Below are 53,909 nucleotides of genomic sequence, written 5' to 3' on the forward strand. Positions count from 1 at the left end.
GCGGGCGGAGCCGCGCCGGACCGCCGCCTCCCTCGCACGCGCTGCTCGGCCGCGGAGGGCCTCGCAGGCGCGCGCCACCGCACGAGTTCAGTTATAAACAACTCGCACCCCGCTATTTAATTCGCTGAACCGCCCAGACTCGTACATGGACGAACTCGCGGACCTGACTGAGGAGCTGGTCGGCATTCCCTCCCACGAGGACGAGACCGACGCCGGCGACGCGATCGAGGAGTGGCTCCGCGCCGAGACCGACGCGCGGGTCGAGCGCGACGCGGTCGGCAACGTGATCGCTTACAAAGGCGCGACGGAGGACCCCGACGCCGACACCCTCGCGCTGGTCGGCCACCACGACGTGGTCCCGCCGGCCGAGCGCCAGACGACCGGCGACGGGAAGGCCGGCGAGTACGTCGTCGAGCGCCGCGACGGGCGGATTCACGGGCGCGGATCGGCCGACATGAAGGGCGCGGTGGCGGCCTGCATGCTCGCGTTCCGCGACGCCGAGCCGCCGGCGGGCCGCGAGCTCGCGGTCGCCTCGTTCGTCGGCGAGGAGGTCGGCGGGACCGGCGCGCGCCACGCGATCGACGAGGGGTTCGCTCCCGACCGCGCGGTCGTCGCCGAGGGGTCGACGGACTACTCGAAGCCGGGCGTCACCGACGTCGCGGTCGCGCACAAGGGCCGGCGCGCGTCGACGCTGGTCGCGCACGGGACCGCGGCGCACGCCTCCGAGCCCGAGCGCGGCGAGAACGCGATCTACCGCGCCAGCGACGCGATCGACGTCGTCCGCGACCTCGACGCCCCGGAGGCGACCGTCTTCGGCGAGGCCGTCACGGGGTCGCTCGCGGTCACGATCGTCGACGGCGGCGAGACGTGGAACGTGATCCCGGAGCGCTGCGAGGTGACGATCGACGAGCGCACCGTCCCCGGCGACCGCGCCGACCTCGCCCGCGCAGCCGAGGCGGTCGCGGGCGTCGAGTTGACCGTCGAGCAGGACCTCCCGCCGATGGCCTGCGGCGACGACGCCTTCGCCGAGGCCGCGCTCGCGGTCGCCCGCGAGGTCCACGACGGACTGGGGCTCGACGCGCCCGAACACGTCGTCAAGCCGCACGCGACCGACGCGGGGTGGCTCGCCGGGGCCGGGACCGACTGCCTCGTCTGCGGCGCCTCCGAGCCGGGCGAGGCGCACACCGACACGGAGAGCGTCGGGATCGACGTCCTCGACCGGTGTTATCGCATTTACGAAGGAGTCGCCGAACGGCCGTTCTGAGCGGTCACTCGGCACGCCGTGCGACGCGGTATGGAAGGGGTTTTATGCGCCCCGCGGAAACTGTGGGCTACTATGGGAAATAAATCGAAGGCTCAAAAGAAGCGTCTGGCGAAGGCGGAACGCCAGAACACCCGCGTCCCGGCGTGGGTCATGATGAAGACGGACATGAACGTGACGCGAAACCCCAAGCGGCGCAACTGGCGCCGGAACGACCTGGACGAATAAATGAGCACCAGCGACTTCGAGGAGCGCGTCGTCACCGTGCCGCTCCGCGACGCCAACGACAAGCCGGTACAGGAACGCGCCGACTTCGCGATGCGGATCATTCGCGAGCACCTCGCGCAGCACTTCTCCGTCGACGAGGCGGACGTCGTCATCGACACCTCGGTCAACGAGGCGGTCTGGGCGAACGGGCGCCAGAACCCGCCGAGCAAGGTCCGCGTCCGCGCGGCCAGGTTCGTCGAGGACGGCGAGCCCGTCGTCGAAGCCGAGTACGCCGAGTAACGTGTTACGGGCGACTTTCACCGGCTCGTCGTACGTGGGCGTGTTCGCCCGCGCGATCGACGACCTCCTGTTGGTCCGGCCGGACGTCGACGAGGAGCTCGCCGAGTCTCTCGGCGAGGAGCTGGGCGCCGAGCCCCTCCTCACGACGGTCGGCGGCGCCAACACCGTCGGCTCCCTCGCGACGGGTAACGAGAACGGCGTTCTCGTCTCCGCGCGGGCGACCGAACGGGAGCAGTCGCGGATCGCCGAGGCCGCCGACCGCGAGGTGGGCGAGCTCCCCGGCGAGATCAACGCGGCCGGCAACGTCGTCCTCGCGAACGACTACGGCGCCTACGTCCACCCGGACCTCCCGCGCGAAACGATCGTGACGATCAGAGAGACCCTCGGCGTCCCCGTGTCCCGCGGCGACCTCGGCGACGTTCGCACCGTCGGGACGGCGGCGGTCGCCAACAACGCCGGCGTGCTCTGTCATCCCAAGTCGACCGAATCGGAGCTGCGAGACGTCGAGGAGGCGCTCGATGTCCGGGCCGATCTCGGCACGGTCAACTACGGCGCGCCGCTGGTCGGCTCCGGGCTCGTCGCCACCGACGAGGGATACGTCGTCGGCGATGACACCACCGGCCCCGAGCTGGGTCGGATCGAAGAGACGCTCGGCTTCATCGACTGACGCCCGCGTCGCCGACGGCCGCTGTTCATCGCGGTTCGGTCGACCCCTCTCCCCCGACTCGCTTCTCCCGCTGTGTTACCGACTGCAGGCGAGCCGTGGGCGAGACGCTCGCGCTCGTCGCGCTCGTCGCCGTCCACGCGCTCGCAGTGTCGTACCGGCTGGCCGGACCTGACCGGGTAGCCGGCCCGGAGACGGCTCGATCCGTCGAGGATACCACCGGAATTCGGGCCCGTCGCCCCGAACGAAGCCGGTCCCGCTTCGGTGCCGGTCTCTCGCCTTTTAGGAAGATACTTCCCTGTCCCTGCCGGATCGGAGAACATGAGTACCTACACGGTGAGTGGACGGTTCCAGAGTCGAGGCGACTTCCAGCCGTTCACGAAGGAGGTCGAGGCAGAGAACGAGGACCTCGCCCGCGAGCGCATCTACACCACGGTCGGGAGCCAGCACAACCGGAAGCGCACCCAGATCGAGATCGAGGAGGTGTCCGCGGCATGATGGGCGGCGGACAACAGCAGCTCCAGCAGCTCTCCCAGGAGCTGCAGGCGCTCGACGAGGAGATCGAGGCCCTCGAAGCGGAGATCGCCGACTACCGCGAGGAGCAGTCCGACATCGACGACGCGGTCGAGGCGATCGAGACCCTCGACACGGGCTCGACGGTACAGGTCCCGCTCGGCGGCGGCGCCTACGTCCGCGCCGAGGTCCAGGACATCGACGAGATCATCGTCTCGCTCGGCGGCAACTACTCCGCGGAGCAGAGCGAAGGCGACGCCATCGACGTGCTTCGGCGCAAGCAGGAGGCGCTCAACGACCGCATTGAGGAGACGCAAGAGGAGGTCGACGAGCTCGAGTCCGAGAGCCAAGAGCTCGAACAGCAGGCCCAGCAGATGCAACAGCAGATGCAGCAGCAGCAGATGCAGCAGATGGGGCAGGGCCAGGGCGACGAGAAGTAAGGTAGACCGTGTTCGACGGACTGAAGGACAAGCTCTCGGGGTTCCGAGAGGACGTCGAGGAGAGCACTGACGTCGAGGCGGACCCCGCCGAGGGCGACGAGCCGACCCCCGACGAGACGACCGCGAGCGACGCCGCCGACGCGGACGGTGACGCGGAGGCGGTCGCGGCCGAAACGGGGGCCGAGGTCGAGGCGAAGTCCGGCGATAGCGACGCGGACGACGACGAGCCGAGCACCTTCCAGCGCGCGAAGGCGTTCGCCACCGGTCGGATCATCATCGAGGAGGAGGACCTCGAAGAGCCGCTGTGGAACCTCGAGATGGCCCTCCTCGAGAGCGACGTGGAGATGAGCGTCGCCGAGCGGATCCTCGACACCGTCCGCGAGAAGATGCTCGGCGAGTCGCGCAAGCAGGTCGAGACGACCGGCGAGCTGGTCGAGTCGGCGCTCCACGACGCGCTGCTCGACGTGATCGCGGTCGGCCAGTTCGACTTCGAGGAGCGGATCGCGGCGGCCGAGAAGCCGGTCACCATCGTCTTCACCGGCGTCAACGGCGTCGGGAAGACGACGAGCATCGCGAAGCTCTCCGAGTGGCTCGCCGACCGCGGCTACTCGTCGGTGCTGGCGAACGGCGACACCTACCGGGCCGGCGCCAACGAGCAGATCGCGGAGCACGCAGACCGGCTCGGTCGAGAGCTGATCTCCCACGACCAGGGCGGCGACCCCGCGGCCGTCATCTACGACGGCGTCGAGTACGCCGCGGCCAACGACGTCGACGTCGTGCTCGGCGACACGGCCGGGCGGCTTCACACCAGCGACGATCTGATGGCGCAGTTGGAGAAGATCGACCGCGTCGTCGACCCGGACATGACGCTGTTCGTCGACGAGGCGGTCGCGGGACAGGACGCCGTGAACCGCGCGAAGGAGTTCGACGACGCCGCCGAGATCGACGGGGCCATCCTGACGAAGGCCGACGCCGACTCCTCCGGCGGCGCCGCGATCTCGGTGGCGTACGTCACCGGGAAGCCGATCCTCTTCCTGGGGACCGGACAGGGGTACGACGACCTCACGCTGTTCGAGCCCGAGGAGCTCGTCGAGAGCCTGCTCGACGAGGAGTAGGGCCGGACCGGGTCAGTTGGTTCGGTGACCGCGGGTCAGTCGGCTCGGTGACCGCCGAGTCGGCGGTCGTGCGACCCTCCCTCCGACTACCCTTCCCCGACCATCCGCTCTTCTTCGTCCCACTCGCGCTGACGGAGCTCGTACTTCTGTATCTTCCCCGTCGCCGTCGTCGGGAGCTCAGCGACGAACTCCACCTCGCCCGGCGTCTTGTAGTCGGCGACGCGCTCGCGGACGAACGACTTCAGCTCCTCCGTCGTCGCGCCCGCGTCATCGGGGTCGCCGCCCTCGGGGACGACGAACGCCTTCGGGGTCTCGCCCCACCGCTCGTCCGGCGCGGGGATGACCGCCACGTCGGAGACGACCGCGTGCTCGAAGAGGGTGTCCTCTAACTCGATCGAGGAGATGTTCTCGCCGCCGGAGATGATGATGTCCTTCTTGCGGTCCTGGATCGAGACGAAGCCGTCCTCGTCGACGACGGCCAGATCGCCCATGTGGTAGTACCCCTCCAGCCGCTCCGAGAACGCCTGCTCGGTGGCCTCGGGCTTGTTCCAGTAGCGGTCCATCACCTGGTTGCCGCGGACGACGATCTCGCCGATCGTCTCGCCGTCGGCGGGCACGTCCTCGCCGTCCTCGTCGACGACGCGCACGTCGGTGCCGAGGTAGCCGATCCCCTGCGTCTTCTTCACCGCGAAGCGGTCGGGCGAGCCCGCCTCGAAGTGCCGCTTCGCGTCCGAGGTGGTGATGAGGGGGCCGGTCTCGGTCGCGCCGTACACGTGTTTGAGCTCCCAGCCGAACTCCTCCTCGACGGTGCGGATCGTCGCCTCCGGCGGCGCCGCGCCGGCGGTCGCGGCGCGCACGTCGCTGTCGCCGGTCGTCGCCCCGCCGTGTTCGGCGTAGTGGTCGCCCAGCATGTTGAGCACGGTCGGCGCCGCACAGAAGTACGAGACTTCCTCCTCGCGGATCCGGTCGAACACCGCGGCGACGTCGACGCCGCGGGTGCAGACGTGCCGGGCGCCCATTCCGGTGATCGCGTAGATATGGCCCCACCCGTTGACGTGGAACATCGGGAGCGTCCAGAGGTAGACGTCGTCGTCGGTGATCGCCTGGTGGATCGCGATGAGGTACGCGTGGAGGGTCTCGGCGCGGTGCGTGCGGCAGACTCCCTTCGGGTCGCCGGTCGTCCCCGAGGTGTAGTTGATCGTGATCACCTCGTCCTCGTCCATCTCCGGGCGCTCGTAGGCGTCGGGGTCGGCGTCCGCGAGCGCCCCGTCGAACGACTCCCAGTCGCCCGCGACCGCGTCGGCGTCGTTCGTGAGGAACGTCTCCGTCGGCACCTCGTCGCGGACCGCCTCGATCCGGTCGGCGTACTCGGCGTCGGCGTAGATCGCGTCGACGCCGGCGTCGGAGAGCATGTACGCGAAGTCGTCAGGCGTGAGCCGGTAGTTCAGCGGGGTGTGGACCGCGCCGACCTGCATCGCGCCGTAGGCGGCTTCGAGGTGGTAGTGGGTGTTCGGGTCCAACACCGCGACGCGGTCGCCCTTCTCGATCCCGCGCGCCCGGAGGGCGGCCGAGAACCGATCCGCGCGCTCGCCGAGCTCGGCGTAGGTGTACCGCGTGCCGTCGGTGGCGAGCACGGCCTCCTCGTCCGCGTAGTGCCGGCGCGCCCGGTCCAGGAAGTCCGTCGTCAGTAGCGGTTTTCGCATCGATTTATCACTATTTTTGATTGATAAAAGCGTTTGCGGCCGGCGCAAGGCGGCGCCGCCGCCGGTGGCCGTCGGATCTCACCGGCATCGTCGCGAGGCCCCCGCCGTCGCGGTGCCGCGAGGTTTTCCCCGTCTCGGAGCGTTCAGGGCGTATGAGCGACGGATCCGGCCGGTCGACGTTCACCGAGGGGTACGCGGTCCCCATCGCCGGGCTCCTGTCACTGTTCTTCGCGCTCATGGCGGGGCTGACCGCGGGTCGAGCGCTCTCCGGCGACCCCGCCGACGCGGTCCTCCCGGTCGCGTTCGCGCTCGGCGCGATCCTCGCGCTGCGGTTCCGGCAGAAACACGCCGGGTCGGAGTGAGTCGACCGAGTGATGCCCCGACTGCGCCGGCGATCCCGCCGCCGTCCGTATATAAACCGTGCGTGGCCGAATCGCACACGGGCGACGGGATCAGAACCCTTAACAGTCGCAACGGGTTTTGATACGATAGCGGGATGGGATAGCCAGGAGATTCCGCCGGGCTCATAACCCGGAGATCGGTAGTTCAAATCTACCTCCCGCTACTGTCCGTTTGCGGCCGCGGTCTCCTGGGCGTTTTCGATGACTCTTGAGCGGTGCGCTCGTCGACTCCGCACGTCGAAGGGGCCGCGCGGTCAGGACTGCCCGTCGCACGTGACCGAGACGGATCGGTCTCCCTCGTCGCCGGATATCTCGGCGCTGACCGCGCCCCCGTCGATTCCGAGTCCCACCGAGAGGGTGCCGTCCTCGAAGGAGCGCTCGCAGTCCAGCTCCGCGACGACTTCTCCCGATTCGCCCGGTGACACGTCCGCAGGCGTCGACTTCACCGTGACGTCGAGGCCGTCGGGCGCGTCGACGTCGACCGACGTGACGTCGGTCGGCGCGTCGAGGCGGTTCGTGACGGTCACTAGCGCGACCGTCTCCGTCCGCTCGTCGGCGTCGCTGGCGTTCGTCGCGTTCGCGCTCTCGTTGAACGCGATCCGGACCTCGGCGGGCGAATCGTAGCCCACGTACCCGCGCGCGTCGTCGACCTCGTCGGCCGCGATGTCCCTGTCGGCCGTCGCCGACGCGAATCCGCCCGTTCCGAGGACGGAGCACACGAGCGCGGCGGCAATCAGACAGAGCCCGACCGTTCGAAGTACGTTTGCCATCGTGTTTGAGAGGAATCTGATATCATCGCTCGGCTACTCGTCGAGCTGGACGTTCGAACCGATCTCGTTTCGTCGGGTGTGGACCGTGTGGACGACGGCGGAGAGCCCGAACACGACCGTGGCGATGGTGCCGAACGCCACCGTCGAGAGCTCGGTGAACGGGTAGAGCCCGACCCCGGCGAGGGCGACGATGCCGCCGAGGATCGCCGTGAGGCCGAGGTAGTGGAAACACCACGGGATATCGTTTTCGGGCACGTACTCCAGGTGCATTCGTACCTCGGTGACCGCGTCGCCGAGCTCGATCGTGCCGCGGCTCCGGTCGTACTCGATCAGGTCGCACTCGTCCAGCTTCGGCAGGTGCGTCTGGCGCAGCGAGGAGTAGACCCGCTTCCGCTGTTTGTAGTCCACGTTCGCGACCGTCGTGTCGTTCTCGCGGGCCGCGACGTACTCGACGAGGTCGCTGAGGTCGATCTCGTCGCCGGGCTCGTGTTGATTGAGAAACTCGATCGCGTACCGCCGCCGCGCGTTGCTGAGCACGTCGAAGACCGCTTCGCGATCGATCTCGCTGGTGCGCTGCGTTCGGTTCGGTAACCGCCGAACGGCTATGCTACCCGAGCCGTCAGTCCGCTCCTTTTGTGGCTTAGAACTCACGTCGCGTCCCCCTCGTTGGATCGCCGACTCTCGGTGGATCGACCGGTGACCGCAACCGCGGAGCGACGGAATCTCCGTCGCCGTCCCGAGGTTCGGCCGAACCATCTGTCGTGTCAATCATGCTGTATGTATATAGTTATAGCACCCGTTGAGTCACAAAGCGAATCATTACTCTCACGGAGGCTAACGGGTCAGAGAGGTAGAAGCGGATTGTTGACGGATATGATATACTTATTCACGGCTCCCGGGTAGTCGATTCGGCCCGGAACGGTCGCTGAGGGTACCATACTGTAATCTAACGGTCAGTAACCGATCGAATCCGATAGAAATCTCGACACGTCTTCGCCGTTAAGCGTCCGTATCGACGAGAACGGGTGACGATTCGAAATCGAAGTGAAGCCTGCGGCCGCCGAGTCGGGAGCCGGCGAACGCGCCGGTGATCCGGGTTCACCCGTCGGTGTTAACGGCCTCGGCGTAGACGCTGACCGTATTCGGCTCCGCGGTATCGTTTATACGAGAGTCCTCATCACGCCCGACGAACTCGAAATGCACGAACAGTTCGTCTCCCGGACTGAGAACGGCGCCGTCGCCGCTGACGTCGCCGGTGAACTCGCCGGCGCCCATTTTATCGCTGGTCGTCCCGAGCCGCTCGTACGTGTAGTACGCTCGCGGGAAGTTCGTGTCCCAGTCGACCGCGTTGTAGTACTCCGAGAGCGTGACCGCGATGCTGTCTTGTCCCTCGTTCCGTATCGCGAAGATGTCGGTGAAAGTGAAGTTCGCGTCCTCGGGGAGCCCAGAGGCGTTCTGAGCGCCAAAGCTGCCGTCGAACCCGAGTTGGAGCATGCTATCTTCATAGTCTGCGTATGCGCTCGTGGGAATGAGAGTGAGGAATGCCGAGTTGTCACCGACCGTTTGGACGCTTATTCCGCGGTCGGCCCGTGCGATATTGAACGCGTTGCCGCCGAATACTGTCATTCCACCGACGGCAACCGATCCGGTTCCGATCAGCATTTTCCGCCGTTGCATACTTGAATCACCTTCGCGCTCGTTGCCGGCAGTCGGATCAATCTGCCCGAAGTGAACTCCCGTTCGTGCCGGTGTCAAGCGCTAAGAATACTTGAAGAAGAGAACCGATATTAGTCTGAACAGGTTGTTACGGCGGTAACTCTAGGTTGTTACCCGGACAATTTGTTCAGCAAGATAACAAGCAGGGATAACCGAACGCTGCTAAATATTTGTCAGGACATAAATGACAGATAGACCTAGTAAACCGGTGGTCACCGACCCCAGCGCGGTTTCGGTAAGACCTTGATTCGTGTCTATCGGTTACGTACTCAGGCTATCTCTTGTAGTACCAGTCTGTTGGCGAATGAATTATCAGTCTACCTTCGGTCGACCGCTTGGGACTCATCAAAGAATTCTGGTTATTTAAGCCAGATATGCGAAATTCAAGAAAAGAAGTCACTATTAAAATGCGTATTCCCGGGAATTAAAGAATATTACTTTGAAATATTGTTTAGAGCTGTTTATTTGCTGTACGAAAATAATCCCGATGCGACAGTCGTATCAGAGACCGTTATCCATCTCTTGTGCGACCACCTGGAAACTGCCATCGATATCATCGCTATCCAAGTCCTCCTCAACGATCTTTACGCCGACGGACACGGCCTGCCCCGGACTAATCGAGCCCTTGCGATTGTTCGTATCGAGCGGCGTTCGGCTCCCTGGGGAACTGCCGGTGTAAAACGTGATACCAGGAATGTCTTCATTGATCCAAATTTCGACTTCACCGGTGCCGCTGCCGGTGTTGTTCGAGAGGTTCCGGATCTCGAACGTGCCGTCGAAGTAGTACGTTGAACCGGGGTTCACACCTTTGCCGCCAATCGGGTTCCCCTGTTGTGGATTCCCACTTCGCGCACTGGTCGGATTATCGCTAGTAAAGTCCAGTCTAAGCGCCTTATTATGGAATTCAACGTAATTCCCGTTCCGAGTATCACCGCTGTCGCTAAGGCCGTCATCAGGACGCTGAAGCGCGATGTACGCGCTCGCGTCACCGACTGTCTCAACTTCGATGGTACGATCTCCAGAGTTGAACTGCGACACTGCCCCGCTACCGATTGCAGCCGCACCACCTGCGGCGAGCGATCCTAGTCCAGCCAACAGCTTGCGTCGTTGCATGGTGTTGTCACCTGTTTGGCGCTCGTCACCGTACGCGGCTCGGACCGAACCCCCGGTCGGCCGCAACGCCGCGTGGCAGTTCCGAGCGCTCACAAGACACAAGAGAGGGGACCGTTACTAGTCTGAGTAGCTTGTTGAACCACCAGTTCGAAGTTGTGGCTCCAACTAGATCATCGTACGCAGCGGTAAGCAGCGATTCCGGCGGGAGCGACATCGCGAAATTCGATCCTATCCATCCGTACTATCTGACTGTCACGGCACCTACACCGAGATAACGAAGGTATGCAGCATGTTATCAGTATCTGTACATGCCCCACGTGAGTTGTTAACAATGGATTAGATCGGTTAGCGCGGTTTATATCTAAAAGTCGGAGGTGAGAACATATACCAATGATCGACGAACGCGGGAGCGATGAGGCGGATTACCGCTCCGGGAGCCGTCCGTTTCGCCTCGGCTCGTTGACGAGGTACGTGCCTGGAGCGGCGTCGAACGCTCCAAAACGGAACGTTCTCATCTCGCTTGCCTATTTGTTTATCAGTTTACTCGCCCTCGGAACGGTCTTGACGGCACTGTGAGTGCGACGAGGGGGAGCAACTGACGCTCCCGAACCCGGAAGCGATTTCCGTCGGCCCCGCCTTCCGTCGAGCATGGACTACGAATCGAGCCTCGACCGCGCGATGGAGGAGGTGCCGGATCTGGGCGGCTCCGACGAGCGCCTGTCGGTGCCGGACCCGGAGACGCAGAAGGACGGCGCGTTCACCCGACTGACGAACCTCTCGGCGATCGCCGACGCCCTGAGCCGCGACCCCGAGCACGTCCACTCGAAGATCCAGCAGGAGCTCGGGACCGCCGGCCAGTACGAGTCGGGCCGCGCCCGCTACAGCGGGAACTTCCGCGAGCGCGACTTCCAGGCCGCGATCGACTCGTACATCGAGTCGTACGTCACCTGCTCGGAGTGCGGCCTCCCCGACACCCGGCTGGAAACGGAGAACCGCACCCCGATGCTCCGGTGTGAGGCCTGCGGGGCCTTCCGCCCGGTCGCGAAGCAGAACACCTCGAACACGCAGCGCCAGGAGGAGGCCATCGAGTCGGGCAAGACGTACGAGCTCGAGATCGTCGGCACCGGCCGCAAGGGCGACGGCGTCGCCGAGGTCGGCGAGTACACCGTCTTCGTCCCCGGCGCGCAGGAGGGCGAGACCGTCAAAGCGTACATCAAGAACGTCTCCGGCAACCTCGCGTTCGCCCGCCGCGAGAGCTGATCGGCCCGCCGCACCCGGTCCAAGCCGGACCGAGCCGCTCGTTTTGTCGTCCGACTCGTTCCGCAACCCGACCGTTTATCCGCGCGTTCGCGGATCGTGAGACATGGCGACACGACTCCCCGACGCCGCGTTCGACGACCGGCTCGCGGCGGTCCGCGACCGGCTCGCGGCGACCGACGCCGACGCCGCGACGTGGTTCGGCGCGACCGCGATCGAGTACCTCACCGGCTTCCACCACATCCAGACCGAGCGCCCGGTCGTCCTCGCGGTGACGGCCGACCGGGTCGAGATCACGGTCCCGCGGCTGGAGGTCGAGCGCGTCGAGCCGAACCCTCGAATCGACGCGGTCCACCACTACTTCGACTACCCCGGCGGCGACCCGATCCGCGTCGCCGTCGACGCGCTCGACAGGCTCGACGCCGACCGCGTGGCGACCGACGCCGACGGCGCGCCGGGCGCGATGGGGTACGAGGGCCCCGCGCTCTCCGAGTTCGTCGACGTCGAGACGCAGTCGTGGGTCGACCGCATGCGCTGGGAGAAGTCGGACGCCGAGGTGGACCTGATCCGCGAGTCGGCCAAGTGGGCGAACCTCGGCCACCGCTACCTCGCCGACTTCACCGAGCCCGGCGCGCACCCGGCGACGGTCTCGCAGCGCGCCTCGACGGAGGCCTCACGGGCGATGCTCGACGCGCTCGGCGAGACGTACAGCGTCCGGGTGCGCGGCGGCGGTCCCGTCCACGCCGGCTACATCTCGGGTCGCGAGACCGCGCTGCCCCACGGCCACACCCCGAACGAGCGGCTCGCCGAGGGCGACGTCCTCGTCACGGGCGCGACCGCGAACGTCGACGGCTACCGCTCCGAGCTGGAGCGGACGATGTTCGTCGGCGACTACTCCGACGAGCAGGAGCACTACTTCGAGCTCATGCTGGAGGCGCAGACCCTCGCGATCGACGCGCTCGGGCCGAGCGTTCCGGTGGCCGAGGTGGACGAGGTCGTCTGGGAGTACTTCGAGGAGCAGGGCGTGACCGACCTCGCGCGACATCACGTCGGTCACAACATCGGGCTCGGCGCCCACGAGCCGCCGTACATCGACCGCGGCTGGGGCGAGCGCTACGACGGCGACGACGCCGTGATGGCCCCCGGACAGGTGTACACGATAGAGCCCGGACTCTACACCGACGAGTACGGCTACCGCCACTCGGACACCGTCGCGATAACCGAGTCTGGCACCGAGACGCTGACGCACTTCCCGCGCGACATCGACGCGAACGTCGTGTGAGCTACTTGACCCGCCCGACGACGATCCGGTGACCGGTCTCTTTGGTGTGCTTCCGCTCGAGGTCGGTGGCCTCGTCGCCGTCCTCGTACAGGCGCTCGACCGAACACTCCCGGCAGACGACGTGGTACTTCGGCTTTTGCGTTGCGGAACTCATAGGACCCGCCATGGGCTGTCGTGACCTAGTTAAACGCATCGTACCGTGGTTTAAGCAATTGTTATTTGACCGTTTCAGGGCCGCAACCCCGCACATCACCGCAGCTCGCCGCGGCCGTTTGAGTCAGTCGCCGCCGTCGGCTCGCCGCTCGAACCGATCGAGCGCGAGGCCGAGCATGTCCGGGCTCACGGGCTGGTACTCCTCCCGCTCGTGTTCCGGGAGGTACTCCCGCACGCTGTTCCACGACTCGCGGGCGTACCGGGCGTCGAGCAGGACGCGCACCCCGCGCTCGTCCGGCCCGCGGATGACCCGCCCGACCGCCTGTCGGGCCTTCCGCACGGCCGGCACCGTGAGCGCCGTCTCGAACCCGGACTCGAAGCGGCGGTCGTAGGCGGTGATCACGGCTCTGGTCCGCGGCCGGGACGTGTTGATGATCGGGACCCCGCAGACCACGGCGGCCGACAGGCGGTCCCCGCGGTAGTCGACGCCCTCGGTGAGCGTGCCGCGGAGGCTCGTCACGAGCACCTTCCCCTCGCCCGCGAAGAAGTCGTCTTTCAGCGACTCCGTGGCGCGGTCGCCGGAGGACTCGTCGAGGAGCACCGGTTTGTCCAGCCGCTCCGAGAGCGACTCGGCCATCCACGTCGCCTCCGCGTAGCTCGGCGTGCCGACGAGCACGTTCCCCTCGCGGGCCGCCACCGCCGCCGTCGCGTCCAGGTGCGCGAGCCGGGTGTCGTTCGACTCGCCGGGCGCGCCGCGGTTCTGGTGGGTGAACTTCGGCGCGTCGACGGCGAGGCTCGCGCGATTCGCCTCGGAGAACGAGAGCCCGTACGTCCGCTCGACGACCGGTCGGCCCTGCGATTCGAGGTGATCGAGCCCGGTCACCTCGCGGAACACGTCCATCGGCTCCAGCGTCGCGCTCATGAGGACGCCGCCGCCGAACTCGGCGAGCCGGTCGCCGATCGGCTCGCTCGGCAGGCAGTTGTACAGCGCGAGGCTCGCGTTGTAGGCGCGCCGCCACGAGTCCGGCGGCGCGGTCTCGTCCCACGTCCGTTCCAGATCGATCGCCCGGAAGAACTCCTCGTGGCCCTCGCGATACCAGGCGTTGAGGGTGCGCCCGACGCCGGGCGCCGCCCGCTTTTTGTCCTCCTCCTCCAGCGAGTCGAGGACGCGCTTGACGACCGCACCGACCTGGTGAGCGCGCGCCCAGACGCGGTCGCCGTACCCCTCGCGTTCCGCCCACGCCGTGATCTCGTCTCTCGCCGGCTCCTCGGGGTCGCGGAGCGCGATCTCGTCGTCGTCGAGCTCGCGCATCGACGCCCGCCAGTCGGGGCGCTCGCGGTCGAGTCGCTCCGTGACCCGTCGGTCGAGCTCGCCGCGGAGGTCGGCGTAGAACTCGCGGACGGACTCGATCTCCTCGACGGTCACGTCCGCGTCGGCCAGCTCGCCGCGCACGAGCTCCGCGTCGTCCGACTCGGCGCCGGCCGTCTCGAAGGAGAGCGGCTGGACCACGCGGGTGAGCTCGTTCTCGGCGTCGCGGAGGCTGGCGTCGGCGACGGCGTCGCTCACGAGGTCGCGGACGCGCGGTTCGAGCATGTGCGCCTCGTCGCAGACGACGAACGTCGCGTCGTCGAGCAGTGCGCCCGTGAACGTCCCGGTCGTCACCGGGTCGAACGCGTGGTAGTAGTTCCCTATCACGACCTCGACCTCGGGGACGAGCGCCCCCATGATCGAGTGGGGACAGGAGCCGTGACCCGCGGCGAGCCGGACCAGTTCGTCGCTGTCGACGTGACCGATGTCGGTCACGTCGAACGGGACCGCTTCCGCGGGGTCACCGTCCTCCGGGAGGTCGTCGAGGAACCCGGCGTAAAAGGGGCAGAACTCGGTCCCCTCGTACTCCTCGGTGTCCGGGCGGTACGGGGTGGGTTCGCCGTCGACGCTGAGGTAGTCGGCGGCGGCGGAATCGTCACCGTGCGATCCGGTGTCGCTCCCCGAGTCCATCAGCCCGACCTGCTGGCTCCGCGCCTCGCTCACGAGGTTCGACGTCGTGGTCGCGCCGCCGTCGCCGACGAGGTTCCGGGTGCGCTCGCGGAGCCCCTCGCAGCGTTCGTACACGTTCTCGCGGTCGACCCCGCCGCGGTTCTCGCGGGCGTACGGGCAGACGTCGGCCTTGCCGACCAGCGTCAGTCCGGAGACCGGGTCGTACTCGTCCGGGAGGTTCGCGTTGATCGTCCCCAGATCCGTCTCGAACTGGCGGAGCTGCTGTTTGACGCTCGTGAGGACGAAGACGCGCTCGAAGTCGGAGTCGGGGTCGCGGACCCGGTCGAGCCCGGCGGTGAGCGCGAGCATCGTCTTGCCGGTCCCGCACGCGCCCTCTAACGAGAGGAAGCCGCCGTCCTCGGCGGCGTCGACGGCGGCGTCGATCCCGTCGGCCTGCTCCGGATACGGCTCCTCGTGGCCGAAGATGTCGGACCACGGCGGGGGGTTCGTCACTGTGGCCGCGTAGCTTCCCATCGGAGTTAAACCTTGAGAGAGACGACGGCCGCGGCGGCCGCGGCGGCTACCGACGGGCGGCCGCGGCGGTCCCCCGCCGCCGGCGATCCTACCCGATGATGTCGTGCAGGTCGGAGAGCCGGTCGATCTCCCAGGTCGGCCACACGTTCAGCTCCCAGTCGCGGCGGTGCGGGCGGCGGATGAACGCGGAGTCGATGCCCGCGTTCTCGGCCGCGCGCACGTCGGACTCGTTGTCGCCGACGAACAGGGCGTTGCCCGCATCGAGGTCGCCGAGCGCCTGCTCGATGTAGTGGGGGTTCGGCTTGCGGAGCTGGAGCGAGTGGATCGTGGGCTCGCGGCCGTACGCGGCGCCGAACCGCTCGAAGCCGTCGAAGTGGTCGACGAGGAAGTCGACCGTCGCCTGCTGGTTCGAGGAGACGATTCCCATCTCCACGTCGAGGCTCTGCAGCTCGTTGAGGTCGTCGTACGGGGTCTTCCGCCCCGCGCGGGCCTCCTGCTGTTGGGCCTTCGAGACCACGTCGTCGCGAGTCCGCCAGAACGACCCGGGATCGAGGTCGTACGTCTGACAGACGGTCCCCACGCTTCCGGGGGTCGCACCGATGGTCATGCGCTCTACGTCGTCCGGATCGGGCTCCTCGACGCCGCACTCTTCGAACGCGTTCCGGGTCGCATCCCGGAGCACGTCGAAGCGCGTGCGGCCCACGAGGACACCGTCGTTGTCGAACACGACGGTATCGTACGTCATACAGTCCGGAGTCGCTCAGCCCTTAAAAGGGTTTCACCAACGCCGCGACGCGACCGCCGGCTCTTTTATACGCGTCCGCCGCCCGTCCCGGGGTATGCGCGTCAGCGTCATCGGCGGGAGTTCCGTCTCGCCCGAGACGGCGGCGGTCGCCGAAGCGGTGGGGGAACGGCTCGCGGAGCGCGACCACACGGTCGTCTGCGGTGGGCTCGGCGGGGTGATGGCGGCGGTGTGTCGCGGCGCCGCGAACGCGGGAGGGGAGACGATCGGGATCCTGCCGACCGCCCGCCGCGCGGACGCGAACCCGCACGTCACGGTCCCGATGGCGACGGGGCTGGGTCACGCCCGCAACGCGCTCGTGGTGCTCAACGGCGACGCCGCGATCGCGATCGACGGCTCGCACGGCACGCTCTCGGAGATCGGACTGGCGCTCGCGCACGGCCGCGCCGTCGCCGGGCTCGACACGCACGAGGTCGCCGGCGTGGAGGACGTCGACACCCCGACCGAGGCGGTCGAGCACGTCGAGAGCGCCGCGGGGCCGAACTGACCGCTCGGCGGTCAACCGCCGCTCTCGACGCCCGTGATCTCGAACCGAGCCCCGCCTCGCGTGCCCTCGGACACGGAGACCTCCCACCCGTGCGCGTTAGCCACCTCCCTGACGATGTTGAGACCGAACCCGGTGCCGCCTTCCGCGGTCGTGTATCCCACGTCGAACACGTCCTCGCACTCGTCCTGGGAGATTCCCCGCCCGTCGTCCTCGACGAAGAACCCCGTCGGCAGGTCGGTCTCGGCGCGCGTCGTCGTGTACATCGGCGAGACGTCTCCGACGAAGACGGTCACGTCGTCGCCCCCGTGGTCGACCGCGTTTCGGAACAGGTTCTCCAACAGCTGTTTCAGTCGGCTCGGATGCGCCAGCAGCCGTCGGTCGCCGTCGACGACGAGCGTCGCGTCGCCGGTGGCGACGTTCGCCCAACACCGCTCGGCGAGGTCCGAGAGTTCGACCGAGTCGAGTTCCCGCGGTCGCTCGCCCTGTTTCGCGAGGGTCAACAGGTCGTCTATCAGCTCGAACGTTCGATCGATCGCGGCCGCCGCGTCGTCGACGTGTCCGACGTCTCCCTCCCTGCGCGCTAACTCGATCCGTCCCTGTGCGACGGTGAGCGGGTTCCGCAGGTCGTGAGACACGCCGCTCGTGAACGCTTCGAGGCGCCGCCGCTGTCGCTCGGCCTCGGCGACCGCGCGAGCGGACGCGACGGCGTTCGAGATGCGGCGGACGAGAACGGGCGTCCGGTCCGACTCGCCGCACGACCGCGCGACGTCGGTGGCGCCGGCCTCGAACGCGTCGCCGACGGCCGCCGCGTCGAGCGCCTCGTCGGGGCAGAACACGATCGGGAGCTCCGGGTGTCGGTCGCGGACGGTTTCGACGAACGGGACCCCGGTCGGGTCGGTGAGTCCGCCCGCGGTCACCAGGCAGTCCACGGGCGTGTCCCGGAGGACACGCAGCGCCGCGTCGGTGTCCGCTGTCGGCTCGGCGACGAGCCGATCGTCCGCGCGTTCCAGCGACGTCGCTATCGCCGCCGCTCGCTCCGGCGTCTTCGTAACGAGAACGATCGCGATGCCGTCGCCGGGCGCACCCATTTGGTGTTCGTCTACTGTTGCCGCGCTCGACGTATAACTACCGGGAGGGCCGCCGCGGGCTTACCAGGTGTCGTGGAACGTGTCGAACTCGATCGAGTCGAGGGGTTTCTCGCCGATGGCGGCCTCGTACTCGCCCGGCGTCAACATCGGCTTGTGGAACCGCGGGCCGTCGTCGGTCGTGATGCGGGGACAGCCCGTGTTGACGAACGCGTCCATGTCGAAGTTGCGGAGGCGGTCCGGTGTCACCTCGTCCATCGTGATCAGGTACGCGTTCTCGTTGTTCTCGACGATCTCCTGGGCGGTCTCCCACCGGCCCTGGCCGATTTTCGTACAGAAGATGACGCCCCACTTCTCGGCGCCCATCGCCTTGTGGACCGAGGCGTAGCGCTGTTTGAGGAACTGGTCGTGTTCGGCGACCGAGACGGCGTTGTTGACCGGGTCGGCGATGACGACGCGCTTCTCCGGGTGCTCCATCGCGAGGCCGACGGGGTGGAACTTTCCGCCGCCGACGTACAGCACCTGGTCGGCGGGGATGTCCGCGGAGGCGTAGTTGCAGCCGAGCACCTGTCCCTCCTTCGTGAGCCGGTCGTCGCCCCGGCGGGTGTGAACCTCGTAGCCGCGCTCCTCCAACCAGTCGGTCATCTCCTCGAACCGGTTCATGTGCTGGGCGGTGGTGACGAGGCCGACGTCGGGGTTCTCCTCGGGGTCGTCGAGCTCCTCCGCCAGCGCGTCCTCCATGATCGGGAACGGGTCGACGTTCGAGAAGAGGGGGACGTAGACGATGCTGTCGGACTCCTTCATGGGCGTGTGGCCGAAGTGGACGAACACGTCCGTCCGGCGCATCAGGTACGTGTCGAGGTCGCAGGCGCCGTAGCAGGGCTGGCCGGACAGCATGAAGGTGACGTCGTCGGGCGCCGCCTCCCGCAGGTCGTCGGCGACCTTCGGGCCGCGGCGCTTGAGTCCCTCCGGGAACTGGAGGCCGACCTTGGAGGCGTCGCGCTCCTCGATGGCCTCGACGATCCGGTCGAGCTCGTAGTCCCACTCGCGGTCGTGTTTCAGGGCCATCCCAGTCTTCGTGAGGTCACCCTCCGTGGAGCCGCTCATGCACCCGGATTACGCGGGGGGACGGTTAAACGGCGCGCTCGGAGGGTATTCTCGTGATCGTTCGGGATCAAGCGAGACCGAACCCCGACACGGGTCGGCCGTCGCGGTTATCGTAGTCATCGCGACCACCGCAATCACCCCGGCCATCGCGGTCATCGCGACCGCCGCGGCCATCGCGGCTATCGCGACTGCCGCGGCCGGCGACGGACCGTCTGCCGCGGCCGACGGATACAACCGCCGAGCCGACGAACCGGAGAGCCATGAGCGACATTCCGCTGGAACACGTCCACGTCGCGCCGGACGACGGCCCGGAGAACGCGCCCGCCGTCTTCGTTCTCCACGGCCGCGGCGCCGACGAGGAGGACCTGCTACCCGTCGCGCGCCACCTGCCGGACGGCCTCCACGTGGTCAGCCTCCGAGCGCCGCACCCGCTGCAGGGCGGGTACACCTGGTACGAGCTCGACCTCTCGGCCGGCGGCCTCGAATCGAGCCAGCCGGACGCCGCGGACTTCCGCCGCAGCCTCGATCTCGTCGCCGAGAGCGTCGACGCCGCCGCCGAGGCGTACGCCATCGACCCCGACCGGATGGGGCTGCTCGGCTTCAGTCAGGGCGCGATCACGAGCCTCTCGCTCCTCGTAGAGGAGCCGGACCGGTACGCGTGGGTCGTCGCGCTCCACGGCTACCTCGCGGACGCGCACTCGGACCTCGCGCCCGACGGGATCGAGGGGAAGCCGGTCCTCGTCGGCGCCGGGGCCGGCGACCGCGTGATCCCGGCGTCGCGCTCGGCCGCCGCCGCCGACCGCCTCGAGGCGATCCGCGCCGACGTCACCCGGGGCAACTACCCGGGCGGCCACGGGATCGGGCAGGAGGAGCTGGCGGACGTCGTCGCCTTCGTCGAGGCGCGAGCCGCGTGAGGGCGCGGCCAACGCGGACGCGGTCCCCGACGGATCGGAGGGCGGGACCCCCGGCTCCGGCAGGTTGAAGCCGCTCCGCGCCAACGATCGGTCATGAGCGTCGAACAGGCCTCCATCGAGGACCTCGGTCGCGAGCTCGGCGAGCGGATCGCCCGAACCACCGAGTACGAGCGCTTCGAGGAGGCGCGCGAGGCGGTACAGCGCGACGAGGAGGTCCAGGCGAAGATCGACGAGTTCGAACAGCTGCGCGCCGAGTTCATGCAGGCCCGCGAGACCGGACAGGCGACGAACTCCGGGCTCCAGAAGGTGCAGGCGGCGCAGGACGAGCTCCACTCGATGCCCACCATGCGGGAGTTCCTCGACGCGCAAGACGAGCTGACCGACACCCTCGAGACGGTCAACGAGGCCATCTCGGAACCCCTCGCGGTCGACTTCGGCGGCGAGGCCGGCGGCTGCTGTCAGGACTGACGGGCGGTTCCGCGGTCGCTCTCCTGTCGACTTTTATCACCGATAGCGACGCAACCCGGCGCGTGATCGCAGTCGCCGGCGGCAAGGGCGGGAGCGGGAAGACGACCACGACCCTCGGGCTCGCGCGGGCGCTGTCGCGGCGGGGCGCGCGAGCGGTCGCGGCCGACGCCGACTGGGACCTCCCGAACCTCGCGCGGTTGGCGTCGGAGACCGCGGACGGGACCGCTGAGACCGACGCTCGGGACCGCCCCACCGTCGTCGACGCGGTCCTCGGCGGCGGTTCGATCCCGCTCGACCGTCGGTCGCCGACGGTGCTCGCCGCCCCCGACGACCCCGACCCCGTCGATCCCGGTCCGACGTTCGGATCGCTCGGCGAGGCGCTCCCCGACGACGCCGCGGCGCTCCTCGACTGTCCGGCGGGCGCGTCGCCGGACGCGGCGGCCCCGCTCCGCGCGGCCGATCGGTCGCTCCTGGTGACGCCCCTCCGGCGAGCGGCCCTGCGCGACGCCGCCAAGACGGCCGCGATCGCGCGGCGGCTGGACTGCCCGCCGCTTGGCGTCGTCGCCGTCCGCGCGTCGTCCGTCCCGGATCCGGTCGCCGATCTGCTCGGCTGCCCGGTGGTGGGGCGGATCCCCGCTCGGGCGCCGGCGCCGCTCTCGGACTCGGCCGTTCGATCGGCGTACGACGACCTCGCGCGGCGACTCGCGGGGGGGTACGGAGCGGGGCGATGGCGGATCGCCTGACCGTCGATTCCGCGTCCCGATCGCGGTTTGGCGGTCACCGACAGAGCCAAACCCCCGGAGACGACAGCGATCGTATGGAGGCGCTCCCGACCGGAATTTCGGTGCTGGACAGGGAGTTCGGCGGCGGCATTCCGAGCGGCAGCGTCGTCGCGCTGGAGGCCGACCCCGCCAGTCAGTCCGAGCTCATCCTGGACCGACTCGCGCGGGTCCGGGAGTGCCGGTACGTAACGACGGTGCGCTCCGCCGACGCGGTGGGGGCGAGCCTCACGCTCGACGACGAGGCGGACGAGACGGTGGTCGAGGACGCGACGGGGGACGACCCGTTCGCGACCGCGCTGGACGCGGCCGCGGAGCTGTCGGAGCGAGGGACGATCGTCGTCGACTCCGTCGGCCCGTTGGAGTCCGACGACGGCGCGGAGTACGGCGCGTTCCTCGGCGATCTCCGTCGGCGCGTCGACGACGCCGACGGGCTCGCGGTGCTTCACGCGCTCAAAGGGGGAGCGGCCGACCGAAACCGAGTCGTCACCGAGCAGATCGCGGACGTCGTCTTCGACCTCCGGACCGCGGTGACCGGAACGGAGATCGTGAACCGACTCGTCGTCCCGAAGTTCCGCGGCGGCGCGGCGCTGGAGGAGCCGCTCAAGCTGAAGCTCACCGATTCGGTCTCCGTCGACACGAGCCGGGACATCGCCTGAATCGGGCGTTTCTCGATCCGGTTCGATTACAGCACCGCGGCCGCGACGGCCACGACTACGCCGACGAGCGCCGCCGCGACCGCCCAGTTCCGGGGCTCGTCGAGCGGTCCGTACGGGCCGCCCTTCCGCGAGAAGAGATAGGCGGCGTACACCGCGATCGGTGCGAGCGTCGGCAGGGTCCCCACCTCGACGACGCCGGCGACCCCGGACAGCACCGCGACCGCGACCGTCGTCGCGCCGGCGCTCGCGGCGACCACGAGGTCGTCCCGCGCCCGTTCGATCTCCATCGGTCAGCCGCCCTCCGCGTCTCTCTCCGTCGGCCGGTCGGTTTCCATGTCTCTGGGTGGGACGACCGTCGGTCAAAAAGGATCGGTTCGTCGTCCGGCCGAGACGCCGCGAAGGGGGTTACTCCTCGTCGAGCTCGTCGACGATCTCGTCGGCGTCGACGTCGACGTCCTCGAGCGCGTCCTCGATGTCGCCGGCGCCGGCGCCGCCCATGCCGCCCATCATGCCGCCGAGCCCGCCCATGCCGCCGCCCTCGATGACCTCCTCGACCACGACGCGGTCGAGGTCGAGCCGGCCCATGAGGTCCTGCGCGATCTGCTGTTTCTGGAACATCCACTGCTGGTTCATCTGCATCGCCTGCGTGGCCGTCACGTAGAGGACGTCTTTCTCGACCTCATCGGTCTCGACGACCTCCTCGCCCTCGTCGTCCTCGGTGACCGTCTCCTCCTCCTCGGTGACGGTCTCGATACGGACCTCGGGCGCGTCCTGGAGGTACATCCCGAGCATGCCGGCGGCCTGCTGCTCGCGGTCGTCGATGAGCTCGAGGATCTCGTACTCGTACTCGAGGTCCTCGCCGGCCAGCGGGTGGTTGAAGTCGACGCGGGCGCGGCCGCCGATGATCGTCTCGAGGTAGCCCTGCTGGTTGTCGATCTGGACCTGCGCGCCGGGGTACCGGCTGTCCTCGGGGATCTTGTCGGCCTTGACGGTCTCGACCTCGTCGGGGTCGTACGCGCCGAAGGCGTCCTCGGCGGGGACGTCGACGACGCCCTCGTCGCCGACCTCGGCGCCGACGAAGGCCTCGTCGACCGCCGGGAACACGTGACCGGCGCCGAGCGCGATGACGCGCGGTTCGAACTCGTGTTCCTCGGTGTCGATCTCGGCCTCCTCGGCCGTCTCCTCGTCGGTGGTGTCGATGACCCGGCCGTCGTCGGCCGTTCGGATCGTGTACGCGACCCGCACGAAGTCGCCGTCCGCGAGTCCGGCGCTCTCGGTCTCGGCTTCGGTCTCGGCCTCGTCGGCGTCCTCGGCCGCGTCCGCTTGCTCCTGATCGCTCATACCCTGAACGTCACCTGTTACACCCTTAAGGCGCACGGTTCGACGCGGCGGCGACCGCGTCGCGCCGGAGTTAGCGTCCCGCGGCGCTTAAGAACGCGCCCGGCGGAATCCGGGTATGTTCGAGGTCGAGATCAAGGTGCCGGCCGACGTCGACGCGGTCCGCGAGCGCCTGCGCGAGGCGGGCGCCGAGCGCGTCGACGCGCGTCGCCAGCGGGACGCCTACTACGACGCGCCGCACCGCGACTTCGCCGAGACGGACGAGGCGCTTCGGGTCCGCCGCGAGACGCCGCTTCCGAGTGGAATCTCCCCGGCCGACGCGGCGGACGAGGCGGAGGGTCCGGACCCCGGGTCGAACGCCCCACCGACAGCGCCCGAGACGACCAAGATCACGTACAAGGGGCCGCTGCTCGACGAGGGGTCGAAGACCCGCGCGGAACACGAGACCGAGGTGGCCGACCCGGAGGCCGCGGCCGGCATCCTCTCCGGACTGGGGTTCGAACCGGCGGCGACCGTCGAGAAGCGCCGCGAGTTCTGGGCGTACGACGGATTCACGGTGACGCTCGACGCGGTCGACGGGCTCGGCGAGTTCGTCGAGATCGAGCGCGCGGTCGCCGAGGAGGGAGCGATCGAGGCCGTCAGGGACGACGCGCTCGACGCCCTCGACCGGCTCGGACTCGACGGCGCGGAGCAGGTCCGCACGTCGTACCTCGGGCTGTTGCTGGCGGAAGACGACGCCGACGCGAGCGACGACGGGTAGTCGGGTCCGGCTCGTGACAGGGGTCAGCTCCCGTTCCCGTCCGGCCGCTTCCTCGAGAGCGCGGTCCGGTCGAACTCGCAGACGAGGACGTCGTCGCCGTCCTCGACCAGCTTGAACGCCTCGACGTGCATCGTGACGACGCCGCGCTCGCCGTCGCTGGTCTCCCGCTTGTCCGTGACCGTCGACCGCGCGCGGATCGTGTCGCCGTGGAACACCGGGTTCGGGTGCTCGACGTCGTCGTACGAGAGGTTCGCGACGATGGTGCCGTCGGTCGTCTCCGGGATCGACACGCCGACCGCGAGCGACAGGGTGTACAGCCCGTTGACGAGCCGTTCGCCGAACTGCGTCCCCTCGGCGAAATCGGCGTCGAGGTGGAGCGGTTGCTGGTTCATCGTCATGTCGCAGAAGCGCTGGTTGTCGGCCTCGCTCACCGTCCGCCGCCGCGCGTGTTCGATCGTCTCCCCGACCTCGAACTCCTCGTAGTAGCGTCCCGTCATGGACCGACCGTCGACCCGCCGCGGCAAATCGGTACCGCTCCGGGCGCCGGGCGGGTCTCGGATTCGGACGGCCCGGCTCTTTATGTTCGGCCGCGAGGAGTGCCCGACATGGCCCGACGAAGCCTCCTGTTCTCCCCCGGCGATCGCCCGGAACTCATGCGGAAGGCGCCGGCGACGGGCGCTGACGTGGTCTGCTTCGACCTCGAGGACGCCGTCGCCCCCGGCCGGAAGGACGAGGCCCGAGCCGCCGTCCGCGGCCTGCTCGCCGATCCCGACTTCGACCCCGATACGGAGGTCTGCGTCCGGCTCACGGCGACGGACCCCGCCGCCGACCTCGACGCGCTCGTCGGAGCGAGCGCGGCGACCGGTGACGTCCAGCCCGGCACCGACGACGCCGAGCGCTCGCCGCGACTCGACGCGGTCATGCTCCCGAAGGTCGAGGGCGCCGACCGCGTCGACCGTGCGGCCGCGCTGTGTACCGACCGCGGGCTCGACCCCGCCGTGTTCGCGCTCGTCGAGACGGCGGGGGGCGTGCTCGCCGCCGAGGCGATCGCCGACGCGGAACCGACCGACGCGTTGGTCTTCGGCGCCGAAGACCTCGCGGCGGACCTGGGCGCGACGCGCACCGACGAGGGAACCGAGGTGCTGTACGCCCGCGAGCACGCGGTCCTCGCGGCCGGCGCCGCCGACGTCGACGCGCTCGATACGGTGTACACTGACTTCTCCGACACCGCGGGGCTCCGCGAGGAGACGGCGTTCGCGCGCACGCTCGGCTACGACGGGAAGCTCGCAATCCACCCGTCGCAGGTCGAGCCTATCAACGAGGCGTTCACGCCCGACCCCGACGAGGTCGAGTGGGCGGCGCGGGTCCTCGACGCCTGCGACGAGGCCGACCGGGACGACCGCGGCGTCTTCAGCGTCGACGGCGAGATGATCGACGCCCCGCTGATCGCGCGGGCGGAGCGGATCGTCGAGCGAGCGGCGGCCGCCGGGCTCGACCCGCGATAGGGACCGCGGCGAGCGGAAGCGGAGCCGTTCGCCGCGCCCCCCAACCGCGATCCCGCATCCCGCTGATCGTCCGTCACAATTAACCCCGGTCCCCGGAGACGAGTTCACATGGGCGATCAGGCGAATCCGTTCGAAAGTCTGCAGGAACAGGTTGACGACGCCGCGGCGCACCTCGACGCGCCGCCGGGAATTCTCACTCGGCTGAAGAACCCGGAGCGACTGCTGGAGACGAATCTGACGTTCGAACGCGACGACGGATCGCTGGAGACGGTCCGCGCGTACCGCTCGCAGTTCAACGGCGATCGCGGCCCGTACAAGGGGGGGATCCGCTATCACCCGGGCGTCACCCGCGACGAGGTGAAGGCGCTGTCGGGCTGGATGGCGTATAAGTGCGCCGTCGTCGACGTGCCCTACGGCGGCGGGAAGGGCGGGATCGCGATCGACCCCGGAGAGTACTCGGAGAGCGAGTTAGAGCGGCTGACGCGCGCCTTCGCGACCGAGCTCCGCCCGATCATCGGCGAGGACCGCGACATCCCGGCGCCGGACGTCAACACCGGCCAGCGGGAGATGAACTGGATCAAAGACACCTACGAGACGCTTGAGAACACGACCGCGCCCGGCGTCATCACCGGGAAGGCGATCGATTCGGGCGGCAGCGAGGGGCGCGTCGAGGCGACCGGTCGCTCCGTCGCGCTCGCCGCGCGCGAGACGTTAAACTGGCTCGACCGCGACCTCGCGGGCGCGACGGTCGCGGTACAGGGGTACGGCAACGCCGGCTCCGTCGCGGCCGCCCTCATCGACGACCTCGGTGCCGACGTGGTGGCGGTCTCGGACTCCTCCGGGGGTATCCACGACCCCGACGGGTTCGACCCGCGGGCGGTGAAGGATTACAAGAGCGAGACCGGCGCCGTCTCCGGCTACGGCGACGCCGAACCGATCACGAACGAGGAGCTGTTGACGCTCGACGTCGACCTGCTCGTGCCCGCGGCGCTGGAGAACGCGATCGACGGCGACCTCGCGACCGACGTCGCGGCCGACGTGATCGTCGAAGCCGCGAACGGGCCGCTCACTCCCGACGCCGACGACGTCCTCGCCGAGAAGGACGTCTACGTCGTCCCCGACATCTTCGCCAACGCGGGCGGCGTCACCGTCTCGTACTTCGAGTGGGTGCAGAATCGACAGCGGTTCAGCTGGACGGAGTCGCGGGTTAACGAGGAGCTCGAACGCGTGATCACGGAGGCGTTCGACGGCATCGTCGAGGCCTACGAGGGACGCGACGTCCGCGACCTCCGCACCGCGGCCTACGTCGTCGCCATCGGCCGCATCGTGGACGCCTACGACCAGGCCGGCAGCTGGCCGTAGCGCGCTTTCGGAGGCTTTTCTGGTAGCGTCGCCAGCTCACTCCAGCCGCGTGTCCCGGACCTCGACGTGGCCGCGGTCGCCCTCCCACACCGCGTCGTACTCGAACTCGATCCGGCGGTCCATGTGCGGGCCGTCGACGACGTACGTCTCGAACTCGCCGCCCTCGCCGAGCGCGTGGACGCCGTACTCCTCGCGCAGGTCGATCAGTTCCGCGAGCGCGTCGGCGTCGAAGCGTCGCCCCAGCCACGACTCGTCGAGCCCGTAGGCGGCGACCTGCACGATCCGGATCTCGAAGCCGGCGTCGAACATCGCCTCCGCGAGCGCGACCGGGTCCTCGCCCCACAGCGGCGCGAACAGGTCGATCCCGAGGCGGTCGCACATCCCCTGAATGCGGCTGGTCTGGTACTCGCTCTCGACCGCGCCGGCGGTGACCCCGGCGAGGTCGACGTCGTCGTCGGCGGCGACCTCCCGGAGCGCCGCCTCCATCGGCTCCAGCTCGGCGTCGCCCTGCGCGCCCGCGTCGTCGACGTCGTCCGCGCCGAAGTCGTCCGGCGAGACCTCGACGAGGTCGATCCCGACGCTCTCGGCCGCGAGTTCGGCGAGCTCCGTCGCCGGCGTGTGGTACATGTACGAGTCGCCCGCCGGGTGGACGGTCAGGAGCCGCGAGACGTCGAGGCCCTCCTCCAGCGCGCGGTACAGCGCCCACGAGGAGTCCTTCCCGCCCGAGAAGAGGCTCACCCAGTCGTCGGTCATTGGCGGGCAGACGTCCGGAGCGCCTAAAGCGTCGGCGGTCCGCGGCGCGGTCGCTCGCCGCGTGTGGCGTGCGTGAGAACGGTCTCCGCGCCCGGGCCGAGGCGGTCTCAGTCCGAGATGAACTCGTTGTCGCGCCAGTTGACGCCGCCGTCGCCGTCGCCGGCGCCCTGCGGGCTCTCGACGACCTCGATGCTCGCGGGACGCGGCTCACCCTCGACGATCCGCGTCGCTTCGAGCTCGTCCTCCTCCTCCGTGATCGCGGTCAGCGTCCCCTTCTCCGAGAGCTGCGCCAGCTCGCGGAGCACGAGGAACATGGGGTACTGGAGCGCGGAGTTCTGGAGAACGGTCTCGCGATCGCCCTTGAAGCAGGCGAACTCCACGAGCTCGGAGGGGATCTCCTCCTCCTCGTCGTCCATCCACTGGGGGCCGCCGGCGCGGGGCGGCTCCTCTTCCCAGACGCGCGTCTCCGTGACGGACGCCTTCAGCTGGGCGGTCGGCGTGTACTTGCTGATGCTCTCGTCGTCGGACAGGGCCTTGATAATGAGGGTGTTGTTTCGACGCGTGATGTCGATGTCGTCGATCTCCGGCGGGAGGTCGGGGTCTTCTTCGAAGTACGTCTCCACGTCTTCGAGTGGCAGTTCGAGCGTCGAATGAAGTCTGAACACGCGGCCTGTCATTGTTGGTTGGGTGAGATGGGTCGAGACGGTCGGCACGGCGGCAGCGGCTGCGTCTACCCTAACTAGGCACCGTAGGTTTATATGGACTGCCCTTCGACTCCCAAGATCGGGCGTCGTCGCGAGCGGGTGGGCTCGCGTCCTACTCGGCGCCGAGCTCGCCGGCCAGCTCGCCGCGCTCCTCCAGCTCTGCCAGCACGTCGCTCCCGCCGACGAACTCGCCGTCGACGAAGGTCTGCGGGATTGTCTCCCAGCCGCTCTCGGCCTCCAGCGCCTCTCGGTAGTGCGGCAGGGCGGGGAGCACGTCGACGGTCTCGAACTCCTCGACGTGCTGGCCGATGAGCTCGACGGCGCGCTTTGAGTAGCCGCACTGGGGCATCAGCCGGTTCCCCTTCATGAACAGGACCACGTCGTTCTCGGCGATGGTCTCGTGAACGCGCGCTTCGATCTCGTCGGGGTCGGCCTCTGACTCGGGCTGGAACGTCATGGGCTTCGATACGCGCCGCCGCGGCAAATGGGTTCCGCACGGGAACGAGAGATCCACGCAGGGCGACGCCTGCGACCGCTCCTCGTCGGGAGCGCTTACTCGTCGCGGTCGACGCGAACGACGTCCACGAGCGAGTACACCGGGACGCCGTCGATCTCGTCGTACCCCTTCTTGTCGACGAGCACGACGCAGGCGACGGGTTCGCCGCCCTGCTCCCGGATCGCGTTGATCGACTCCCGCATCGTCGTCCCCGAGGTGATGATGTCGTCCACGACGTAGCAGTCGCGGTCGCGGATCCCGGCGAAGTTCCGCGAGAACCCGCCGCCCTGCTCGTCGATGTCGCCCTCGTCCCACTGGTGTTTCGCGGGCGCGTACGTGCCGAGGTCGGTGTCGAGCCGGCTCGCGACCGCGGTCGCGAGCGGAGCCCCGGCCTTCTCGATCCCCACCGTCAGGTCGACCTCCTCGCCCTGCTTCGCGAGGAGGTCGGCCATCGCGCTCGCGGCGTAGCCGAGCCGCGTCGAGTCGCGGCCCAGCGCCGACCAGTCGACGTGGATGTCGGTCGTCGTCTCGGCGGCCGCGGTCTCGGCCGCGGCGTTGCCCCCCCCGCCGCGCTCGACGAGCCAGCTCGCGGTCTCACGGGAGACGTTCAGCTCGTCGGCGATCTCTCCCTTCGAGAGACCGTGGTCCGCGAGCTCGGCCGCGCTGTCTATCAGGTCGTCAACGTTCTTCATATGAGCCGAATTCGACCGCCGTTTTAATAGTCGTGTCGTCATCCGCGAACGCGGCCTCGAACTCGTCGAGCCCGTAGACGCCGGTGACCAGATCGTCGAGGAACCCCGCCGAGAACCGCGACAGGGAGTCGACGGCGGCCTCGAAGTGCTCGTAGCCGGAGTTGACGCTCCCGACGAGCGCCTTGTTGTGGAGGACGAACTCGCGGTGGAGCCGGCCGCCGTCGATCTCGAACTCCCAGTCGCCCGGCACGCCGAGCAGCGCGCCCACCCCGTTGGGAGCGAGCGCCTCGATCGTCTCGAAGGCGTGCGGCGCGTGGCCCGTCGCCTCGAAGACGAAGTCCATCGGCTCGTACGCCTCCGGCACCGACGGCACGGGCGTCTCGTTGGAGTTGACGTACGTCGCGCCCAGCGACTCGATGATGTCGATCGTCGGGTCCGGGCGCTCCCGGCGACCGAGGCAGTGGATCCGGTCGAAGTCGGCGTCGAGCGCCGCCACCGTGAGCAGCCCGAGGGAGCCGTTGCCCAAGACCAGCGCGGACTCGGGCTCCCAGTGGAACGCCGACCGGCTGGCGAACGCGTGCTCGATCGCCTTCTCCGCGATCGAGATCGGCTCGACGAGGAACCCCCACTCGGCGAGCGCGGGCGGGATCGCGACGAGGAACTCCGCCGGACTGGTGAAGTACTCGGCCATGAACCCGTGCGCGCCGACGATGCCGCGTTCGTGATACCGGCCCTCCGGCGCCATGTCGGGCTCGCCGCGCGCGAAGTACTCGTTCGCGCCGTTGGGGGGACGGCGCACCGTCGGGACGACCACGTCGCCGGCCTCGAACGGCGTGTCGTTCGGGTCCTCGACCACCCCGACCGCCTCGTGACCCAACACGAGGTGGTCCTCGCCCTCGGGCGCCCCGCCGTGCCCGCCGGCGATCACCTCGTGGTCCGTCCCGTCCACGCCGACCCGGAGGGTCCGGACGAGCGCTTCCCCCGGGGCCGGCTCCGGTCGCGGCTTCTCCGTCACGACCGGTTCGTCGGCCCCCTCGTACACGGCTATCGCGTTCATACACCGACCGACGGGGTCAGCAACCAAAAGATTTCTTTTATTGCGAGTAAAGAATGGCTCCGACCGATCGCGGGTTTTTCCTCCTCGTCGTCCGCAACGGCTATCGTGTGTACTCTCGCCCTCGCGTGGCGCGTGTTCGGCGACGCGCCGACCGCGCTCGCCGCCAACCGCGACGAGGCGCTCGACAGGGAGGCCGAACCGCCGGCCGTGCGCGATCCCGCCGGCGACGACGGCGTTCGGTACGTCGCCCCGCGCGACGCCGAGGCCGGCGGGACGTGGATCGGCCTCTCGGAGTCGGGCGTCGCCGTCGCGGTCACCAACCGCTGGCTCGACGCCGACCGCGACGGGGACCGTTCCAGGGGACTCCTCGTGCGGGACTGCCTGGAGGCCGACTCCGCGGAGACCGCGGTGCGTGGGGTCGAGCGCGATCTCGAAGAGCGGTCGTACGACGGGTTCAACCTCGTGATCGCCGACGACGCGGCCGCGTTCCTCCTCTCGTACGACGGCGGGATCGCGGTCACCCGGCTCGACCCCGGCGTCCACGTCGTCGGCAACGTCGGCGGCGTGGTGAACGGCGTCGAGCGGTTCTCGGTGCCGGAGCGTCGCCGGGAGTTCGCCGAGGAGCGCGCCGACAGCGCCCGTCGGATCGCGGCCGAACTGGTCCCCGAGCCGGGCGAGTCGGGCGGGTCGTGGCTCGACCGCGCGAGCGGCGTCCTCGCCGACCACGAGTACGGCGCCTGCCTCCACGGCGACGGGTTCGGGACGCGGTCGTTCACCCGGATCCGCACGAGCGCCGACCCGACTGAGCATGCCGAGTTCGCCTACGCCGACGGCCCGCCCTGCGAGACGCCCGCGGAGCCGGTGTCGCTACCGGCGGAGTTCTGACGGCGGCGGACGGGCGCCCGAGACGGCGATCGCCCCCGATCCCGTCGCGCCCGGAGGCGCCGCGACGGGACGGAAAGCCAGTTTTAAGCGACTCGCGGGCGGGTGTTCGACCATGAGCGTGTCCGAACTCGAGGCCGAGCTGTCGGAGGACGAGCAGGCCGGCCTCGAACTCATCCGCGAGACCGGTGGCATCCACCAGAGCGACTTCTGGAAGGAACTCGATGTCTCCTCACGCAAGGGGAGCCGCATCGCGGAGGCGTTAGAGGAGTCGGGCCTCATCCAGCGGTCCGATACGGTGTACGACGGACACAACACGTACTACTTGGAGCCCGCCCCCCGCGATCTGGACTTTTCGCTGCTGATGGCCGACGACATGCTGTCACCGTTCATCGGCGAGGAAGAGGTCGACCCGCAGGCCGACGCCTTCTCGCAGTGGATGATGAACCTCGCGTACGAGGAGTACTGAGCCGCCGCCGCGTCCAGACGAGCCGGACGCTGACGACGCGGCCGCTTCCTCCTTTTCGACGCCGTTGAAACGCTCAGAGAGCGACGGCTCGGCCCGCTGATCGCGCGTCGTGAGCCGCGTAGTTCGCGGAGCTCACGTCGGTTCGCCGACCTCGTCTCGCACCGTGACGTAGATGAGGAGTCCGAGCAGTCCGGGGACGAGGCCGAACAGAAACAGCAGTCCGATACCGACTCCCCACTGCCACGCCCAGTCGCTCCCGCGGGATTTCGCGTCCCGGTACACCCATCGGCCGACGAGGCCGAAGACGACGAGCAGTACGACGAGGAGTATGAGCAGCTCGGGGCCGCCGGGTACCTGTAACGGTTGGAGGGACACATCCCAACCGGGTGACGGATTAGTTATAAATTTTCTCATACAATTCGAAACCCATCACGCTGAACGCCGACTTCCGTCCGTCCGAAAATAAGAGTCCGACGAAGCCGTTCGTAACTCCCGCTCAGCCGAGCAGGAACGCGAACAGCGCGACCCCGGCCGCGAGCGTTAACAAGAGGACGCTGCGGCCGATCCCGGTTCGGATCTCCACGTCGACGCCGAGCCCCGCGACCGCCGTCCGCGGGTGCATCGCGGTCCGCTTGATCGCCGCGACCAACCGCATCACGGCGCGGTCGACGGCGGCCCACAGCGCCGTGACGCCCCAGATCGACCCCCGCCCGAGGTAGAACGCGGCCGGGTACGTCACCGCGTCGACGTCTCGCATGTGGTGCGCGAGCCAGCCGAGCGGCCGCTTCAGCGCGAAGAAGCCGACGAACCCGGTCACGAGGAGCGCCGCGCTCTCCGTCAGGTGGCTCGCGCTGTACGGCTTGAAGTAGACGTCCTCGCCGAGGATGATTTCCGTGAACGGCATCAGCTCGATCAGCTGGTAGTAGAACACCCCGAAGAAGACGCAGGCGCCGCCGGCGAGGAGCATCCCGGCGGTCTGGAACGCCGTGGCGTCCTTCGGCGACAGCGTCGCCGAACCGTGGAAGAACACGTAGTAGCCGAGCTTGATGAACGACATGAACGTCCCCACGCCGCCGAGGATCAGCAGCCACCACAGCAGCCCCTCGCCGAAGAGGAGTTCGAAGTTGTGGAGCTCGTGGGCGGAGTCGATCACCATCCCCTTCGAGATGAACCCGTTGAATCCCGGGACGGCGGTAATCGAGGCCGCGCCGACGACGTAGACGAGGAAGGTGATCGGCATCTCCCGCCAGAGCCCGCCCATGTCCCTGATGTCCTCGACGCCGGTCCGGTAGATCACGACGCCGACGGCCATGAACAGCAGGCTCTTGTACAGCACGTTGTTGAACAGGTGCGCGAAGCCGCCGGTGACGGCGAACTCGCCGACGTACGTCGCGAGCCCGAAGCCGGCCAGCATGTACCCGAGCTGCGCCTGGATGTGGTACGAGAGGAGCCGGCGCGGGTCGTACTGCAGCAGGGCGAAGAACGCCCCGTAGACGGCCATGAACCCGCCGAGGTACGCGAGCCACATGCCGCCCTCGGGGAACGTCCGGTACATCACGTACGCCGCCGTCTTCGTCGTGAAGACGGAGAGGAACACCGACGCCGCCACGTGCGGGCGGGGGTAGGTGTCCGGGAGCCACGTGTGCAGGAAGATGAACCCGCAGTTGACCCCGACCCCGATCGCCGCGAGCAGCGTCGCGCTCGCGTGGATCCCGGTCGTCGACGAGAACAGGAATATCTCGGCGGCCGGCACGCTGCCGAGCATCGACGCGCCGTGGACGACGACCGCGCCGAGGAAGAACGTCCCCCCGATACCGTGGAACAGCGCGTAGCGGTAGCCGGCCCGCACCGCCGCGCCGCCGTACTGCCACACCAGCAGCGTGCTGGTGACGGCCATCAGCTCCCAGAAGAAGATCAGCGTGAGCCAGTCGCCGGCGTATATCGTCCCGAGCGTCGAGGAGACGTACACCAGCGCGAACGCGGTCACCCACGTCGGCGCCTCGGTGCCGTACGCGTACAGCACCGCCGCCGTCGCGAGGAAGCCGACGACCACGCCCATCAGCATGGAGAACTGGTCGACGTTGAACAGCACCACGTCGAACCCGAACAGCTGCGTCGCGAGGTGGGCCCCCGTGCCGCCGTCGCCGAGCAGCACCGCCTGCGCGAACGTGAACGCCGTCGCCAGCGCGGCCGCCGCGTGGCCGGCGCGGCGCGGGAGGCCGAGCACGAGGAACGCCGCCGCCGCGAGAACGACGTACGGCGGGAGGGAGGTGAGAACCGCGTTCACGGCCGCATCACCTCCTCCGGGAGCCGCGTGTCGACGATGAGCTCGATCAGCTCCAAGAAGCCCATCTCGTAGGGGATCACGCCGAGCAGCACCGCGAGGCTCATCGCGGTGAGGATCGGGCCGAGCGTGAACCACGTCGACTCGCGCCCGCGGAGGGCGTCGAGCCCGTCGATGTGACGCCAGCCGCCCGCGGGCGGGCCGCCGGCGTGGCCGTGGTCGTCGTGGCCGTCGCCGTGTTCACCGTCATCGGTGTGACCCTCGTCGTCACCGCGGCCGGCTTCGACGGCGGCGCCGTCGGTCGGTTCGGCGCGGTCCGCTGCGTCGCCCTCGTCGCGGCGTCCGACGCCGAACGGCACGTCCGCGTCGGAGGGGCGCGAGTCGACCGCGTAGTCGCCGGTGTCGACGCGCTCGGCCGGCTCGGAGAAGTCGCGCTCGCTCGTGTTGAAGTCCGGGCGAACGACGCCCTCCGCGTCGGTCGGGAGGTCGTCGAGCTCCGCGTCGGGGATGTCGGAGTCGTCGGGGACGTCGGCGTCGTCGCTCGGGTCCCCGACCGTCCCGTCGCCCTCGGCGCTCTCGACGACGTCGTCGACCTCGGCGTCGGTGTCGTTGCTCTCGTCTTCGGGGTCGTCGTTCTCGTCCTCCGGTCGCCCCCCGTCGGTCGCCGGCAGCGTCGACCGCGACTCGCCGCCCATCCGGAAGTCGACGAGCGGCTTCGCGTCGTGGGCGTCCTCCGCCTCGAAGAAGGCGGTGTAGATCACCGGCCAGAAGTACGCGATGTTGAGGACGCCCGAGAGCAGGAGCGCGCCCACGAGGTAGTACGCGACCGGGGTCAGTTGGGCGCCCATCCGGATCCCGCCGATCAGCATGTAGTACTTGCTGACGAACCCGGCCAGAAGCGGGATGCCGGCCATCCCGAGCGAGGCGACCGTGAACGCCCCCATCGTCAGGGGCATCCGCTTGCCGATCCCCGCCATCTCCGAGATGTAGTCGGTGTGCGTCGAGACGTGGAGGTTCCCGGCGCAGAAGAACAGGGTGAGCTTCATGAACGCGTGCGCCGGGATGTGCAGCAGCGCACCCACGAGCCCGTACCAGCCGAACAGCCCGAGCCCGAGGATGATGTAGCTCAGTTGGCTCACCGTCGAGTAGGCGAGCCGCTGTTTCAGGTGGTCTTTCCGCAGGGCGATGATGGAAGCCGCCGTCAGCGTGATCGCCCCGATGGTCGATAACACGAGGCCGGCCGAGAAGCCGAACGGGAGCGATAGGTCGAAGACGAGCTCCGGGCCGAAGACGTCGAGGACGACCCGCGAGACACCGAACGCCCCGGACTTGACGACCGCGACCGCGTGGAGGAGCCCGGAGACGGGCGTCGGCGCGACCATCGCCTCGGGGAGCCACTGGTGGAGCGGCATGATCCCGGCCTTCACCCCGAACCCGATCGCCAGGAGGAAGAACGCGAGCATCGCGAGGCCGGGGTCGGCGTTCGCGAGCTCCTGAATGCCGCCGGCGGTGAACGAGACGTTGCCGGCGATCAGGTAGACGAGGGCGGTCCCGGCGAGCACGAGCACGCCGCCGCCGAACATCGTGTACGCGAGGTACTTCCGACCGGCCGAGCGCGCCTCCGGCGTCTCGTCGTGCGCGACGAGCGGGTACGTCGCGATCGAGAGGATCTCGTAGAAGACGAAGATCGTCACGAGGTTGCCCGCGAACGCGATCCCCATCGTCGCCGACAGCGACACCGCGAACGCGGCGAAGTACCGGGTCTGGTTCGTCTCGTCGTTCCCCCGCATGTAGCCGATGCTGTAGAAGGAGGTGACGATCCACAGCCCGCTGGCGAGGAACGCGAACAGCATGCCGAGCGCGTCGGCGCGCAGCGCGAACTCGATCCCGGGGAGGAACGCCCCGAGCGACCACTCGAAGACGGCGCCGTCGAGGACGGCCGGGAGCATCGAGGCGACGATCCCGAACTTCGCGACCGCCGCGGCGATCGTCCACCCCTCGCGGACGTTCGGCGAGCGGTGCGACGCGACGATGAAGAACGCCGCGACGAACGAGACGAGGACGGCCAGTAGGGGACGTGGGTCTGAAATGAAAGCGTCAGTCATGCGAACACCTCCGTGAGGAACGGACCGAACCACTCGGCCAGCGCGAAGCCGGCGAAGCCGAGCGCGACCGTGACGAGTGTCGTGACGACCAGTATCGCCAGCGACGCCGCCGGCACTCGGTCGGGTACCAGCGAGGGCCGTGGCGCGCCCTCCACGGGCGCGACCGGCGCGGCCGCACCCGTATCGTCGGCCGCAGGGTCGTCATCGCGACCGCCATCGGCGGCCACTCCGGCCGGGTCATCGCTCGCGCCGCCCGCGGGGTCGTCGCCGTGGCCGGCCGCCGCCTCCTCTCCGTGGCCGCCCGGGAGCCCGACGCCGGCGAAGTAGAACCGCTCGATCAGCCGCGCGACGTACGACAGCGTGAACAGAGTGCTGACGAAGATCACGGCGGCGACGCCGATCCCGGCCGGCCCGGCGCCGGCCATGCTGGACTCGACGGCGCCGACCCCGATGTACCACTTCCCGAGGAAACCGACCGACGGCGGGATCCCGACGAGCCCGAGCCCGAGCAGGGCGATCGCTCCGGTCGTGAACGGCGCTTCGCGCGCGGCGCTCGCGGCGTCCTCGATCCGACGGACGCCGTAGCCGAGCGCGAGGGTCCCGATCCCGAGGAACAGCCCGAACTTCAGGAGGCCGTGCCCCACGAGGTGGACGATCCCGCCGAGCAGCGCGGTCTCGTTCGCCAACGCGATCGCGGCCCCGATCATCCCGAACTGCGCGACCGAGGAGTACGCGAACATCCGCTTGAGGTCGGACTGCATCGCGGCGAGCACCGAGCCGGCGAGGATAGACGCCCCGGAGACGACGAGCATCGCCGTCGTGATCGCGTCGTTCGCGGCGAGGAAGTCGACGGTGAAGACGGTGTACGTCACCCGGATCAGCGCGTACGCGCTCGTCGTCGACACGAGCGCCGCCACGACCGCCGTGACGGCGTCCGGCGCGCGCTGGTAGGCGTCCGGCTGCCAGGTGTGGACCGGGAACAAGGCGATCTTCAGCGCGAGCCCGGCCACGATCAGCGCGTAGCTCGCCTGGATCAGCGGGTCGCCGTACCCCGCCTGCGCGACGATCTGCTCGCGCATGTCGACCATGTTCAGCGTCCCCGTCGCGAGGAACGCGTAGCCGACGCCGACCAGGTACAGCGAGGCGCCAACCGTCCCGACCACGAGGTACTTCAGCGAGGCGTACGCGCTCGCCCCCGAGCGGTCGGCGGCGATGAGCGCGTACGTCGTGATCCCGACGATCTCGAGGAAGACGAACATGTTGAACAGGTCGCCCGTGAGCGCCATTCCCGAGAGCCCCCCGACCAGCAGCAGGTACGCGCTGTAGAACGCGTTCCCGCGGGGACCGGCCACCCGAGAGAACGCGAGCGTCGCCAGCGACACGACCGCGATCAGCGCGAGCACCGCGGCCGACAGTTCGTCCGCCACCAGCTCGATTCCGATCGGCGGCTGGTAGGTGCCGAGCGCGTGGCTGAACCGTCCGCCGATCGCGACCTCGGCGACGATCGCGGCCGCGGTCCCGACCACCGCGGTCGTCGCGACCGCCGCGATCGGCCAGCCGACGTCGTCGTACCACAGTCCGAGCGCGATCGGCAGCGTCGCCGCCACGATCGGGACGGCGATCGCCAGCGGGAGGAGCACGTCAGTCATCGCTCGCACCTCCGTCGGCCGCGCCGTCGTCGCCGGCGACGGACGGGAGCGACCCCTCGTCCCGCATCAGGTCGCGAAGGGTGTCGGTGCGGAGCGTTCCGTACTCGTCGTAGATCCGGATGCAGAGTGCGAGCCCCACGGCGGTGAGGCTCACGCCGACGACGATGGCGGTGAGCACGATCACGTGCGGGAGCGGGCTCACGAACGTCTTCGTCGCCGCCTCGCCGGAGTGGACGATCGGGATCGATCCGCCCTCGACGTAGGCAGAGGCGATGAATAGCAGGAATATCGCCGTCTGGAACAGGTTGAGTCCGATGATCTTCTTCACGAGGTGGGGGTTTGCTATCATCATGTAGAGACCGACGCAGAGCAGCAGCGCGAACGTGAGGTAGGCGTGACGGGTCGTGAATACCTCGAACACACCCGCGGACGCGACCGCGGCGTCGATTCCGGCGGCCGCGACGGTAGCGGTCGCTGTCATCGCTCACCTCCGTCGGCCGCCGGAGTGCGATCCGACCCCGAGGGGCCGAGGTCGCCGCCGACGCCGTCGGCGTCATTCGCGGCGGTCCCGGTCTCGTCGGTCGCGTCTTCCTCGCTCTCGTCTTCTCCGCCCTCGCCGAAACCGGTCCCCTCCGAGGCGAACCCCCTCGCGAGCAGGAAGAACAGCCCCATGAGCACGCCGGTCACGATGGTCGCGATGCCGAAGACCTCGACGCTCTCCAGCCCGTACTTCACCGGGATCGGCAGCAGGTCGTACTGGAGGAACGCGCCGCCGCGCGCCACCGGGATCAGTCCGATGCCCGCGAACGCCAGCGCGCCGCCGACCGCGAGCGCGACGACGACGGTGTTGGCGAGCCAGTCGCGCGTCGCCTCGATCCCGAAGGCGAACGCGATCATGAACACCACGGCGGCCATGATCGCGCCGCCTTGGAACCCGCCGCCCGGCGATCCGGCGCCGTGGAAGGTGATGAACAGCCCGTAGGTGAACGCGAACGGCGCCACGATCTTCACCGTCGGCATGATCACTTGGCTCTCCGTGTACGGCGTGCCCTGGCGCCGGTCGGAGTCGTACCGGCCGGACCGGGAGCGGGCGCGGTGCGGCGGGACGTCGTCGGCGTCGCCCTCGTCGACCGCCCCCGCGTCGGCTTCGGCGCTCGTCTCGTTCGGGGCGGCGTCGCGGACGGCCTCCTCGTCGGGGCGAACGTCGCTCATGCGAACACCTCTCGGTGGAGCACGATGAGGGCCGCGATCCCGCCGGCGAAGACGACGACCGCCTCGCCGAACGTGTCGAACCCGCGGAACGCCGCCAGCACCGCCATCACGGTGTTGTCGACGCCGGTCTGCGCGTACGACTCGCTGAGGTACCACTGCGTCACGTCCGGGTTCGACCAGACGGGGGCGTCCGGCGAGCCGACGGCCGGCACGTCGCCCATCGTGAGCAGGAGTCCCCCGAACAGCAGCCCGACCGCGCCGACGGCCGGGACGTTCACCGACTCGAAGGCGACGTCGTGGTCGATCCGCGTCGTCTTCGCGAGCGTCAAGAGGAGGAGGACGGTGGTCACGCCGGCTGAGATCGCCGCCTCCGTCAGCGCGACGTCCGGCGCGCGGTAGAAGGTGTACAGCGCGGCCATCCCGAGGCTGTACGCGCCGAACACGATGACCGCCGCGAGCACGTCGCGCGCCAGCGCCGTCGCGAGCGCCGTCAGCACCACGAACGCGAGCAGACTCCCCTCGACGGCGGTGACCTGGGCGGGTACGGGCGCCGCCGGTGTGACTGCCGGGAGGAGGTTGCCGGCCGCAGCGGCGAGGAGGCTCGTCCCCGTCATCGGCGATCGTCCCCCTCGGTCCACGGCACGATTCCCTCCTCGAAGGCCGCCCGGGAGATCGCGTGGGCGGCCGTCGGGTTCGTCACGAAGATGAAGAACAGCAGGAGCACCGATTTGAAGCCGGCTCCCTCCCACCCGACGGCGAGCGCGACGGCGGCGAGCCCGAACCCGGCGCCGAGCGTGTCCGCCTGCGAGGCTGTGTGCGCCCGAGAGTACACGTCGGGCAACCGGAGCACGCCGACCATCGAGACGAAGCTGAAGAACAGCCCGAGCAGCGTGAACGCGACGATCAGCCCGACGCGGACCGTCCCGAGCGTGCCGAGCGTCTCGATCACAGGACACCACCTCGCTCGACAGTGAACTTCGAGATGGCGATCGCCATCAGGAAGTTCAACAGCGCGTACACTAAGGCGATGTCGAGGAACGTCGGCTCCGAGAGCGCCGCGGCCAGGATCGCGAGGATGACGACCGTGTTCGTCCCGAGGACGTTCACCGCGAGCACCCGGTCCTGCATCGTCGGCCCCTTCACCGCACGGTACAGCATCCCGATCGCGAGCACGACGAACCCGGCGGCCGCGAGGAGCAGGAAGTCGCCGACCGTGTATCCGGCGACGACCGTGGCGTCGACGAGCGTCACGCGTCGGTCACCCCCTCGTCACCGGTGCCGGACTCGGCGTCCGCCGCCGCTTCCGGCCCGGCGTCATCGCCGGTCGCTCCGCCGTCCGCGGCGGCGATCGGCAGTTCCTCGGTCGCGTCGGGACCCTGCAGAATCGCGTGGTCGTCGCGCTCGCGGGGGGTCGGCAGGCGGGCCGCCGAGCGCCCGTAGTAGACGAACCGCGTCCAGCGCTCCAGCGAGCCGTCGAACAGCCCCTCGCGGGCCCACGGGACCAGCGAGTGGACGTACAGGTCGCTGTCGCGGGCGCGGACCGTCAGCGTCCCGGGCGTCAGCGTGATCGAGTTCGCGAGCGTCATCAGCGGGAGCCCGCTGCCGACGATCACGCGGACCCGGTTCAACGTCGGATCGATCGGGAGCCGCGGGTCCAGTATCACGCGGGCCACCACCAAGTTCGCCACGACGATCTCGTACAGCAGGACGGGGACGTATATCGCGCCGCGGACCAGCCGCTGGGGCGTCCGCGGGATCGCCGGGTCGGCGTCGAAGCTGATCCGCGAGAGGGTGATCGAGACGATCGTCGCGGTCGCGACGCCGGTCACCCAGTCGAACCAGTAGAGCGGGTCGCCGAGCACGAAGTAGAACGCCAGCGAGAGCCCGAACATCGCCGCGAACCGCACGCCCGTCGCCTCGCTCCGGAGCCGTTCCGGCCGGGTCGGGCGCCCTACCGGGGCCGTCCGGACGGACAGGGAGGTGTTCGAGAGCGCGAACTCCAGCGGCTGGAGCAGCGTCGTGTTGCCGACCGGCGTGTACTCGGGATCGAGCACCACCGTGTCCGCGCCGTGCTCCCCGGCGTACTCGGCGAGCACCTCGACGTAGTCCTCCGGACCGAACAGGTACTCGTCGGCGCCGATCAGCGCCGAGACGACCGTCACGTCGTCGCCGGTGTCGCCGTCGGCGTCGTCGAGGTCCGCCTCCGCCCACGCCGACACCCGTTCGAGGACGCGCCGGGCCTCGGCGCTGCGGTCGTCGGAGCCCGGGTCGCCGTCGCGCCACGAGGCGATCTCCACGAAGTGGATCGCGTCGAACTCGCCGTCCGCCGCGGCCTCGGCGACGTGCGAGACCGTCGCGCGGAGGGTCGGCGACGGTTCGACGGGGACGACGACCGTCGATCGCGGCGTCGGGCCGGCGTCGTTCGTGACGGGTCCGCCGGCGTCGTCGGCGTCAGCCACCCACCACACCTCCGACGGGTTCGGGGTCCACCGTCTCTATGCACATGGGAATCTCTATCGGGATCCTTTCCCTACCGCCTCAAAACAGTTTGTATCCCAGCCGATATCGAACGAATTGCCGGCTCCGCCGTCGGCGATGTCACGGCCGAGCGCGGCCGTTACGCGTTCGAACGCCGCCCGAGCGCGACCGAGAGTCGGTCGGCGATCCGCCCGGCCACGTCGTCTTTCGAGCCGACCGCCGCCTCCGGCTCCGTCCCCTCGCCGCCGACGAGGAGGACCCGCGTCTCGTCGTCGCCCATCACGCCCGCGTCGTTGGCGACCACGAACGCGAGGTCGACGCGGTCGCGGATCCGCTCTGCCTCCGCGATCATCGCCGCGTCGTCGCCCGACGTCTCGGCCTTGAACCCGACGATCGGTAGGTCGGGGTACGCCTCCCGCACCGAGTCGATGAGCTTCGGCGTCGGCCGGAGGTCCACGGAGAGCGGCGACCCAGACCGGATCTTCTGGTCGACCGCGTCGGCGGTGAAGTCGGAGATGGCCGCCGCCGAGACCAGCGCGTCCGCCGTGGCCGCCGTCTGTCGGCACGCCCGCATCATCTCGTCGGCGGTCTCGACGGCGACGACGTCGGCGTAGGGGACGTCCGGGCCGTCCTGCACGAGCGTCACCTTCGCGCCGCGGACGTAGAGCGCACGGGCGACCGCCCGCCCCGTCTTCCCCGACGCCCGGTTCGTCAGGATCCGGATCGGGTCGATACGCTCCTTCGTCGCCCCGGCGGTGACGACGACGTGCGCGCCCGACAGCGAGTGGGGGGTCGTCGCGCGGGCGACCTCGGTGACGATCTCCGCCTCGTCGGCGACCTTCGCCTTCCCCTCCTCGATCCGGGGGTCCGCGAACGTCACGTCCCACGCCTCCAGGCGGTCGAGCGCCTCCAGCACGCCCGGGTGGTCGTACATCGGCTCGTGCATCGCCGGCGCCATCACGACCGGCACGTCCGCGCCGAGCGCGGTCGTCGCGCAGGTCGTCACGGGCGTGTCGTCGATCGCGGCCGCGACCTTCCCGGCGGTGTTGGCGGTCGCGGGCGCGAGCAGGAGCACGTCGGCCCACCCGTCGCGGCCGCACAGCTCCACGTGTTCGACGTCGCCGGTGATCTCGGTGACGACGGGCTCGTCGGTCGCGAAGTCGACCGCCCACGGGTGGACGATGTTCGTCGCCGCCGGGGACATGACGGCGCGCACGCTCGCGCCCTGCCGGCGCAGCTCGTGAGCGAGTTCGACGACCTTCACCGCCGCGATGCTCCCCGAGACGCCGAGCGCGACGTTGACCCCCTGTAGCATTACCGAGACCGTTCCGCCCCCGGCGGCTTATAAGATGCCGTTGCGGAACGGGTTCCGCGTCGACGGCTCACCGCGTCTCTGCGTGAATTGCTTATAAACTGATCTGCGGTGGCGCGCGCCTCCGAGTGGCCGAAAGGCCACGAGGAGCGCGTGCGAGGGACGCGGTGAGCGCTCGAAGAGCGCGAACCGCGAGGTTGGGGAGGCGTGAGGTGCGGTGCTGTGCGGGGAGGGACTCAAAGGGGCAGCCGCGAGGCGGGCGCAGGCGACGGAAGCACCGCAACGAGGGAGCGAACGAAGTGAGCGACCGAGTGAGGAGCACAGCGAGCGTGCGCCCGCCTCGCGGCTGGGGCTTTGGAGGCGTTCACCGTCGATCCGTTACTAACGATTTATAAGCGAGCGGCTGGGGCTTTGGAGGCGTTCACCGTCGATCCGTTACTAACGATTTATAAGCGAGCGGTCGGAGCTCCGGAGGCGTCCACCGCCGATCCGTCGTCGACAACGTATAACCGATCGACATCTCAGACGCTCCCTCGCTCAACACCTTTTCACGCCTCGTACAGACCGAACCTATTCCGGCGTCGCTCCCGTACGTCGACTCGATGAAGGTGGGGCTCATCTCGGACGTCCACGCGAACCTCCCGGCGCTCGAAGCGGTCCTCGACGACATGCCCGCGGTCGACCGGATCGTCTGCGCCGGCGACGTGATCGGGTACAACCCGTGGCCGGCCGAGTGCGTCGAGCGCGTGCGCGAAGTCGCCTCGAAGACGGTCAGGGGGAACCACGACCGCACCGTCGAGTCCCCGGAGCGGTACCGCGCGAACCGCATGGCCGAGGCCGGGCTCGAACACGCGAAAGCGACGCTCTCCGACGACCAGCTCGCGTGGCTCGACGGGCTCCCGCGCGCCGAGACGTTCGCGGGCGGGCGGTACCTGCTGGTCCACTCGCACCCGGCGGCCGGGCGCGAGGACGCCTACGTCTACCCCGAGGAGTTCCCGAACCTGGACCGCCACATGGGCGACTACGACGGGATCGTCCTCGGGCACACGCACGTGCAGGGGAAGCGGTCGGTCGCCGGCGGCGTCGTCGTCAATCCCGGCAGCGTCGGCCAGCCGCGCGACGGCGACCCGGCCGCCGGGTACGCCGTGCTTGACGCGGCGACGGACGACGTCACGCTCGAACGGGTCCCGTACGACGTCGACCGCGTGAGCGAGGCGATCGCCGACGCCGGGCTCCCGGAGCGCACCGCCGAGCGACTGTATCAGGGGAAGTGAGGTCCGGACGGGCCGGCCGCCCCGGAGGGAGCGCCCCGCGTCACGGCCAGAGCCCGACGAGGAGCAGGACGTTCCGCGCGGCGGTCGCGAGCGAGAGGAGACCGACGCCGGCGCACATCAGCGTCGCGACGAGCCGCCGGGTCCCGCCCGCGACCGCGACGGGGATCCCGATGACGACCATCCCCGCGGCCTTGGTGAGGATCATCCCGGGAACGAGTCCGAAGGCGGCGATGAGGGCGGCGCCGACCGGGGAGCCCTCGACGTACTGGCCGCCGCCGATCGCGACGTACGTGGACGCCACGTCGGCGGCGACTCCGACGGCGAGGAGGACGAGAGCGGCGGCGAGTCGCGATGGCACTGGCACACCGGAGGCGACGGACCATAATAAGCTTCCGGGGGTCCCGCGTATTCGGGCGACTCGAACCGGGTAAGCGATGCCTACCGGGCTGGCCGCGGACCGCGCACAGCACGACGCCATTTAAACCGACGCGTCGCCTACTACCGGTAATGAGTTCGTCCGACGACGAGTACGAGATCGCTGTGGTCGGCGGCGGGCCGGCCGGGCTGACGACCGCGCTGTACGGGGCCCGACTGGGCCACGAGACGGTGCTCATCGACAGGGGCGGCGGCCGCGCGGCGATGATGGCGGACACCCACAACGTGATCGGGATCACTGAGGAGACCTCCGGCAACGAACTCCTCGCGACCGGCCGCGAGCAGGTCCAGTCGTACGGCGGCACCTTCGAGCGCGGCTTCGTCACCGACGCGGTCGAGACCGACGACGGCCGCTTCCGGCTGACGACGAGCGACGCCGAGATCGTCGCGGACCGCGTCGTCCTCGCGACCGGGTTCTCCGACGAGCGCCCCGACCCGCCGCTCCCGCGGAACGCGAAGGGGCTCCACTGGTGTCTCCACTGCGACGCGTACATGTTCGTCGACGAGCCGGTGTACGTGATGGGCCACGGCGAGGCGGCGGCCCACGTCGCGATGATCATGCTGAACGTGACCGACGACGTGGACCTCCTGACCCGCGGCGCGGAGCCGACGTGGAGCGAGGAGACGGCAGCCCGACTGGAGGCCCACCCGGTTGACGTCGTCCACGAGGACGTCGCCGGCGTCGAGAACGACCCCGACTCCGGCTGGCTGGAGGCGATGGAGTTCGAGGACGGGACCCGCCGCGAGTACCGCGGCGGCTTCCCGATGTACGGCTCCGACTACAACACCGCGCTCGCGGAGGGGCTCGGCTGTGACCTCACGGATGGCGGCGAGGTCGACGTCGACGACCACGGCCGCACGAGCGTCGACGGCGTCTACGCGGTCGGCGACGTGACGCCCGGTCACAATCAGGTCCCCGTCGCGATGGGACAGGGCGCGAAGGCCGGGATCGCGCTCCACAAGGAGCTCCGCGAGTTCCCGCGCTCGACGGAGGAGATCGCCCGCGACGGCCCCGTCGACGCCGACGAGGTACCCGCCATCTCCCCCGACCTCATGGCGACCGCGGTCGCCCACGAGGGACACGCCGGCGGCCCGCGCGAGGACCCGGGCCGCGAGGTCGAGCCCGAGGCGACCGCGGCCGACGACGACTGAGTCGGTTCGGCCGGGGCTCCCCGGGGGCGACCGGGGCTCCCCGGAGGTCCCCGAGGCTCCCGTGGCTCCTCGGAGGTTCCCGTGAAGAGTCGTCGCTCGGGAGCCCGCGATACCGATCCTTTTTGATCCGCAGCACCGGACGGCCAGTATGGGAACTATCGACGCGGACTTCGCCGACGAGACGGTCGTGGTCACGGGCGGATCGAGCGGCATCGGCCGCGCGGTCGCGACCGCGTTCGGCGACGCGGGCGCGACCGTGATCAACGCCGACGTCCGGAAGGATCCGAAGGACGTCGGCGCCGAGACGCCGACGCACGAGGCCATCGAGGAGCGCGGCGGGATCGCGACGTTCGTCGAGACCGACGTCTCCGACCCCGCCCAGATCGAGACGGTGGTCGAGGCGGCCCGCGAGTTCGGCGGGGTCGACGTGATGGTGAACAACGCCGGCGTCCACCGCAGCCGCGAGTTCCTCGACGTCACCCCGGAAGACTTCGATTTCGTCCACGGCGTCAATCTCAAGGGCGCGTTCTTCGGCACGCAACTGGCGGCACGGGACATGATCAATCGCGGCGCCGAGGGAACGATCGTGAACACGTCGTCGACGACGGCCGAGCGCGCGGAGCGCGATCACTCGCACTACGCGGCGACGAAGGGCGGCATACAGATGCTCACCCGAAGCGCGGCGCTCGAACTCGACGGCTACGGGATCAGGGTGAACGCGGTCGCGCCGGGGCCGATCGCCACCGAGATCCGGGAGGGCTGGGCCGACGAGGCGCGCGACATCGACGGATCCGGCGGCCTCCCGTCCCGCGCCGGCACGCCCGCGGACCTGCGTGACGCGTACCTCTACCTCGCCTCCGACGGGGCGAGCTACGTGACCGGCGAGACGGTCTGGGTCGACGGCGGAGCGAGTCTGTGATCCGCGCCCGAGCGGCGCCGGGTCGACGCGCGGTCGGCGGGCCTCTACCCCGCTCGAACGCCGCCTGACCGCGCGTCTGAGCGGCTCTCGTCCGGCGGCCGTCGACGGGATCAAACTCTTGTCCGGGAGGGTCCAACGCGGAAGTGATGAGCGCCACCTCCCCGCTGTCCGGGCCGCTGCTCTCCACGGAACAGACCCTCTGGGTGCTGATCGCCGCCGGGTGGTTCGTCATCGGCGGCGTCGCCCTAGTCGACGGGCGGCGGCTGTTCGGGACCGCGTGGCTCCTCCTCGGGCTCGGGAGCGCCTATCGGATCTTCAGGACTGACTGAGCGGGTCGCGTAGACACCGGCGGGTCGCGGAACACAACGTATAGGCCGATCGCGGTCCGACATCGAGACATGCAGTGGTCCTCCGAGCGCAGCGGTTCCCTCCGGTGGGCGGGGCGGTCGCTCGCCGGACTCGTCGGCGCGATCCTGTGTCTCGACGTGCTGCTCCTGCTGGTCCCGGCGTCCGGCGGAACGGTAGAGGCGGTTCGAGTGATCCTCGCGGTCGCCGCGGCCCTGACGGTGCCGCTCGCCGTGGGGCTCGGCCTCGCGTACAGACCGATCTACGCGATCGGTGGCCTGCTGGCGGCGCCGCTCGTCGCGGTGTACGTCGTGTCCGGGCTGTTGCTCCCGTGGAATCAGCTCGCGTTCTACACGGGTCAGCGGACGCTCGAAGCGTTGCTGGCCGTCCCGGCGGTCGGCGACCGGCTCACCGCGGCCGCTTTCGGCGGCTTTACCCTGTCGCAGCGGTCGCTCCGACTCGCGTTTCGCTACCACTACGCCGTCGTCGGGCTCGCCGCCGCGCTCGGTGGAGGCGTCTACGTCGCGGAAACTCGACGGGCGACCGGCGAGTGAGCGGTTCGACGGCGTCGTCCCTCGAGACGATGCGAGGGAATCGATCGAGAGATATGCGCCCGCGCGCAAGACGAGCGTCCTGACGCGTCCGAGAGCGGCGAGCCCGCTCGGTTCGTCGGGTCGACAGCAGCGAGGGTGCGTCCGTTACGGGGCCCGGAAATCCGAACGCATTAAGCGCCACGGGGGTCGGATGAGGCGGTCACCCGACCCGTGTACGCGGACCGCCGCGGGCTGTCGTCAGCGCGAGAGGTCGCCGACCGTGTAGTTCACCCTCACTTTCCCCGGATGTCGATGACGCTCGCCGTACCCGGCGCTCACGTCGACTCGTCGCTGAATTTCGACAACACCCGCGAAGCGATCGTATCCAAGGTGACGAGCGCCACGTTCACGTAGAGTCCGACTAAGAACGCGAGGCCGGAAATGAGTCCGGTGGCCGTCGTAGCGCTGTCGGTGAAGAGGAACGAGAACATGTAGAGACCCGCTGCCAGCAACAGCGCCGCGGGCACGCGGATGCCATTCTGCAGGAGGGAGAGGAGACTCCTGTCGAACTCTCTGAACAGCGTCGTGAAGAGGTAGCCCAGCGACCCCAGCAACGCGTACAGGTAGACGTACGACGGAACCGGCTCCGCGACCGGCCCCACGAACGGGAGTACGTTCTCGCCGAGCGATGTGACGACGCCGATAGCGAGCAGCACCAGTCCGAGTCCGAACAACAGGAGACTTCGACGGTCGCGGTACCAACGGGGTTCGTCGGGTCGTCTTCCCGCGGGGAGGATACTGAACGGTTCATCGTCCGTTGTCGCTGCCGACTCGCCGTTGCTTTCCTCGGTCAAGCTAAGCAACTGTTTGGCGACCGTCCCGAGGACCTGATAAACGCGCTCCACGTAGAAGCCCGCAACGAAAGCGAGCCCGGCGAATATCGCGTCCGGTGAAGCGAGAGTAAAGGAGAGTGCGTCGTCCACCGCGCCGTGAGCGAGATAGATCCCCGCGGCCAGACAGAGCGCCCCAACCGGACGGAGTCCCAAGCGCACGACTTGGATCCACGACCGGTGAACGTACGCCACGTCGTCCGTGTCCGGGTCGACGTCGGTGACGAAAGCGAGGAGGGACCTGGCCATCGCTCCGAAGAATCCGTACAGGTACACGTCGAACGGAACGCCGACACCCTCCGCGATCAAGTTCAGGCTCTCTATTGAGGCAGCGACGGCCGAAAGCGTGAGGAGGACGCCGCTCACGACGATCGCTTGTCCGACGGATACACTGTACCACGTGTTCGCGTACGCCTCGACCTTCCTCAGTTTGCCCGCCTCTTCGACGTCCTGATCGACTGGTCCGCTCTCCTCGCTCTCGGTCGCGCCGTTCCCCTCAGTATAGGTTGCCATATCCTAACATGTTACGTAATAACATAACAAATTTCTTCTCGAAAACATGAATGAATTGACGAAGCGACCATCGGCGGTAGCCGGTGGTATGCTGCGGATGGACGCTGCTTCGACTCGTATCGACGTGCGGCCCAGTGTCGTAGAAACGTGGCCAGCGATTGTGAAGAGGGGTTACAAATTAATGATATGAGGTTATTGGTAACAAGTGTTAGTGTCAGCGGACGAGCAACCAGACCGGCTCACAACACGATATGTCGAACGTCACGATTCGGCAGCCCGTCAGGGCGGCCGAGCTCACCGAACTCGATAGCACACCCGAGGACGACGGCGGTCTGACGGAGGCCGAACCCGCCGACGTGTTCCCCCAGTCGGTAGCCAGCGGTGGTCCGACCCCGGAGTCGGTCATCCTCTGGACTCGAATCAATCCCGAGCGATACGACCCGTCGGAATCGCTGTGCCTCGAGGTCGCGACTGACCCGTCTTTCGAAGACGACCCCAGGGTATTCGAGTTCGACGGCCCGGGGGTCAAACCGCCCGACAACTACACCGTTCGCGTCGACCTCGATCACGACGCCGTCGACGCGGACTCGGTCTATTACTATCGGTTCGTCTACCGCGGAGTACGGAGCAACACCGGTCGGTGTCGGACGCTGCCGGCCGAGGACGGCGAACCCGAGTCAGTTCGGTTCGGAGTGCTGAACTGTCAGGACTACCAGAACGGCTACTTCGGCGCGATGGCGCGGCTCGCGGAGACGGACGTCGACTTCGTGTTGCATCTCGGCGACTACATCTACGAACACGTCGCCGAGGGCGACCCGGGGGGCGTCGGTGGCCCGTACCCGGACCGACGGATCGAGCTCCCGGACAGCGGCACGCGCCCGATGAGTCTCGACGACTTCCGGCGCATCTACGAGACGTACAAGACCGATCGCCACCTCCAGCGACTTCACGAGCGCCACACCGTGATTCAGACGTGGGACGATCACGCCATCGCCAACGACCGGTACTGGGACTACGACGCCGGCGCACCGGTGTTCCCCGACCACCCGTGCGGCGACGTCCCGGAGTTCACGCGGTACCTCACCGCCGTCGGGATCCAAGCGTGGTGGGAGTTCGTCCCCGGACGCATCGAGTACGACCCGAGCGCGGACCGCCTTCACGAGTCGTTCGACCTGTATCGGAGCCTGCGGTTCGGCGACCTCGTCACGCTCGCGCTGACGGACGAGCGGCTTTTCAGAAGCGAACCGCGGTCGTGGCCGGCGGAGCTGCTCGACCCGTGGTCCGAGCCGGACCCCTCGCGGACGATGCTCGGGGAGGCCCAGCGCGGGTGGCTGCGCGAGACCTTCCGCGAGAGCGAGACGGTGTGGACGGCGTGGGCCAACGCGGTGCTGTTCAAACGACTCTACTTCCTGGGCAAGGGGTTCATCTTCTGGGAAGACGCCTGGAGCGGGTTCGAGTCCGAACGACGGGAGATCGTCGACACCCTCACCGCGGTCCGAGAACGGGGTGACACGAACGTCGTGACGCTGACCGGGGACATGCACATGACGCTGGCCGCTCGCCTCCGGAACGAACGGCAGGGCGACACGCCGGTCGGCGTCGAGTTCATGACGCCGAGCGTGACGAGCGTCAATCCCCGCGAAAGAGCCACCGAGATCGGGCAGCGGGTCGGACTGGGACGCGAGTTCGGACGGTTCGTCTCGTGGCTCGTCAGGAGCGTGTCGACGTCGCGGGCGGCCGACTACCTGTCCGCTACCGGATTCCTCCCGGAGTTCGCGCTCTCCGACGGCTCCCACTGGGGGTTTTCCGTCATCACGTTCTCGCGCGAGTCCTGTCGATGGGACGTGTACTGGGTGGACAAGACGGACGATTCGGCGACCAGCGAGTGCCGGTCGGCCTATCGCGTTTCCGTCCCGGCGGGCGAGTATACGATTCACGAACGTCGTGAAGCGGGTCCAGGTCCTGACGGCGATGCGATCGGTACTGAGCGAAGCAACCCCGACTGATAGGGTTCAAACCCCTTCGGCGATTTCTCTCACTTCGTTCGAGAAATGCGCCGGCCGGGACCCTCGCGAGCGAACAGCGTGAGCGAGCGAGGGTACGGGCGGCGCACGACCGAAGGGAGTGCGCCGGCCGGGATTATGAACCAGAGGAAGACGGTCCTGCTCGCTCACTTCGTTCGCTGCGCGGGCTGCGACTTCCAGGGTTCAAATCCCTCTCGGCGATTTCTCTCACTTCGTTCGAGAAATGCGCCGGCCGGGATTTGAACCCGGGCCATGAGCTTGGAAGGCTCAGGTCCTACCACTAGACCACCGGCGCGCGTGGGTGCGTCCGTCGCTGACGCGTGTAGACGTAGGCCGAACGAATCCAATAAACGTTCCGTGTTCCCGACGCCGGACGGATATCTCGGGGCCCGATGTGGTTCCGAGCGGCAGATAGTACTTAAAACACCACAATATCGCGGGCCGTTCCCGTACGCTTAGAACGCTTTTCAGGGAGTTAGAAGCCGGTTGGGGGAATATACGGGCTGCCACTCAACGTTCATCCGTGAGGTGAGCACGATGTCATACCAATCAGGAAATCCACTGGTCGACGAGGTCGAGTTCGCGCTTGACGGTCCGTGGGCGGCGTACTGGATCGCCTTCCTACGCGTGGTGACCGGATGGTGGTTCTTCCACGCCGGCGTCACGAAACTCATCGAGGACGGGCTGTCATACACCTACGGCCCGATGTACATGCAGGAAATGACCGACACCGTGTTGGGCGGCATCCCCGTCTGGATGGGGAGCAACCTCGCGTGGCTCATCGAGCCGGGCGTGCCCCTGTTCGAGACGCTGATCGGGCTGGCGCTGATAGCGGGCGCGTTCACTCGGCTGGCCGCCTTCGGCGGGGTCATCTTCATGGTCCTGTTCTGGGTCGGCAACGCCGGCTTCGGTCACGGGCTGGTCAACAGCGACTTCATGGGGCTGCTGCTGTTCATCACCGTGATCATGCTGTCGGCCGGGCGCTACTACGGCCTCGACGCGCTCATCGAGAAGCTCGACGTCGTCAAGCAACACCCGAAACTCCGCTACCTGCTCGGTTAAGAGGTGACACCCAATGACTGACATCATCGACAAGGCGGCGATGGCGCTGAGCGCGGGACTGATGCTGCTCGGACTCGTCGGCATGGGGATCGTCGAGATCCTCGCCGGCGCGCCCTACAGCCCCGTCCCGATCACTAACGAGGCGGGCGAGGTCGTGGCGACGCCGCTGATCTCGCCGCAGATTCGGACGGGCGTCGTGCTGGCCGGCATCGCGGTGCTCGGCCTCTACGCGGCGTACAAGATCGCGACGCCGCTCGCGGACGACGCGGATGCCGGCCACGAGACCGTGGCCGACTGAGCCGTGAGCCGAGCGTCGCGGTAACCGGCGCGATTACTCTTCTGCGTTCGCGTTCAACGATCCGTCGACGAGCCCCGGCTCCCTCGCCTCGTCCGTCCCTCCGTCGGCGCTCACCGACTGGCCGGAATCGGTCATCCCGAAGTCGAAGTCGGTGTCGGCGTCGCGGTCGCTGTCGGCGTCGCGGTCGCTGTCGTCGAATACGCCGAGATCGGTCTTCCCGTCGCCGACGTCGCGCTCGCCGTCCACCTCGAACCCCTCGGTCATCCGGCGCAGGTCCCGGGCGCGCTCGGTGAGCGCGTGGGCCTGCTCGGAGACGTCGCCGAGCGTTGCGGCCTGCTCCTCGGCGGTCGACGCGACCGTGGTCGCCTCCGCGGTCGTCTGCTGGCTGACGCCGGCCAAGTCGTCGACGGCACCGGTGACCTCGTTGACCGACGACGCCTGCGCGTCCATCGCGCCGGAGATCTCCTGGACGCCGTCGTCGGCCTCGGCCACCCGCGTCGCGACCTCGCTCAGGGCGTCGTCCGCGGTCTCGACCGTGTCGACGCCGGCGTCGACCCCCTCGCGGATCCGCGACATCTCCGCGACGCTCTCGTCGGTGCGCTCGCGGAGCCCGTCGATCAGCGCCTCGACCTCGGCCGCGGACGACTGCGTCTCCTCCGCGAGCGCCTTCACCTCCTCGGCGACGACGGCGAAGCCGGAGCCCGCCTCGCCCGCCCGCGCCGCCTCGATCGACGCGTTCAGCGCCAGCAGGTTCGTCTGGTCGGCGATCTCCGAGATCGTCTCGACGATCGCGTCCACCTCCGCCATCTCCGCTTCGAGGCGCTCGATCGTCTCGGTCGCCGACTCCGAGCGCTCCTCGACGTCGTGCAGCTCCGCGACCGCCGCGGCCGTGGCCTCGCGGCCCTCCTCGGTGACCGCGTTCGCCTCTCTGGAGGTGGTCGCGACCTGATCGGCGGAGGCGGCGACCTCCTCGACCGTGGCGGACATGTCCTCCATCTCGCCGGCGACCTCCGAGAGCCGCCGACTCTGTCGCTCCGCGCCGGCCGAGATCTCGTCGACCGCGTCGCTCGTCTCCCGGCCCGCGGCGGCGACCTCGTCCGCGCCGTCGGTGACCGCCTCGCTCCGGGCCGCGACCTGCCCGGCGAAGGCGTCCACCTCCGCGATGGCCCCCTCCAGCTCGTCCATCGCGTCGTTGAACCCGTCGGCGATGTCGGCGAGCGCGTCCGGATCGTCGGGCTCGACGTCGAGTCGGGCGGTGAGGTCGCCGTCGGCGCAATCGTCCATCGTCGCGCCGAACGCCGCCGCGCGCGACTCCAGCCGCTCCGCGAACGCCTCGCTCTCGGCCTTGGCGTCCTCGGCCCGCCGCTTCTGCGTCTCGGCCGACTCGATCTGCTCGCCGAGCGAGTCGCGCATCGTCGAGAACGCGCCGTAGAGGTCGCCGAACTCGTCGCGGCGCTCGGTGTCGAATCCGACGTCGAGGTCGCCGCTCTCCAGCGCCCGCGCCTTCCGAGTGAGTCGGTTCAGCTCCGCGACGGTGCCGCGGCCGAGCGTCGCGCCCAACAGACCGAGCCCGACGACCGCGACGCCGACGATGAGCAGCAGGTTCCGGCCGATCATCCCGGAGAGCGCGTACGCCTCCGCGAGGGGGACGTGGACGGCGACGTACCAGTCCTCCGAGGGGACCGGTGCGTACGCGAC

61 protein-coding genes and 2 tRNA genes (1 of these 63 running past the window's edge) are annotated in these 53,909 nt (G+C 68.9%); 30 read left to right on the top strand and 33 right to left on the bottom strand.

What is annotated here, in order from left to right; genetic code table 11:
• Positions 1 to 145: 145 nt before the first annotated feature.
• The 7 genes from DJ73_RS14275 (at position 146) to ftsY (ending at position 4,500) form a co-directional block, all read left to right on the top strand.
• Positions 146 to 1,264, top strand: coding sequence for a M20 family metallopeptidase (locus tag DJ73_RS14275; protein ID WP_094558289.1), 1,119 nt, complete (start codon positions 146 to 148; stop codon positions 1,262 to 1,264).
• 72 nt (positions 1,265 to 1,336) lie between these two features.
• Complete coding sequence (locus DJ73_RS14280; RefSeq protein ID WP_094523818.1) at positions 1,337 to 1,489, top strand: 50S ribosomal protein L39e; 153 nt, start codon at positions 1,337 to 1,339, stop codon at positions 1,487 to 1,489.
• Positions 1,490 to 1,768 carry a 50S ribosomal protein L31e gene (locus DJ73_RS14285; protein WP_094523819.1) on the top strand — a complete coding sequence of 93 codons (279 nt, stop codon included), beginning with the start codon at positions 1,490 to 1,492 and terminating at the stop codon, positions 1,766 to 1,768.
• A 1-nt stretch (position 1,769) separates the two neighbouring features.
• A complete protein-coding gene (locus DJ73_RS14290; RefSeq protein ID WP_094523820.1) occupies positions 1,770 to 2,435 on the top strand; it encodes a translation initiation factor IF-6 in 666 nt (221 codons plus the stop codon).
• 318 nt (positions 2,436 to 2,753) lie between these two features.
• A complete protein-coding gene (rpl18a, locus tag DJ73_RS14295) occupies positions 2,754 to 2,930 on the top strand; it encodes a 50S ribosomal protein L18Ae (protein WP_094523821.1) in 177 nt (58 codons plus the stop codon).
• Entirely contained in the window at positions 2,930 to 3,385 is a 456-nt protein-coding gene (gene pfdA / locus DJ73_RS14300) for a prefoldin subunit alpha (protein WP_094558290.1), read from the top strand. The genes rpl18a and pfdA overlap by 1 nt, the downstream gene beginning before the upstream one ends.
• Before the next feature lie 8 nt (positions 3,386 to 3,393).
• Entirely contained in the window at positions 3,394 to 4,500 is a 1,107-nt protein-coding gene (gene ftsY / locus DJ73_RS14305; protein WP_094558291.1) for a signal recognition particle-docking protein FtsY, read from the top strand.
• 86 nt (positions 4,501 to 4,586) lie between these two features.
• Here the strand turns inward: ftsY and DJ73_RS14310 are convergent, their stop codons facing one another.
• Positions 4,587 to 6,203 (bottom strand): long-chain-fatty-acid--CoA ligase, encoded by a 1,617-nt coding sequence (locus DJ73_RS14310; protein ID WP_094558292.1) that lies wholly within the window; start codon positions 6,201 to 6,203, stop codon positions 4,587 to 4,589.
• Positions 6,204 to 6,355: 152 nt separating this feature from the next.
• Here DJ73_RS14310 and DJ73_RS14315 point away from each other — a divergent pair, with 152 nt between their 5' ends.
• Positions 6,356 to 6,565 carry a hypothetical protein gene (locus DJ73_RS14315; protein ID WP_094523825.1) on the top strand — a complete coding sequence of 70 codons (210 nt, stop codon included), beginning with the start codon at positions 6,356 to 6,358 and terminating at the stop codon, positions 6,563 to 6,565.
• A gap of 128 nt (positions 6,566 to 6,693) precedes the next feature.
• Positions 6,694 to 6,768 (top strand) — tRNA-Met (locus tag DJ73_RS14320).
• A gap of 90 nt (positions 6,769 to 6,858) precedes the next feature.
• Here DJ73_RS14320 and DJ73_RS14325 read toward each other — a convergent pair.
• The 4 genes from DJ73_RS14325 to DJ73_RS14340 all read right to left on the bottom strand — a co-directional run bounded on the left by DJ73_RS14325 (position 6,859) and on the right by DJ73_RS14340 (position 10,203).
• Positions 6,859 to 7,374 (bottom strand): hypothetical protein, encoded by a 516-nt coding sequence (locus tag DJ73_RS14325; protein ID WP_094558293.1) that lies wholly within the window; start codon positions 7,372 to 7,374, stop codon positions 6,859 to 6,861.
• 33 nt (positions 7,375 to 7,407) lie between these two features.
• The gene (locus tag DJ73_RS14330; RefSeq protein ID WP_217900452.1) at positions 7,408 to 8,025 is read right to left on the bottom strand and encodes a hypothetical protein; all 618 of its coding nucleotides are present in this window, start codon (positions 8,023 to 8,025) and stop codon (positions 7,408 to 7,410) included.
• Positions 8,026 to 8,472: 447 nt separating this feature from the next.
• Positions 8,473 to 9,036: a hypothetical protein gene (locus DJ73_RS14335; protein ID WP_217900453.1), complete on the bottom strand. Its 564-nt coding sequence runs from the start codon at positions 9,034 to 9,036 to the stop codon at positions 8,473 to 8,475.
• A 555-nt stretch (positions 9,037 to 9,591) separates the two neighbouring features.
• Positions 9,592 to 10,203: a DUF1102 domain-containing protein gene (locus tag DJ73_RS14340; RefSeq protein WP_141212967.1), complete on the bottom strand. Its 612-nt coding sequence runs from the start codon at positions 10,201 to 10,203 to the stop codon at positions 9,592 to 9,594.
• A gap of 390 nt (positions 10,204 to 10,593) precedes the next feature.
• On the opposite strand from DJ73_RS14340, the gene DJ73_RS14345 reads away from it, so the two are divergent.
• The 3 genes from DJ73_RS14345 to DJ73_RS14355 all read left to right on the top strand — a co-directional run bounded on the left by DJ73_RS14345 (position 10,594) and on the right by DJ73_RS14355 (position 12,742).
• Positions 10,594 to 10,779, top strand: a complete 186-nt coding sequence (locus tag DJ73_RS14345; RefSeq protein ID WP_094558295.1) for a hypothetical protein — start codon at positions 10,594 to 10,596, stop codon at positions 10,777 to 10,779.
• 72 nt (positions 10,780 to 10,851) lie between these two features.
• Positions 10,852 to 11,463, top strand: coding sequence for a translation initiation factor IF-2 subunit beta (locus DJ73_RS14350; protein WP_094523829.1), 612 nt, complete (start codon positions 10,852 to 10,854; stop codon positions 11,461 to 11,463).
• A 103-nt stretch (positions 11,464 to 11,566) separates the two neighbouring features.
• On the top strand, positions 11,567 to 12,742 hold the full coding sequence (locus tag DJ73_RS14355) for a Xaa-Pro peptidase family protein (RefSeq protein ID WP_094558296.1): 1,176 nt from the start codon (positions 11,567 to 11,569) through the stop codon (positions 12,740 to 12,742).
• 1 nt (position 12,743) lies between these two features.
• Here the strand turns inward: DJ73_RS14355 and DJ73_RS20450 are convergent, their stop codons facing one another.
• The 3 genes from DJ73_RS20450 to DJ73_RS14365 form a co-directional block, all read right to left on the bottom strand.
• Complete coding sequence (locus DJ73_RS20450) at positions 12,744 to 12,896, bottom strand: hypothetical protein (RefSeq protein WP_170938322.1); 153 nt, start codon at positions 12,894 to 12,896, stop codon at positions 12,744 to 12,746.
• Between the two features lie 123 nt (positions 12,897 to 13,019).
• Complete coding sequence (locus DJ73_RS14360; RefSeq protein WP_094558297.1) at positions 13,020 to 15,386, bottom strand: ATP-dependent DNA helicase; 2,367 nt, start codon at positions 15,384 to 15,386, stop codon at positions 13,020 to 13,022.
• A 109-nt stretch (positions 15,387 to 15,495) separates the two neighbouring features.
• Positions 15,496 to 16,152 carry an HAD family hydrolase gene (locus DJ73_RS14365; protein ID WP_094523831.1) on the bottom strand — a complete coding sequence of 219 codons (657 nt, stop codon included), beginning with the start codon at positions 16,150 to 16,152 and terminating at the stop codon, positions 15,496 to 15,498.
• Between the two features lie 94 nt (positions 16,153 to 16,246).
• Here DJ73_RS14365 and DJ73_RS14370 point away from each other — a divergent pair, with 94 nt between their 5' ends.
• On the top strand, positions 16,247 to 16,696 hold the full coding sequence (locus DJ73_RS14370) for a TIGR00725 family protein (RefSeq protein WP_094558298.1): 450 nt from the start codon (positions 16,247 to 16,249) through the stop codon (positions 16,694 to 16,696).
• An 11-nt stretch (positions 16,697 to 16,707) separates the two neighbouring features.
• Here DJ73_RS14370 and DJ73_RS14375 read toward each other — a convergent pair whose 3' ends face one another.
• Positions 16,708 to 17,784 (bottom strand): HAMP domain-containing sensor histidine kinase, encoded by a 1,077-nt coding sequence (locus tag DJ73_RS14375; RefSeq protein ID WP_094558299.1) that lies wholly within the window; start codon positions 17,782 to 17,784, stop codon positions 16,708 to 16,710.
• A gap of 60 nt (positions 17,785 to 17,844) precedes the next feature.
• A complete protein-coding gene (gene dph2, locus DJ73_RS14380) occupies positions 17,845 to 18,888 on the bottom strand; it encodes a diphthamide biosynthesis enzyme Dph2 (RefSeq protein ID WP_094523834.1) in 1,044 nt (347 codons plus the stop codon).
• A 260-nt stretch (positions 18,889 to 19,148) separates the two neighbouring features.
• On the opposite strand from dph2, the gene DJ73_RS14385 reads away from it, so the two are divergent.
• The 4 genes from DJ73_RS14385 (at position 19,149) to DJ73_RS14400 (ending at position 21,708) form a co-directional block, all read left to right on the top strand.
• A complete protein-coding gene (locus DJ73_RS14385; RefSeq protein ID WP_094558300.1) occupies positions 19,149 to 19,802 on the top strand; it encodes an alpha/beta hydrolase in 654 nt (217 codons plus the stop codon).
• 93 nt (positions 19,803 to 19,895) lie between these two features.
• Positions 19,896 to 20,270 (top strand): YlbF family regulator, encoded by a 375-nt coding sequence (locus DJ73_RS14390; RefSeq protein WP_094527208.1) that lies wholly within the window; start codon positions 19,896 to 19,898, stop codon positions 20,268 to 20,270.
• Positions 20,271 to 20,332: 62 nt separating this feature from the next.
• The gene (locus DJ73_RS14395) at positions 20,333 to 21,013 is read left to right on the top strand and encodes a P-loop NTPase (protein WP_094558301.1); all 681 of its coding nucleotides are present in this window, start codon (positions 20,333 to 20,335) and stop codon (positions 21,011 to 21,013) included.
• Positions 21,014 to 21,087: 74 nt separating this feature from the next.
• Positions 21,088 to 21,708 (top strand): transcriptional regulator, encoded by a 621-nt coding sequence (locus DJ73_RS14400; RefSeq protein WP_094523838.1) that lies wholly within the window; start codon positions 21,088 to 21,090, stop codon positions 21,706 to 21,708.
• A 26-nt stretch (positions 21,709 to 21,734) separates the two neighbouring features.
• Here the strand turns inward: DJ73_RS14400 and DJ73_RS14405 are convergent, their stop codons facing one another.
• Together DJ73_RS14405 and DJ73_RS14410 are read right to left on the bottom strand one after the other, a co-directional pair.
• Positions 21,735 to 21,995, bottom strand: coding sequence for a hypothetical protein (locus DJ73_RS14405; protein WP_094523839.1), 261 nt, complete (start codon positions 21,993 to 21,995; stop codon positions 21,735 to 21,737).
• A gap of 118 nt (positions 21,996 to 22,113) precedes the next feature.
• The gene (locus DJ73_RS14410) at positions 22,114 to 23,049 is read right to left on the bottom strand and encodes a peptidylprolyl isomerase (protein WP_094523840.1); all 936 of its coding nucleotides are present in this window, start codon (positions 23,047 to 23,049) and stop codon (positions 22,114 to 22,116) included.
• A gap of 115 nt (positions 23,050 to 23,164) precedes the next feature.
• On the opposite strand from DJ73_RS14410, the gene cyaB reads away from it, so the two are divergent.
• Positions 23,165 to 23,806 (top strand): class IV adenylate cyclase, encoded by a 642-nt coding sequence (cyaB, locus tag DJ73_RS14415; protein WP_094523841.1) that lies wholly within the window; start codon positions 23,165 to 23,167, stop codon positions 23,804 to 23,806.
• A 23-nt stretch (positions 23,807 to 23,829) separates the two neighbouring features.
• On the opposite strand, the gene DJ73_RS14420 is transcribed toward cyaB, so the two are convergent.
• Entirely contained in the window at positions 23,830 to 24,330 is a 501-nt protein-coding gene (locus DJ73_RS14420; protein WP_342764962.1) for a MaoC family dehydratase, read from the bottom strand.
• A gap of 81 nt (positions 24,331 to 24,411) precedes the next feature.
• On the opposite strand from DJ73_RS14420, the gene DJ73_RS14425 reads away from it, so the two are divergent.
• Both DJ73_RS14425 and DJ73_RS14430 read left to right on the top strand, forming a co-directional pair.
• The gene (locus tag DJ73_RS14425) at positions 24,412 to 25,311 is read left to right on the top strand and encodes a CoA ester lyase (RefSeq protein WP_094523843.1); all 900 of its coding nucleotides are present in this window, start codon (positions 24,412 to 24,414) and stop codon (positions 25,309 to 25,311) included.
• A gap of 108 nt (positions 25,312 to 25,419) precedes the next feature.
• On the top strand, positions 25,420 to 26,673 hold the full coding sequence (locus DJ73_RS14430; RefSeq protein ID WP_094523844.1) for a Glu/Leu/Phe/Val dehydrogenase: 1,254 nt from the start codon (positions 25,420 to 25,422) through the stop codon (positions 26,671 to 26,673).
• Positions 26,674 to 26,709: 36 nt separating this feature from the next.
• On the opposite strand, the gene DJ73_RS14435 is transcribed toward DJ73_RS14430, so the two are convergent.
• From DJ73_RS14435 to DJ73_RS14455, 5 genes are all read right to left on the bottom strand, one after another.
• Positions 26,710 to 27,426: a diphthine--ammonia ligase gene (locus DJ73_RS14435; protein ID WP_094558302.1), complete on the bottom strand. Its 717-nt coding sequence runs from the start codon at positions 27,424 to 27,426 to the stop codon at positions 26,710 to 26,712.
• Between the two features lie 107 nt (positions 27,427 to 27,533).
• Positions 27,534 to 28,103, bottom strand: a complete 570-nt coding sequence (locus DJ73_RS14440; RefSeq protein WP_094527214.1) for a hypothetical protein — start codon at positions 28,101 to 28,103, stop codon at positions 27,534 to 27,536.
• A 139-nt stretch (positions 28,104 to 28,242) separates the two neighbouring features.
• Positions 28,243 to 28,587 (bottom strand): glutaredoxin, encoded by a 345-nt coding sequence (locus DJ73_RS14445; RefSeq protein ID WP_094558303.1) that lies wholly within the window; start codon positions 28,585 to 28,587, stop codon positions 28,243 to 28,245.
• A 95-nt stretch (positions 28,588 to 28,682) separates the two neighbouring features.
• Positions 28,683 to 29,318: a transcriptional regulator GfcR gene (gfcR, locus tag DJ73_RS14450; protein ID WP_094558304.1), complete on the bottom strand. Its 636-nt coding sequence runs from the start codon at positions 29,316 to 29,318 to the stop codon at positions 28,683 to 28,685.
• The gene (locus DJ73_RS14455; protein ID WP_094523849.1) at positions 29,305 to 30,375 is read right to left on the bottom strand and encodes a glucose 1-dehydrogenase; all 1,071 of its coding nucleotides are present in this window, start codon (positions 30,373 to 30,375) and stop codon (positions 29,305 to 29,307) included. Before DJ73_RS14455 ends, gfcR begins: the two co-directional genes overlap by 14 nt.
• A gap of 105 nt (positions 30,376 to 30,480) precedes the next feature.
• Between DJ73_RS14455 and DJ73_RS14460 the strand changes: the two genes are divergently transcribed.
• Both DJ73_RS14460 and DJ73_RS14465 read left to right on the top strand, forming a co-directional pair.
• A complete protein-coding gene (locus tag DJ73_RS14460) occupies positions 30,481 to 31,260 on the top strand; it encodes an NRDE family protein (RefSeq protein WP_094558305.1) in 780 nt (259 codons plus the stop codon).
• A gap of 112 nt (positions 31,261 to 31,372) precedes the next feature.
• Entirely contained in the window at positions 31,373 to 31,726 is a 354-nt protein-coding gene (locus tag DJ73_RS14465; protein ID WP_094523851.1) for a MarR family transcriptional regulator, read from the top strand.
• A gap of 132 nt (positions 31,727 to 31,858) precedes the next feature.
• Here DJ73_RS14465 and DJ73_RS14470 read toward each other — a convergent pair whose 3' ends face one another.
• From DJ73_RS14470 to coaBC, 11 genes are all read right to left on the bottom strand, one after another.
• Positions 31,859 to 32,101 carry a hypothetical protein gene (locus tag DJ73_RS14470; protein WP_241881504.1) on the bottom strand — a complete coding sequence of 81 codons (243 nt, stop codon included), beginning with the start codon at positions 32,099 to 32,101 and terminating at the stop codon, positions 31,859 to 31,861.
• Between the two features lie 121 nt (positions 32,102 to 32,222).
• Positions 32,223 to 34,013 (bottom strand): Na(+)/H(+) antiporter subunit D, encoded by a 1,791-nt coding sequence (locus DJ73_RS14475; RefSeq protein WP_094558306.1) that lies wholly within the window; start codon positions 34,011 to 34,013, stop codon positions 32,223 to 32,225.
• A complete protein-coding gene (locus tag DJ73_RS14480) occupies positions 34,010 to 36,115 on the bottom strand; it encodes a cation:proton antiporter (protein WP_094558307.1) in 2,106 nt (701 codons plus the stop codon). Before DJ73_RS14480 ends, DJ73_RS14475 begins: the two co-directional genes overlap by 4 nt.
• On the bottom strand, positions 36,112 to 37,764 hold the full coding sequence (locus tag DJ73_RS14485) for a proton-conducting transporter membrane subunit (protein ID WP_094558308.1): 1,653 nt from the start codon (positions 37,762 to 37,764) through the stop codon (positions 36,112 to 36,114). The genes DJ73_RS14480 and DJ73_RS14485 overlap by 4 nt, the downstream gene beginning before the upstream one ends.
• A complete protein-coding gene (locus DJ73_RS14490) occupies positions 37,757 to 38,245 on the bottom strand; it encodes a cation:proton antiporter subunit C (RefSeq protein WP_094523856.1) in 489 nt (162 codons plus the stop codon). Before DJ73_RS14490 ends, DJ73_RS14485 begins: the two co-directional genes overlap by 8 nt.
• Entirely contained in the window at positions 38,242 to 38,976 is a 735-nt protein-coding gene (locus tag DJ73_RS14495) for an MnhB domain-containing protein (RefSeq protein WP_094523857.1), read from the bottom strand. Before DJ73_RS14495 ends, DJ73_RS14490 begins: the two co-directional genes overlap by 4 nt.
• Positions 38,973 to 39,590: a DUF4040 domain-containing protein gene (locus tag DJ73_RS14500; protein ID WP_094523858.1), complete on the bottom strand. Its 618-nt coding sequence runs from the start codon at positions 39,588 to 39,590 to the stop codon at positions 38,973 to 38,975. Before DJ73_RS14500 ends, DJ73_RS14495 begins: the two co-directional genes overlap by 4 nt.
• Positions 39,587 to 39,922: a monovalent cation/H(+) antiporter subunit G gene (gene mnhG / locus DJ73_RS14505; RefSeq protein ID WP_198948057.1), complete on the bottom strand. Its 336-nt coding sequence runs from the start codon at positions 39,920 to 39,922 to the stop codon at positions 39,587 to 39,589. The genes DJ73_RS14500 and mnhG overlap by 4 nt, the downstream gene beginning before the upstream one ends.
• Positions 39,922 to 40,227, bottom strand: a complete 306-nt coding sequence (locus tag DJ73_RS14510) for a cation:proton antiporter (protein ID WP_094523859.1) — start codon at positions 40,225 to 40,227, stop codon at positions 39,922 to 39,924. The genes mnhG and DJ73_RS14510 overlap by 1 nt, the downstream gene beginning before the upstream one ends.
• The gene (locus DJ73_RS14515) at positions 40,224 to 41,444 is read right to left on the bottom strand and encodes a monovalent cation/H+ antiporter subunit E (protein ID WP_094558309.1); all 1,221 of its coding nucleotides are present in this window, start codon (positions 41,442 to 41,444) and stop codon (positions 40,224 to 40,226) included. Before DJ73_RS14515 ends, DJ73_RS14510 begins: the two co-directional genes overlap by 4 nt.
• Before the next feature lie 149 nt (positions 41,445 to 41,593).
• A complete protein-coding gene (coaBC, locus tag DJ73_RS14520) occupies positions 41,594 to 42,769 on the bottom strand; it encodes a bifunctional phosphopantothenoylcysteine decarboxylase/phosphopantothenate--cysteine ligase CoaBC (protein ID WP_094558310.1) in 1,176 nt (391 codons plus the stop codon).
• A gap of 599 nt (positions 42,770 to 43,368) precedes the next feature.
• Here coaBC and DJ73_RS14530 point away from each other — a divergent pair.
• On the top strand, positions 43,369 to 44,040 hold the full coding sequence (locus DJ73_RS14530; RefSeq protein WP_094558312.1) for a metallophosphoesterase: 672 nt from the start codon (positions 43,369 to 43,371) through the stop codon (positions 44,038 to 44,040).
• 40 nt (positions 44,041 to 44,080) lie between these two features.
• On the opposite strand, the gene DJ73_RS14535 is transcribed toward DJ73_RS14530, so the two are convergent.
• Positions 44,081 to 44,398 carry a hypothetical protein gene (locus DJ73_RS14535; protein ID WP_094558313.1) on the bottom strand — a complete coding sequence of 106 codons (318 nt, stop codon included), beginning with the start codon at positions 44,396 to 44,398 and terminating at the stop codon, positions 44,081 to 44,083.
• 149 nt (positions 44,399 to 44,547) lie between these two features.
• Between DJ73_RS14535 and DJ73_RS14540 the strand changes: the two genes are divergently transcribed.
• From DJ73_RS14540 to DJ73_RS14555, 4 genes are all read left to right on the top strand, one after another.
• A complete protein-coding gene (locus DJ73_RS14540; protein ID WP_094523864.1) occupies positions 44,548 to 45,627 on the top strand; it encodes an NAD(P)/FAD-dependent oxidoreductase in 1,080 nt (359 codons plus the stop codon).
• A gap of 148 nt (positions 45,628 to 45,775) precedes the next feature.
• Positions 45,776 to 46,546 (top strand): SDR family NAD(P)-dependent oxidoreductase, encoded by a 771-nt coding sequence (locus tag DJ73_RS14545; protein ID WP_094523865.1) that lies wholly within the window; start codon positions 45,776 to 45,778, stop codon positions 46,544 to 46,546.
• A 146-nt stretch (positions 46,547 to 46,692) separates the two neighbouring features.
• Positions 46,693 to 46,875: a hypothetical protein gene (locus DJ73_RS14550; RefSeq protein WP_094523866.1), complete on the top strand. Its 183-nt coding sequence runs from the start codon at positions 46,693 to 46,695 to the stop codon at positions 46,873 to 46,875.
• 69 nt (positions 46,876 to 46,944) lie between these two features.
• Positions 46,945 to 47,445, top strand: coding sequence for a hypothetical protein (locus DJ73_RS14555; protein ID WP_094558314.1), 501 nt, complete (start codon positions 46,945 to 46,947; stop codon positions 47,443 to 47,445).
• Positions 47,446 to 47,759: 314 nt separating this feature from the next.
• On the opposite strand, the gene DJ73_RS14560 is transcribed toward DJ73_RS14555, so the two are convergent.
• Positions 47,760 to 48,827, bottom strand: a complete 1,068-nt coding sequence (locus DJ73_RS14560; protein WP_094523868.1) for a hypothetical protein — start codon at positions 48,825 to 48,827, stop codon at positions 47,760 to 47,762.
• 251 nt (positions 48,828 to 49,078) lie between these two features.
• Between DJ73_RS14560 and DJ73_RS14565 the strand changes: the two genes are divergently transcribed.
• A complete protein-coding gene (locus DJ73_RS14565) occupies positions 49,079 to 50,833 on the top strand; it encodes an alkaline phosphatase (RefSeq protein WP_094558315.1) in 1,755 nt (584 codons plus the stop codon).
• Positions 50,834 to 51,075: 242 nt separating this feature from the next.
• Here the strand turns inward: DJ73_RS14565 and DJ73_RS14570 are convergent.
• Positions 51,076 to 51,146 (bottom strand) — tRNA-Gly (locus DJ73_RS14570).
• A 242-nt stretch (positions 51,147 to 51,388) separates the two neighbouring features.
• Here DJ73_RS14570 and DJ73_RS14575 point away from each other — a divergent pair.
• Together DJ73_RS14575 and DJ73_RS14580 are read left to right on the top strand one after the other, a co-directional pair.
• Positions 51,389 to 51,913, top strand: a complete 525-nt coding sequence (locus tag DJ73_RS14575; protein ID WP_094523870.1) for a DoxX family protein — start codon at positions 51,389 to 51,391, stop codon at positions 51,911 to 51,913.
• A 13-nt stretch (positions 51,914 to 51,926) separates the two neighbouring features.
• Entirely contained in the window at positions 51,927 to 52,211 is a 285-nt protein-coding gene (locus DJ73_RS14580; RefSeq protein ID WP_094558316.1) for a hypothetical protein, read from the top strand.
• A gap of 33 nt (positions 52,212 to 52,244) precedes the next feature.
• Here the strand turns inward: DJ73_RS14580 and DJ73_RS14585 are convergent, their stop codons facing one another.
• A protein-coding gene (locus tag DJ73_RS14585) for a methyl-accepting chemotaxis protein (RefSeq protein ID WP_094558317.1) crosses the window boundary here: on the bottom strand, positions 52,245 to 53,909 show its 3' portion. It continues 771 nt past the right edge of the window; only the last 1,665 of its 2,436 coding nucleotides appear in the window; its start codon lies beyond the right edge, outside the window; it ends in the stop codon at positions 52,245 to 52,247.

Origin of the sequence: Halorubrum sp. Ea1 (genome assembly GCF_002252965.1) — an archaeon.
Classification (GTDB): domain Archaea; phylum Halobacteriota; class Halobacteria; order Halobacteriales; family Haloferacaceae; genus Halorubrum.

Bases quoted from the DNA above. Each gene is read 5' to 3' on its own strand.
- DJ73_RS14485 (WP_094558308.1), bottom strand. From the start codon at position 37,764: ATGACTGACGTGCTCCTCCCGCTGGCGATCGCCGTCCCGATCGTGGCG.
- DJ73_RS14465 (WP_094523851.1), top strand. From the start codon at position 31,373: ATGAGCGTGTCCGAACTCGAGGCCGAGCTGTCGGAGGACGAGCAGGCC.
- coaBC (WP_094558310.1), bottom strand. From the start codon at position 42,769: ATGCTACAGGGGGTCAACGTCGCGCTCGGCGTCTCGGGGAGCATCGCG.
- DJ73_RS14275 (WP_094558289.1), top strand. From the start codon at position 146: ATGGACGAACTCGCGGACCTGACTGAGGAGCTGGTCGGCATTCCCTCC.
- DJ73_RS14325 (WP_094558293.1), bottom strand. From the start codon at position 7,374: ATGGCAAACGTACTTCGAACGGTCGGGCTCTGTCTGATTGCCGCCGCG.
- DJ73_RS14285 (WP_094523819.1), top strand. From the start codon at position 1,490: ATGAGCACCAGCGACTTCGAGGAGCGCGTCGTCACCGTGCCGCTCCGC.
- DJ73_RS14455 (WP_094523849.1), bottom strand. From the start codon at position 30,375: ATGAACGCGATAGCCGTGTACGAGGGGGCCGACGAACCGGTCGTGACG.
- DJ73_RS14385 (WP_094558300.1), top strand. From the start codon at position 19,149: ATGAGCGACATTCCGCTGGAACACGTCCACGTCGCGCCGGACGACGGC.
- DJ73_RS14445 (WP_094558303.1), bottom strand. From the start codon at position 28,587: ATGACGTTCCAGCCCGAGTCAGAGGCCGACCCCGACGAGATCGAAGCG.
- DJ73_RS14355 (WP_094558296.1), top strand. From the start codon at position 11,567: ATGGCGACACGACTCCCCGACGCCGCGTTCGACGACCGGCTCGCGGCG.
- DJ73_RS14480 (WP_094558307.1), bottom strand. From the start codon at position 36,115: ATGACTGACGCTTTCATTTCAGACCCACGTCCCCTACTGGCCGTCCTC.
- DJ73_RS14565 (WP_094558315.1), top strand. From the start codon at position 49,079: ATGTCGAACGTCACGATTCGGCAGCCCGTCAGGGCGGCCGAGCTCACC.
- DJ73_RS14375 (WP_094558299.1), bottom strand. From the start codon at position 17,784: ATGGGTGCGCCCGGCGACGGCATCGCGATCGTTCTCGTTACGAAGACG.
- DJ73_RS14310 (WP_094558292.1), bottom strand. From the start codon at position 6,203: ATGCGAAAACCGCTACTGACGACGGACTTCCTGGACCGGGCGCGCCGG.
- gfcR (WP_094558304.1), bottom strand. From the start codon at position 29,318: ATGAAGAACGTTGACGACCTGATAGACAGCGCGGCCGAGCTCGCGGAC.
- DJ73_RS14370 (WP_094558298.1), top strand. From the start codon at position 16,247: ATGCGCGTCAGCGTCATCGGCGGGAGTTCCGTCTCGCCCGAGACGGCG.
- DJ73_RS14390 (WP_094527208.1), top strand. From the start codon at position 19,896: ATGAGCGTCGAACAGGCCTCCATCGAGGACCTCGGTCGCGAGCTCGGC.
- DJ73_RS14550 (WP_094523866.1), top strand. From the start codon at position 46,693: ATGAGCGCCACCTCCCCGCTGTCCGGGCCGCTGCTCTCCACGGAACAG.
- DJ73_RS14335 (WP_217900453.1), bottom strand. From the start codon at position 9,036: ATGCTGATCGGAACCGGATCGGTTGCCGTCGGTGGAATGACAGTATTC.
- DJ73_RS14555 (WP_094558314.1), top strand. From the start codon at position 46,945: ATGCAGTGGTCCTCCGAGCGCAGCGGTTCCCTCCGGTGGGCGGGGCGG.
- rpl18a (WP_094523821.1), top strand. From the start codon at position 2,754: ATGAGTACCTACACGGTGAGTGGACGGTTCCAGAGTCGAGGCGACTTC.
- DJ73_RS14400 (WP_094523838.1), top strand. From the start codon at position 21,088: ATGGAGGCGCTCCCGACCGGAATTTCGGTGCTGGACAGGGAGTTCGGC.
- DJ73_RS14575 (WP_094523870.1), top strand. From the start codon at position 51,389: ATGTCATACCAATCAGGAAATCCACTGGTCGACGAGGTCGAGTTCGCG.
- DJ73_RS14530 (WP_094558312.1), top strand. From the start codon at position 43,369: ATGAAGGTGGGGCTCATCTCGGACGTCCACGCGAACCTCCCGGCGCTC.
- pfdA (WP_094558290.1), top strand. From the start codon at position 2,930: ATGGGCGGCGGACAACAGCAGCTCCAGCAGCTCTCCCAGGAGCTGCAG.
- cyaB (WP_094523841.1), top strand. From the start codon at position 23,165: ATGTTCGAGGTCGAGATCAAGGTGCCGGCCGACGTCGACGCGGTCCGC.
- DJ73_RS14560 (WP_094523868.1), bottom strand. From the start codon at position 48,827: ATGGCAACCTATACTGAGGGGAACGGCGCGACCGAGAGCGAGGAGAGC.
- DJ73_RS14430 (WP_094523844.1), top strand. From the start codon at position 25,420: ATGGGCGATCAGGCGAATCCGTTCGAAAGTCTGCAGGAACAGGTTGAC.
- DJ73_RS14500 (WP_094523858.1), bottom strand. From the start codon at position 39,590: ATGACGGGGACGAGCCTCCTCGCCGCTGCGGCCGGCAACCTCCTCCCG.
- DJ73_RS14365 (WP_094523831.1), bottom strand. From the start codon at position 16,152: ATGACGTACGATACCGTCGTGTTCGACAACGACGGTGTCCTCGTGGGC.
- DJ73_RS14345 (WP_094558295.1), top strand. From the start codon at position 10,594: ATGATCGACGAACGCGGGAGCGATGAGGCGGATTACCGCTCCGGGAGC.
- DJ73_RS20450 (WP_170938322.1), bottom strand. From the start codon at position 12,896: ATGAGTTCCGCAACGCAAAAGCCGAAGTACCACGTCGTCTGCCGGGAG.
- DJ73_RS14425 (WP_094523843.1), top strand. From the start codon at position 24,412: ATGGCCCGACGAAGCCTCCTGTTCTCCCCCGGCGATCGCCCGGAACTC.
- DJ73_RS14410 (WP_094523840.1), bottom strand. From the start codon at position 23,049: ATGAGCGATCAGGAGCAAGCGGACGCGGCCGAGGACGCCGACGAGGCC.
- DJ73_RS14580 (WP_094558316.1), top strand. From the start codon at position 51,927: ATGACTGACATCATCGACAAGGCGGCGATGGCGCTGAGCGCGGGACTG.
- DJ73_RS14495 (WP_094523857.1), bottom strand. From the start codon at position 38,976: ATGAGCGACGTTCGCCCCGACGAGGAGGCCGTCCGCGACGCCGCCCCG.
- dph2 (WP_094523834.1), bottom strand. From the start codon at position 18,888: ATGAGCGGCTCCACGGAGGGTGACCTCACGAAGACTGGGATGGCCCTG.
- DJ73_RS14350 (WP_094523829.1), top strand. From the start codon at position 10,852: ATGGACTACGAATCGAGCCTCGACCGCGCGATGGAGGAGGTGCCGGAT.
- DJ73_RS14490 (WP_094523856.1), bottom strand. From the start codon at position 38,245: ATGACAGCGACCGCTACCGTCGCGGCCGCCGGAATCGACGCCGCGGTC.
- DJ73_RS14405 (WP_094523839.1), bottom strand. From the start codon at position 21,995: ATGGAGATCGAACGGGCGCGGGACGACCTCGTGGTCGCCGCGAGCGCC.
- DJ73_RS14340 (WP_141212967.1), bottom strand. From the start codon at position 10,203: ATGCAACGACGCAAGCTGTTGGCTGGACTAGGATCGCTCGCCGCAGGT.
- DJ73_RS14545 (WP_094523865.1), top strand. From the start codon at position 45,776: ATGGGAACTATCGACGCGGACTTCGCCGACGAGACGGTCGTGGTCACG.
- DJ73_RS14280 (WP_094523818.1), top strand. From the start codon at position 1,337: ATGGGAAATAAATCGAAGGCTCAAAAGAAGCGTCTGGCGAAGGCGGAA.
- DJ73_RS14435 (WP_094558302.1), bottom strand. From the start codon at position 27,426: ATGACCGACGACTGGGTGAGCCTCTTCTCGGGCGGGAAGGACTCCTCG.
- DJ73_RS14315 (WP_094523825.1), top strand. From the start codon at position 6,356: ATGAGCGACGGATCCGGCCGGTCGACGTTCACCGAGGGGTACGCGGTC.
- DJ73_RS14540 (WP_094523864.1), top strand. From the start codon at position 44,548: ATGAGTTCGTCCGACGACGAGTACGAGATCGCTGTGGTCGGCGGCGGG.
- DJ73_RS14440 (WP_094527214.1), bottom strand. From the start codon at position 28,103: ATGACAGGCCGCGTGTTCAGACTTCATTCGACGCTCGAACTGCCACTC.